General features: G+C 54.0%; 50 protein-coding genes and 3 pseudogenes (2 of these 53 running past the window's edge). 18 read left to right on the top strand and 35 right to left on the bottom strand.

Annotated features, from left to right (window positions below; all coding sequences use genetic code 11):
• A protein-coding gene (locus MKY58_RS15550) for a hypothetical protein (protein WP_339321079.1) crosses the window boundary here: on the top strand, nt 1-142 show its 3' portion. The gene continues 56 nt to the left of window position 1, outside the view; only the last 142 of its 198 coding nucleotides appear in the window; its start codon lies off the left edge, out of view; its stop codon occupies nt 140-142.
• Between the two features lie 174 nt (nt 143-316).
• On the opposite strand, the gene MKY58_RS15555 is transcribed toward MKY58_RS15550, so the two are convergent.
• The 5 genes from MKY58_RS15555 to MKY58_RS15575 are packed head-to-tail and all read right to left on the bottom strand — an operon-like array spanning nt 317 to nt 4,841.
• The gene (locus tag MKY58_RS15555) at nt 317-1,789 is read right to left on the bottom strand and encodes a HAMP domain-containing sensor histidine kinase (RefSeq protein ID WP_339321080.1); all 1,473 of its coding nucleotides are present in this window, start codon (nt 1,787-1,789) and stop codon (nt 317-319) included.
• On the bottom strand, nt 1,768-2,463 hold the full coding sequence (locus tag MKY58_RS15560) for a response regulator transcription factor (protein WP_339321081.1): 696 nt from the start codon (nt 2,461-2,463) through the stop codon (nt 1,768-1,770). Before MKY58_RS15560 ends, MKY58_RS15555 begins: the two co-directional genes overlap by 22 nt.
• A 25-nt stretch (nt 2,464-2,488) precedes the next feature.
• Nucleotides 2,489-3,259: an ABC transporter permease gene (locus tag MKY58_RS15565; protein WP_339321082.1), complete on the bottom strand. Its 771-nt coding sequence runs from the start codon at nt 3,257-3,259 to the stop codon at nt 2,489-2,491.
• 14 nt (nt 3,260-3,273) lie between these two features.
• On the bottom strand, nt 3,274-4,116 hold the full coding sequence (locus MKY58_RS15570) for a hypothetical protein (RefSeq protein ID WP_339321083.1): 843 nt from the start codon (nt 4,114-4,116) through the stop codon (nt 3,274-3,276).
• A complete protein-coding gene (locus tag MKY58_RS15575) occupies nt 4,113-4,841 on the bottom strand; it encodes an ABC transporter ATP-binding protein (protein ID WP_339321084.1) in 729 nt (242 codons plus the stop codon). The genes MKY58_RS15570 and MKY58_RS15575 overlap by 4 nt, the downstream gene beginning before the upstream one ends.
• 177 nt (nt 4,842-5,018) lie before the next feature.
• Here MKY58_RS15575 and MKY58_RS15580 point away from each other — a divergent pair, with 177 nt between their 5' ends.
• Nucleotides 5,019-5,792: a class I SAM-dependent methyltransferase gene (locus tag MKY58_RS15580; protein WP_339321085.1), complete on the top strand. Its 774-nt coding sequence runs from the start codon at nt 5,019-5,021 to the stop codon at nt 5,790-5,792.
• Here MKY58_RS15580 and MKY58_RS15585 read toward each other — a convergent pair.
• On the bottom strand, nt 5,789-5,911 hold the full coding sequence (locus MKY58_RS15585) for a hypothetical protein (protein ID WP_339321086.1): 123 nt from the start codon (nt 5,909-5,911) through the stop codon (nt 5,789-5,791). The two genes, MKY58_RS15580 and MKY58_RS15585, sit on opposite strands and share 4 nt — an antisense overlap.
• Nucleotides 5,912-6,082: 171 nt before the next feature.
• Between MKY58_RS15585 and MKY58_RS15590 the strand changes: the two genes are divergently transcribed.
• The gene (locus MKY58_RS15590; protein WP_339321087.1) at nt 6,083-6,451 is read left to right on the top strand and encodes a hypothetical protein; all 369 of its coding nucleotides are present in this window, start codon (nt 6,083-6,085) and stop codon (nt 6,449-6,451) included.
• A gap of 68 nt (nt 6,452-6,519) precedes the next feature.
• Nucleotides 6,520-7,782, top strand: a complete 1,263-nt coding sequence (locus MKY58_RS15595) for an FAD-binding protein (RefSeq protein WP_339321088.1) — start codon at nt 6,520-6,522, stop codon at nt 7,780-7,782.
• A 95-nt stretch (nt 7,783-7,877) separates the two neighbouring features.
• On the opposite strand, the gene MKY58_RS15600 is transcribed toward MKY58_RS15595, so the two are convergent.
• On the bottom strand, nt 7,878-9,014 hold the full coding sequence (locus MKY58_RS15600) for a zinc-dependent alcohol dehydrogenase (protein WP_339321089.1): 1,137 nt from the start codon (nt 9,012-9,014) through the stop codon (nt 7,878-7,880).
• A 326-nt stretch (nt 9,015-9,340) separates the two neighbouring features.
• Between MKY58_RS15600 and MKY58_RS15605 the strand changes: the two genes are divergently transcribed.
• Nucleotides 9,341-10,030, top strand: a complete 690-nt coding sequence (locus MKY58_RS15605) for a hypothetical protein (RefSeq protein WP_339321090.1) — start codon at nt 9,341-9,343, stop codon at nt 10,028-10,030.
• 231 nt (nt 10,031-10,261) lie between these two features.
• Here MKY58_RS15605 and MKY58_RS15610 read toward each other — a convergent pair whose 3' ends face one another.
• Genes MKY58_RS15610 through MKY58_RS15625 form a run of 4 tightly spaced genes read right to left on the bottom strand, consistent with a single transcriptional unit; the run spans nt 10,262 to nt 14,069 of the window.
• Nucleotides 10,262-11,452: a GTP-binding protein gene (locus tag MKY58_RS15610; protein ID WP_339321091.1), complete on the bottom strand. Its 1,191-nt coding sequence runs from the start codon at nt 11,450-11,452 to the stop codon at nt 10,262-10,264.
• A 22-nt stretch (nt 11,453-11,474) separates the two neighbouring features.
• Nucleotides 11,475-12,548, bottom strand: a complete 1,074-nt coding sequence (locus MKY58_RS15615) for a metal ABC transporter substrate-binding protein (RefSeq protein WP_339321092.1) — start codon at nt 12,546-12,548, stop codon at nt 11,475-11,477.
• Complete coding sequence (locus MKY58_RS15620) at nt 12,548-13,426, bottom strand: metal ABC transporter permease (protein WP_339321093.1); 879 nt, start codon at nt 13,424-13,426, stop codon at nt 12,548-12,550. Before MKY58_RS15620 ends, MKY58_RS15615 begins: the two co-directional genes overlap by 1 nt.
• Entirely contained in the window at nt 13,413-14,069 is a 657-nt protein-coding gene (locus tag MKY58_RS15625) for a metal ABC transporter ATP-binding protein (protein ID WP_339321094.1), read from the bottom strand. The genes MKY58_RS15620 and MKY58_RS15625 overlap by 14 nt, the downstream gene beginning before the upstream one ends.
• A 269-nt stretch (nt 14,070-14,338) precedes the next feature.
• Here MKY58_RS15625 and MKY58_RS15630 point away from each other — a divergent pair, with 269 nt between their 5' ends.
• The 7 genes and pseudogenes from MKY58_RS15630 to MKY58_RS15660 all read left to right on the top strand — a co-directional run bounded on the left by MKY58_RS15630 (nt 14,339) and on the right by MKY58_RS15660 (nt 19,875).
• Complete coding sequence (locus tag MKY58_RS15630) at nt 14,339-14,920, top strand: TetR/AcrR family transcriptional regulator (protein ID WP_339321095.1); 582 nt, start codon at nt 14,339-14,341, stop codon at nt 14,918-14,920.
• A 24-nt stretch (nt 14,921-14,944) separates the two neighbouring features.
• A complete protein-coding gene (locus tag MKY58_RS15635; protein ID WP_339321096.1) occupies nt 14,945-16,150 on the top strand; it encodes an MFS transporter in 1,206 nt (401 codons plus the stop codon).
• A 140-nt stretch (nt 16,151-16,290) separates the two neighbouring features.
• Nucleotides 16,291-16,869, top strand: coding sequence for a phospholipid methyltransferase (locus tag MKY58_RS15640; protein ID WP_339321097.1), 579 nt, complete (start codon nt 16,291-16,293; stop codon nt 16,867-16,869).
• Complete coding sequence (locus MKY58_RS15645; RefSeq protein WP_339321098.1) at nt 16,862-17,497, top strand: phosphatase PAP2 family protein; 636 nt, start codon at nt 16,862-16,864, stop codon at nt 17,495-17,497. Before MKY58_RS15640 ends, MKY58_RS15645 begins: the two co-directional genes overlap by 8 nt.
• Nucleotides 17,498-17,570: 73 nt before the next feature.
• A pseudogene (locus MKY58_RS15650) lies at nt 17,571-17,942 on the top strand (DedA family protein); the annotation flags it as partial.
• Between the two features lie 159 nt (nt 17,943-18,101).
• A complete protein-coding gene (locus MKY58_RS15655; protein ID WP_339325171.1) occupies nt 18,102-18,800 on the top strand; it encodes a response regulator transcription factor in 699 nt (232 codons plus the stop codon).
• Nucleotides 18,793-19,875 (top strand): HAMP domain-containing sensor histidine kinase, encoded by a 1,083-nt coding sequence (locus tag MKY58_RS15660; protein WP_339321099.1) that lies wholly within the window; start codon nt 18,793-18,795, stop codon nt 19,873-19,875. The genes MKY58_RS15655 and MKY58_RS15660 overlap by 8 nt, the downstream gene beginning before the upstream one ends.
• A 58-nt stretch (nt 19,876-19,933) precedes the next feature.
• Here the strand turns inward: MKY58_RS15660 and MKY58_RS15665 are convergent, their stop codons facing one another.
• From MKY58_RS15665 to MKY58_RS15680, 4 genes are all read right to left on the bottom strand, one after another.
• Entirely contained in the window at nt 19,934-20,854 is a 921-nt protein-coding gene (locus MKY58_RS15665) for a DMT family transporter (protein WP_339321100.1), read from the bottom strand.
• A gap of 88 nt (nt 20,855-20,942) precedes the next feature.
• Nucleotides 20,943-21,155: a hypothetical protein gene (locus MKY58_RS15670; protein WP_339321101.1), complete on the bottom strand. Its 213-nt coding sequence runs from the start codon at nt 21,153-21,155 to the stop codon at nt 20,943-20,945.
• 60 nt (nt 21,156-21,215) lie between these two features.
• On the bottom strand, nt 21,216-23,300 hold the full coding sequence (locus tag MKY58_RS15675) for a YCF48-related protein (RefSeq protein WP_339321102.1): 2,085 nt from the start codon (nt 23,298-23,300) through the stop codon (nt 21,216-21,218).
• A gap of 266 nt (nt 23,301-23,566) precedes the next feature.
• Entirely contained in the window at nt 23,567-24,451 is an 885-nt protein-coding gene (locus MKY58_RS15680; protein ID WP_036710319.1) for a LysR family transcriptional regulator, read from the bottom strand.
• Between the two features lie 142 nt (nt 24,452-24,593).
• Between MKY58_RS15680 and MKY58_RS15685 the strand changes: the two genes are divergently transcribed.
• Nucleotides 24,594-25,613 (top strand): alpha/beta fold hydrolase, encoded by a 1,020-nt coding sequence (locus MKY58_RS15685; protein WP_339321103.1) that lies wholly within the window; start codon nt 24,594-24,596, stop codon nt 25,611-25,613.
• Nucleotides 25,614-25,899: 286 nt separating this feature from the next.
• Here MKY58_RS15685 and MKY58_RS15690 read toward each other — a convergent pair whose 3' ends face one another.
• From MKY58_RS15690 to MKY58_RS15745, 12 genes are all read right to left on the bottom strand, one after another.
• On the bottom strand, nt 25,900-26,778 hold the full coding sequence (locus tag MKY58_RS15690; protein WP_339321104.1) for an MBL fold metallo-hydrolase: 879 nt from the start codon (nt 26,776-26,778) through the stop codon (nt 25,900-25,902).
• Nucleotides 26,779-26,840: 62 nt separating this feature from the next.
• Nucleotides 26,841-28,055, bottom strand: a complete 1,215-nt coding sequence (locus MKY58_RS15695; protein WP_339321105.1) for an MFS transporter — start codon at nt 28,053-28,055, stop codon at nt 26,841-26,843.
• A 28-nt stretch (nt 28,056-28,083) separates the two neighbouring features.
• Nucleotides 28,084-29,130 carry a metalloregulator ArsR/SmtB family transcription factor gene (locus MKY58_RS15700; RefSeq protein ID WP_339321106.1) on the bottom strand — a complete coding sequence of 349 codons (1,047 nt, stop codon included), beginning with the start codon at nt 29,128-29,130 and terminating at the stop codon, nt 28,084-28,086.
• A 311-nt stretch (nt 29,131-29,441) separates the two neighbouring features.
• Complete coding sequence (locus MKY58_RS15705; RefSeq protein ID WP_339325172.1) at nt 29,442-32,492, bottom strand: DUF4855 domain-containing protein; 3,051 nt, start codon at nt 32,490-32,492, stop codon at nt 29,442-29,444.
• Between the two features lie 350 nt (nt 32,493-32,842).
• On the bottom strand, nt 32,843-34,447 hold the full coding sequence (locus MKY58_RS15710) for an S-layer homology domain-containing protein (protein ID WP_339321107.1): 1,605 nt from the start codon (nt 34,445-34,447) through the stop codon (nt 32,843-32,845).
• 230 nt (nt 34,448-34,677) lie between these two features.
• Nucleotides 34,678-35,697 carry a hypothetical protein gene (locus tag MKY58_RS15715; protein WP_339321108.1) on the bottom strand — a complete coding sequence of 340 codons (1,020 nt, stop codon included), beginning with the start codon at nt 35,695-35,697 and terminating at the stop codon, nt 34,678-34,680.
• Between the two features lie 2 nt (nt 35,698-35,699).
• Nucleotides 35,700-36,272 carry an alkaline phosphatase family protein gene (locus MKY58_RS15720; RefSeq protein WP_339321109.1) on the bottom strand — a complete coding sequence of 191 codons (573 nt, stop codon included), beginning with the start codon at nt 36,270-36,272 and terminating at the stop codon, nt 35,700-35,702.
• A gap of 156 nt (nt 36,273-36,428) precedes the next feature.
• Nucleotides 36,429-36,989 carry a GNAT family N-acetyltransferase gene (locus MKY58_RS15725; RefSeq protein WP_339321110.1) on the bottom strand — a complete coding sequence of 187 codons (561 nt, stop codon included), beginning with the start codon at nt 36,987-36,989 and terminating at the stop codon, nt 36,429-36,431.
• Nucleotides 36,990-37,026: 37 nt separating this feature from the next.
• The gene (locus MKY58_RS15730; protein WP_339321111.1) at nt 37,027-38,751 is read right to left on the bottom strand and encodes a proline--tRNA ligase; all 1,725 of its coding nucleotides are present in this window, start codon (nt 38,749-38,751) and stop codon (nt 37,027-37,029) included.
• A gap of 399 nt (nt 38,752-39,150) precedes the next feature.
• Complete coding sequence (locus tag MKY58_RS15735; protein WP_339321112.1) at nt 39,151-39,819, bottom strand: class II aldolase/adducin family protein; 669 nt, start codon at nt 39,817-39,819, stop codon at nt 39,151-39,153.
• Between the two features lie 54 nt (nt 39,820-39,873).
• Nucleotides 39,874-41,376 (bottom strand): rhamnulokinase family protein, encoded by a 1,503-nt coding sequence (locus MKY58_RS15740; protein WP_339321113.1) that lies wholly within the window; start codon nt 41,374-41,376, stop codon nt 39,874-39,876.
• Nucleotides 41,377-41,458: 82 nt separating this feature from the next.
• On the bottom strand, nt 41,459-43,252 hold the full coding sequence (locus MKY58_RS15745; protein WP_339321114.1) for an L-fucose isomerase: 1,794 nt from the start codon (nt 43,250-43,252) through the stop codon (nt 41,459-41,461).
• A gap of 295 nt (nt 43,253-43,547) precedes the next feature.
• Between MKY58_RS15745 and MKY58_RS15750 the strand changes: the two genes are divergently transcribed.
• Together MKY58_RS15750 and MKY58_RS15755 are read left to right on the top strand one after the other, a co-directional pair.
• The gene (locus MKY58_RS15750) at nt 43,548-44,561 is read left to right on the top strand and encodes a LacI family DNA-binding transcriptional regulator (protein WP_339321115.1); all 1,014 of its coding nucleotides are present in this window, start codon (nt 43,548-43,550) and stop codon (nt 44,559-44,561) included.
• An 80-nt stretch (nt 44,562-44,641) separates the two neighbouring features.
• Entirely contained in the window at nt 44,642-45,976 is a 1,335-nt protein-coding gene (locus MKY58_RS15755) for a TrkH family potassium uptake protein (RefSeq protein ID WP_339321116.1), read from the top strand.
• A gap of 193 nt (nt 45,977-46,169) precedes the next feature.
• On the opposite strand, the gene MKY58_RS15760 is transcribed toward MKY58_RS15755, so the two are convergent.
• Nucleotides 46,170-46,847: a response regulator transcription factor gene (locus MKY58_RS15760; protein ID WP_339321117.1), complete on the bottom strand. Its 678-nt coding sequence runs from the start codon at nt 46,845-46,847 to the stop codon at nt 46,170-46,172.
• The gene (locus tag MKY58_RS15765; RefSeq protein WP_036710392.1) at nt 46,844-47,680 is read right to left on the bottom strand and encodes a histidine kinase; all 837 of its coding nucleotides are present in this window, start codon (nt 47,678-47,680) and stop codon (nt 46,844-46,846) included. Before MKY58_RS15765 ends, MKY58_RS15760 begins: the two co-directional genes overlap by 4 nt.
• Nucleotides 47,681-47,845: 165 nt before the next feature.
• Between MKY58_RS15765 and MKY58_RS15770 the strand changes: the two genes are divergently transcribed.
• Nucleotides 47,846-48,589 carry a polysaccharide deacetylase family protein gene (locus tag MKY58_RS15770; protein ID WP_339321118.1) on the top strand — a complete coding sequence of 248 codons (744 nt, stop codon included), beginning with the start codon at nt 47,846-47,848 and terminating at the stop codon, nt 48,587-48,589.
• 107 nt (nt 48,590-48,696) lie between these two features.
• Here MKY58_RS15770 and MKY58_RS15775 read toward each other — a convergent pair whose 3' ends face one another.
• Nucleotides 48,697-50,085 (bottom strand): DUF4179 domain-containing protein, encoded by a 1,389-nt coding sequence (locus MKY58_RS15775; RefSeq protein ID WP_339321119.1) that lies wholly within the window; start codon nt 50,083-50,085, stop codon nt 48,697-48,699.
• Nucleotides 50,082-50,621, bottom strand: coding sequence for a sigma-70 family RNA polymerase sigma factor (locus MKY58_RS15780; RefSeq protein ID WP_339321120.1), 540 nt, complete (start codon nt 50,619-50,621; stop codon nt 50,082-50,084). The genes MKY58_RS15775 and MKY58_RS15780 overlap by 4 nt, the downstream gene beginning before the upstream one ends.
• 203 nt (nt 50,622-50,824) lie before the next feature.
• On the opposite strand from MKY58_RS15780, the gene MKY58_RS15785 reads away from it, so the two are divergent.
• Both MKY58_RS15785 and MKY58_RS15790 read left to right on the top strand, forming a co-directional pair.
• Nucleotides 50,825-51,352, top strand: coding sequence for a YfiT family bacillithiol transferase (locus tag MKY58_RS15785; protein ID WP_339321121.1), 528 nt, complete (start codon nt 50,825-50,827; stop codon nt 51,350-51,352).
• Nucleotides 51,353-51,439: 87 nt separating this feature from the next.
• The gene (locus MKY58_RS15790) at nt 51,440-53,584 is read left to right on the top strand and encodes a YhgE/Pip domain-containing protein (protein WP_339321122.1); all 2,145 of its coding nucleotides are present in this window, start codon (nt 51,440-51,442) and stop codon (nt 53,582-53,584) included.
• Between the two features lie 138 nt (nt 53,585-53,722).
• Here MKY58_RS15790 and MKY58_RS15795 read toward each other — a convergent pair.
• From MKY58_RS15795 to MKY58_RS15810, 4 genes and pseudogenes are all read right to left on the bottom strand, one after another.
• Nucleotides 53,723-54,892, bottom strand: a pseudogene (locus MKY58_RS15795) (glycoside hydrolase family 3 C-terminal domain-containing protein); the annotation flags it as partial.
• Nucleotides 54,893-54,948: 56 nt separating this feature from the next.
• Nucleotides 54,949-55,512 (bottom strand): annotated as a pseudogene (locus tag MKY58_RS15800) (MFS transporter); the annotation flags it as partial.
• Nucleotides 55,513-55,537: 25 nt separating this feature from the next.
• Entirely contained in the window at nt 55,538-57,076 is a 1,539-nt protein-coding gene (locus tag MKY58_RS15805) for a DHA2 family efflux MFS transporter permease subunit (protein ID WP_339321123.1), read from the bottom strand.
• A 39-nt stretch (nt 57,077-57,115) separates the two neighbouring features.
• A protein-coding gene (locus MKY58_RS15810; RefSeq protein WP_339321124.1) for an FMN-dependent NADH-azoreductase crosses the window boundary here: on the bottom strand, nt 57,116-57,671 show its 3' portion. Its footprint extends 59 nt past the window's final position; the window shows 556 of its 615 coding nt (coding positions 60-615); its start codon lies off the right edge, out of view; the stop codon is at nt 57,116-57,118.

Consider the following 57,671-nt stretch of genomic DNA (forward strand, 5'->3'; position numbering starts at 1 on the left):
CAATCCCATAACCATCCGGAGAGAACAAGAAAAACAAATGATCTGCGAGGCAGCCCAAACCAGGAAGGCCCATGACAAATGGTATGTCATGCCGCTAAGGTTGTTCCGCAAATCGCATCGGCGCCAAAAATACCGAACCTGAGCGAAACCCGGGTCCCGACTCCGTTTTATTAGGCTTATGGCAAAAAAGGCATCCTCATGATCGAATCATGAAGATGCCTTGGTCGGGGGCTACCGTTTCCCCTTTTAAGGGGCCTGTTTTTCCGCCGGTCCATCCGGCGAACGATAAACGTGGTCTCGAACCGACGTTTCTTTTTCATCTTTTGCAGGCAAGTTCGTCCGTCCGGATCGTAAAAACCATGCAAGCCCCGCCCTCCCCGCGGTTCGACGCGCGGATGCTGCCTCCGTGTTTCTCGACGATCACTTTTGCGGTGTATAAGCCAAGTCCCGTTTGCCCGTTGTACCCCCGATAAAACTTTTCGAACAAATGCGGAAGATCTTTTTCGGCAAAACCCGATCCATTGTCGCATATCTCGAATCGAAGGCCGGACGCGTTCCTTTCGATCCGAACGCCCAGCCAGCCGCCCTCCGCGGGCAAATACCGGAAGCTGTTGGCCACCAGGTTGTCCATGACTTGGCTGATGCGCTGCACGTCCATGAATACCGTCTCCCCGCCGCCGGGAGCAGAGTCCTCGTATTCGAAGCTGAACCGGATCTGCCGGGAACTGCACATGTAACCGATCTCCCGCTCCTTGTCCTGGATGAACTGCCGCAAAGCTACCTGCGCCCCGCGAAGCGGAAAGTATTCCAAATCCTTTTCGGAAGCGATCTGTATGTCTTGGATCAGGCGGTTGACCCTTTGAATGTTATCCTCGATGACTTTCAGATGGCCTTCGGCTTGGCTCCGGGGCATATCGGGCGTATCCGCCAGCAGTTCCACGTTGCCTTGGATGACCGTCATCGGCGTGCGGAAATCGTGGGCGATCGCGTCCATCATGTCCCTGCGTTCCTGCTCCAGCTTCCACTCCCTCAGCAAGGCGTCCTTAAGGGCGCTGCGCATGTTTTCAAACGATTCGGTCAGCATGCCCAGCTCATTGTCCGCCTGATAGCTGATCGTAAAGTCGAGATCCTGGTCGCGGATGCGTTTGGAGGCATCGATGAGATTATGCACGGGTCTGGCAATCCGTTTTCCGAGCCTCGCCGCAAACAGATACGTAAACAACGCGACGTATAAAAACGGCGAAACGACGAAGTACAGGACGATGGCGAGGTTGATCCAGTTGGAACCCGACGGGGCCGTGGTCGCTTCCAGCTTATAGCGGAATACCATGGCCCCTTTTAGGTCCCCTGCCGCCGACATGACGGGCACGCTCCGGACAAACATCCCGCCAAAAGCCGGCGTCGTCCCCGCGCTTTTGGTCGTATTCAGGTTCTCGATCAACGCTTGACTCGTTTGAAACTTGCGTTCCCGCATCGTTCCATAGAGCGGATTCCCGGAAAGGTCGACCGCCTGGTACTGGATTCCGTCGCCCGGAATCCGTTTTTCCAGCTCCGCTCGGCTTGTCGGGTCGAGGATCGCGTCCCCTTGCGATTTGACGTATGCCACGAGGGAAGGGATTTTGTTTTCATAGCTGTTCGCCGGGCGTATCCATTTGTTCGAAACGATCCAGCCCAAGCCGAAGACAAGCGTAATGGCCGTGCACGCCACGCTGAAAACCATGATCCACACGAAGGTGAGAATCAGCTGCCGCTTGATGGGCAGGCGTTCTACGAATCCGATCTTTCCCATTTGTAGCCGACCCCCCAAAGCGTGGAAATATAGCTGTTCAAAGGATCCCTTGAGCCCAGCTTGGCGCGGATCTTCTTGATGTGTTCCGTCACGGTGCTTGCGTCTCCGCTCGCTTCAAGCCCCCAAATCCGGTCATAAATTTGTTCCTTGGAAAAAACTTGCCCGGGATGCAGTGCCAATAGCTCGACGATATCGAACTCTTTGGCCGTCATTGGTACGACCGCATCGTTGACATGCACCTCCCGGCCTTTCAAATCGATGCGCAGCCGTCCGTACCGGAGCAGGGACCGCTCCGCGGAGCTTTCCCGCATTCTCCTGCTTCCGCGCAGATGGGCAGCCACTCGCGCTTTGAGCTCCCGAAGGCTGAACGGCTTCGTAATATAATCATCCCCGCCGATGGACAGCCCTTGAATCCGGTCCGCCTCCGTTTGCTTCGCGCTGACGAACAGGATCGGGCAGTCCACCTCGTCGCGGATCATCTGGCACAGCTCAAAACCGTTCATGCCCGGCATCATGACGTCAAGTATGATCAGATCGGGCTCCTGGCCGAGTTGATTCATCGCTTCGGTTCCATTTGAAGCGGTCAGCACCCGATACCCCTCCGCCGTCATGGCCTGCTCCATCAGCGACACGATTTGAGCTTCGTCGTCGACGATCAGTATTTTGTCCTGCATGTAAAATAAACTCCCTGCTTCCGGGCTATTTCACCCAGTTTCTTCGGTTCCACCACAACATTGTAACGGCAAAACCTAGAAATATACAAACCATTACCGGCAAAAGAAAGGCATGAACGTACCGGCCGGCCATCCATTGAAAAATGGTGCTCATCCCCATCAGCAAAAATCGGAGCGCATCCGAAACGTACAGGCCGCCCACAGCCACTCCGATCCAGCCGAGATAACAGATGATCGGGCTTGGAAGCAAGGTGCACAAGGCTGCGGTCACGCTTAACTGCGCGAGCAAAATCAGCATGAACAGCCCGTAGGATTCCAAGTTGTACAAGAATGCGCCGGCCGGGCCGTAAGCGCGGTCCGGGTTCAGGTACACGACGGAGTCCGCGCTTGGCTTGAGCAGATGCCCGGCACCTTCCCCAATGACAAAGGTTACCGCCACAAACAGCAGCAGGATGACGGCCAGATTGATCCATTTTGCCGCAAACAGCCGCAGGATCGAAATCGGGCGGATCAGCACCAGACGCAGCTGGCCCCCGTGATATTCCCCGTTAAAGCTGTCGATCATCAGGATCGGGCCGATAATCAGCACCAGAAAAAACGAGACTTCCTTCAGCAAAAAAAGCGAAAAATTTTGTGCGGTCAAAGGCACCGACGATACGTTATCGAACGCGCCGAACGACTGCACGCCCAAAAACAGGCAGTCGAGCAGCACGATCGCAACGAAGATCAGCAGACTGACGAAGGTTTTTTTCCGTTTCCATATCCGCTGCCAGTCGCTTTGCAAAAACTGCATCATGATCCATTTCCTCCTTATATAAAGCGATCCGATTTGGTAAAGATGAGGCGGGCTGCGGCCGTAAACACCGCGACATATCCCGCAAGTATAAGCACCATCCACAGTCCGGCATGCCATTCCCTTGCCGACGCGCTGCCGGATAACATGACCGCGATCCCGCTAAATTGGATTTCCGTCAGCGAAACGTATTTCAGCATCGCGGGCCAGCCGAACCCCGTGACGCGGTTGAACAGGTCATAAATGAGCGGAAACCCGAGGGAACAAAGCAAAAATCCCATGCCGAGGCCAATGGCCGCGGTCGACGAACGGGAGATGACGCCGATCGCGATAAATACGGATGCCGTCCCGACGATCGAGGCATAAGCCATTCCGTAATAGCTGAGCGTATAACCGATCATGTATCGGCTTGAAACGGCATGATCGTAATAAAACAACGTCTGCTGCGGCGAAGATTCGAAAAAGACGCATCCGGCGACGACCGCCGCAACCAAATAGACGACGAAAAACAAAGCCATCATGGACGCAAACGCCAGCCATTTGGCCCAAAAAATTTGCGAGCTGCCGTATGCCCGCAGCATGACGAGCCGCAGTTGGCCCGAACGGTATTCCTCCGTAAAGGAAAAAGTCAAAAGCACAAGCGCCACGACGTTAAACACGACGATCAGCTGCTCGATCATGGCCATGACCGGAAAATTTTCCGCCGTCGTATGCTCGGGACTTCCAAGCGGAACGGACGCGTTATGGCCGATGTAATATTTAGCCGTCAGGGCAATGATCAGCGGTATGGCGATCAGGAACAGCCATGTGATTTTGCGTTTCCATAACCGTTCCCACTCGCTGTGAAATAAAGCCATCATGTGGTCATCATCTCCACGAAATGGTCTTCCAGGCTGCGCGTTCCGGCCATCTCCAGCCACGCTTCCTGCGTGCCCTGCCATACGAGCCGTCCTTCCTTGATGATGACGAAGCGGTTGCAGATCCGCTGCAGTTCGTCAAGCAGATGGCTCGATACGAAAAAGGTGATCCCGTACGCCTGGTTCAGCTTCAAAATCAGGTTGCGAAGCTCGCGAATCCCCATCGGATCCAGCCCGTTGGCCGGTTCGTCCAAGATGATGAGCTTCGGATTTCCAAGCAGCGCTTGGGCAATGCCGAGACGCTGCTTCATGCCCAGGGAATAGGTTTTGACTTTATCGTGTCCGCGCCCGTCCAGCCCGACAGTAGCCAGGACCTCGTCGACGCGGGCCGCGCGTTTTTCTTTCGGGATGCCTGCATGCAGTTTCGCGAGGTTCAGCAAGTTGTCCCTTCCGGACATATATGGGAAAAAGATCGGCGATTCCACGATGGCTCCGACTTGGCCAAGGGCCTTCATCCGGTCCCGCTGCACATCGAAACCTTCGATGCGGATGGTGCCTTCGCCCGGTCTGACCAGTCCCGTAATCATGCGGATCAGCGTCGTTTTGCCGGCGCCGTTCGGGCCGACGAAGCCGCAAACATCCCCCTGCATGATTTCAAAGGACATGTCGCTTATAAGCGTCCGCCGTCCTGCTTTTTTGGTTACATGTTCGATTTCCAGTACTCTCATTTTTAATTCCCCTCCTGGGATTTATAGTAGAGGGCAATTCTAAAGAATTTATAACGTCCGCTAATTTCTTAGAAAATGTAGCCAATCAGCCTCGAATGTTTTATAATACACATAAATCATCCCATTTCATAAAACATAGTTTCATTGTATGAAACTTGAAAAGGAGGAGTTTCTGTTATGCCGATGGATTTTCATGATCCAAGAAACCAATCTTCTTATACGACCCGCGTTGCGGATGCCTCTTGGCTGGAGCTCATTGCCAAGCAAGTGGAACTGAAGGGAAAACGGGCGGCGGATATTGGCTGCGGCGGAGGAATCTACACGAAAGCACTGCTTGCCCTTGGAGCCGAGCATGTCATCGGCGTCGATTATTCGGCGGAAATGCTGCAGGGGGCGAAACAAAATGTAGGCGAAACGCATGAAGTGGAGTGGATTCAAGGTACTGCAACCGAGACGACGCTGCCTTCGGAGCATGTCGATGTCGTGCTGGAACGGGCGCTGATCCATCACTTGACCGATTTGCAGGGCTGTTTTCGCGAAGCGCATCGAATTTTGAAGGCAGGCGGCATGCTGATCGTGCAGGACCGGACGCCGGAAGACAGCGTATTGCCCGGATCGGATACCCACATCCGCGGATACATTTTCGAAAAATTCCCTAGGCTTATGGAAACGGAGAAATCCCGGAGGCATGATTCGGAAACGGTGACCGAAGCGCTCCGCGCGAGCGGTTTTTGCGACATTCGCGAGCTGAGATGGTGGGAGCCGAGGAAAGTGCATCCTGCCCCTGAGGCGTTGTTCGAGGATGTACGGCAGCGAACCGGGCGTTCGATTTTGCATGAACTTTCGGACGGGGAACTGGATGAGCTCATTGCCTATATGCAAAGCAAGATCCAAGGCTCCGGCCCGATTGCCGAAAAGGATCCTTGGACGATCTGGTTCGCGAAGCGCTAAGGCGTCATCGGCGGCTGCCCGGGTTCGGGCAGCTCGTCTTCGAACGGAAACAACAGCTTTTGATTTTCGCTCATATACATATTGTATTTCGTAATGACCTTCGACCTGGTGTCCACCATTTTCCAAAAGACTCCTCCGTAAGAACGGATCGACCGTCGTCTCTGATTCAAGAAGGCCTCTTTTCGTTTAAAGTTCAGTAAAAACGTTCTTGCCGCCCGGGCACATCCGCCGAAAGCTCCGGGAACACGCAAGATGCGCAAAGCGCCAAGGACGAAGGAGGAATCTGCCTTATGGATACCGATAAAAAACGTTATTATATTTCCGTCAGCCATCATTTGATTCAGGATGCCCCTTACGAATCCGCCGAATTCGAGGTGATGATGACCGAAGCAGAGAAGACCAAGCTGATGGATAAGCTGGAGGATCTGAACCGGGAAGACGAATATACGTTCAAGCGCGCGTTTATTCCCTATAAATCGGCCGACCATGACGACGCGCCGCAGGAATTTAACGATAAACTGATCGACGTGTACGCTTTCCTGTACGACATCGGGGACGAAAAGACGAAGCGCACGATCGAAGGCATGAAGATCCTCGGCAAAATGCGGCACACCGACTACGACCACGAAGGATACGAGGATTCTCCTCTCAATAAATAGGTTGAGGCCCTGTACGCCCCCCTGCTATCATAGGTTTATAGACTTTTAAACCGAATGGGAGCGAACAAATGGACCAAAAACGGAATTGGGCAGGCAATTACACGTACAGCGCTTCAAAGCTTCATATCCCTGAAACGATGGAACAGGTGGTTGAACTCGCGGCCGCAAGCCGCCGGATCAAAGTCGTCGGAACGCGGCATTCATTCAACGGAATCGCAGATAGCCCGGAAACCCAACTGTCGCTCGAAAAGCTGAACCGGGTCTTGGCGCTGGACCGCCAAAACCACCGGGTAACGGTCGAAGGCGGCATCCGCTATGGGGATCTATGCCGTTATCTGAACGAAGAAGGTTATGCGCTTCATAATTTGGCATCGCTTCCGCATATTACGGTCGCAGGGGCCTGCGCAACGGCAACGCATGGCTCCGGGGTGAACAGCCGCAATCTGGCCGCTGCGATCCATGCGGTGGAAATCGTCGGGGCGGACGGAGCCGTCATGCAATTCTCCCGGGATGCAGGGGACGAGATCAATGGAGCCGCCGTTGGTCTTGGCGGACTCGGAATCGTCACGAAAATGACGCTCGACGTCATCCCGGCGTTCGAGATGTGCCAGTACGTATACGAAAATCTCCCCTTGGAGAATTTGGAGCATCACTTTGACGAAATCGCCTCTGCCGCATACAGCGTCAGCCTGTTCACGGACTGGAAGTCGTCCTCCTTTAATCAGGTCTGGCTGAAGCATCGGACGATGGACGGCACCGCCTCCGCCATGGGGCCGACGTTTTTCGGCTCGGTTAGGGCAGCGGGAAATGTTCACCCCGTGGCAGGATTTTCAGCGGAAAACTGCAGCGAACAGCTGGGCGTCCCCGGACCTTGGTTCGAGCGGCTCCCCCATTTCCGGATGGAATTCACCCCAAGCGCCGGGGAGGAGCTGCAAAGCGAATATTTTGTGCCCCGCGCATTCGCCTACCAGGCTTTATGCGCGTTGGATGGGCTTCGGGAACAGGTCGCCCCTCTCCTTTATGTTTCCGAGGTTCGAACGATTGCAGAAGACGAATTGTGGATGAGCCCTTGTTACCTGCAGGATTCGGTCGCGATCCATTTCACCTGGAAGCCTGACTGGCAAGCCGTGCAGCGAGTGCTCCCGTTGATCGAAGAGCGGCTTGCTCCATACGGCGCGCGTCCGCATTGGGCCAAGCTCTTTACGATGCCGCCCGCCCGCTTGCGATCGCTTTACGAACGGCTGCCGGACTTCCGCAACCTTCTTCTTCGTTGCGACCCTGAAGGCAAGTTCCGAAACGATTTTTTGGATGCTTTTGTGCTGGGTGACTGATGAGAGAATAAATAATACGGAATAAAGCTGACTGACGGTTCGAAAAAGAGCCCGTTCTTATGGAACGGGCTCTTTTCGCAAGTCACGGCTGCAGTTTATGGTTTGAGCACGACTTTGATGCAGTTGTCCTCTTTGTTGTCGAAGATGTTGTAGGCATGCCCCGCTTCGGACATCGGAAGCCGGTGCGTAATTATGTCGGTGGCGTCCAGCTCCCCGGACTTGATCCATTGGAATATTTCCGGCATATAGTGGATGACGGGTGCCTGCCCCATTTTGACCGTAATGTTCCGTTCAAACAAGTGGCCGAACGGGAACAGGTTGTATTTCAGCCCGTAGACGCCGACGACCGAAATCGTTCCGCATTTGCGCACGATGTTGGCCGCCATGTCAAAAGCTCCAAGCGAGCCGCCCTGCAGCTTCAGCGCCGTTTCGACCTTCTCGAGCGGGGTGCGCTTCGCATCCAGGCCCACGCAGTCGATGACGACGTCGGCTCCGCCTTTGGTCAATTCGATCAGCTGCTTGTCCAGGTCGTTGACCGCCCCGAAGTTGTAGGCTTCAACATGGCTGTATGTTTTGGCATGCTCCAGCCTGTAATCCACTTGATCGACGGCGATGACGCGTTTGGCCCCTTTTTTCCAGGCAAATCTCTGCGCGAGCAGTCCAACCGGCCCGCATCCGAGCACCACGACGGTGTCCCCGGGTTTTACGCCGGCATGATCGACGCCCCAGTAGGCGGTCGGCAAAATATCGGACAAAAAGAGAATCTGTTCGTCCTCCAGCTCCGCGTCCTCGGGAACGACAAACGGAACGAAATTTCCGTAAGGCACCCGCATCAGTTCGGCTTGTCCGCCCGCGTAACCGCCATACGTATTCGAATAACCGAAATAACCGCCCGTATCCCTGGCATCGTTGGCATTGTCGCATTGGCTTTCCATCTGGTTTTGGCAGTAAAAGCATTGCCCGCAGGATACGTTAAACGGAATGATGACCCTGTCCCCTTTTTTGACGCGCGTCACTTCCGGTCCCACTTCTTCCACGATGCCCATCGGTTCATGGCCGATCACGTAGTTGTCATGCATGCCGGGAATCAATCCATGATAGATATGGAGGTCTGAACCGCATATCGCGGTCGTCGTTACCCGGACCAAAATATCGTCCTTTTTTTCAAGCCCGGGATCCCGGACATCCTTCACTTCCACCTTTTTTCGACCCTGATACGTTACGGCTTTCATGCGCATCCTCCATGGCTTGTTTTTCCCTAGTTTGCCCGGATGTTGGAACACCCATCCCTATGAACAATATCGCGTTCGGGAAAAGTAATATTGGATAGGGAAAAGCATTAAGTGACTAAGCTATGCTAAGCAATTGCAGCGGCAAGATGTTGTGTAATTGGACAGTAACACTAACAAGAGCAGGAGAAGCAATTCAACAGGGAAAAAACTCACACCGGTTAAGGGTACGTTCTTGTTAGAATACTATTAGAGTATACTAATATTAAAGATTTAATAGAAACTGCCCGGTTATTTACTTGGGCACTTTCCTCTTAGGAGAGATGCTGATGTGGTATAAGAGAGTTGAACACATTGAAAGAAAAAACTTGTCACACGAAATATATAATGCTGACTTTGCTATCAAGCCATTATCTGTGAATACATCGGCGCCATATCACTTAGAAGATAATAGTTTGCTCCAATGGATTGTTGCGCCATTCTTACAAGAAAAGCGCGGTATTTCTTTTGAGGTCCCTTTGTATTCACTTGAAATCTATCGTTTTATTATTGATCTGGTTGCACCACATTTTAATTCGATAGAAGGCATACATGAGAATAATGAGCTAACATCTATTAGATTAAGTGAGATGAAAAATGAATCGAGAATGGCATTTCAACAAGTTGTCACGCAAAATGATATCTTAAGTCCGGTAGTAAAAGACTTTTATCTACGTTCAGAATTAGATATTAGAAATCAAGTACTTGATTGCGAGGATATTGAAATAATTATTGATAACTTTCAAGCTATGAACAACGTAGAAAATAGGGAACTTGAAACTTTGATTTGGGAATATTTGAATAATATTATGTTGCTCAACGGTGGAAATATTATTTTGGCCCCACAAAATTGGCTGTTTAATGAAAATTTGATTGAATCACCAACATTGGAATACTTATCCAGATACGCTAAGAGGCTCTATCTTACTGTCAATAAATTTAATATGCACGTCAGAGCAATAGAAATGTTTATAGAATAGAAGAAAGAAACCAATTCCCCCATCATAAAATCACAAGAAATTACCAAATGACATTCATCTTCTAAGAGCCACACTCACTTTAGAAAGTGGAATTCATTGAAAAAACAAGCATTTTGTCACACCATTCCCGGAGTACTTCTTCGATTGCATAGACCCGAGAGGGCACTTGGTTTAAGTGTCAATCTCTCGGGCGATAGTTCGGGCAACGCTGAAGCCGGTTCGCATTTTAGCTTAAATGGCCGCCCATGGCAGCGGATTGCGGAACCGCGACCAGTCTAGGCGCATTTCCTCCGGCGTCAGCAGGCAGGTATCCAGCTGTTCCTCAATGGCCTTGCGGTCCATATCGATGCCGATCAGAACGATTTCGTTCAACCGGTCGCCCCAAACCGGGTCCCATTTGCTTTGCAGGCTCGGTTCGGCCGCCAGAATCTCCTGCCGCTCGGCTTCCGGCATGGCGGCCAGCCAATACCCCGCAGGGCCGAACTGGATCGAAGGACCCGCTTGGCTGAAGGTGGCGGCCACATCGTCCTTCACCGCCAGCCATACCAACCCTTTGGCACGAACCACTTCCGCCGGCCAGTCCGACAATGCCGCGGCGAGACGTTCCGGGTGGAAAGGGAGGCGCTTGCGATAAACGAACGAGCCGATGCCGTATTCCTCCGTTTCCGGCGTATGGTGATCTTTTTCCAGCTCCTGTATCCAGCCGGCGGACAGGCTCGCTTTTTCGAAGTCGAACAATCCCGTGTTCATGATTTCGGCGGGATTCACCCGCCCGCCCACGGTGCGTATGATTTTGGCCGTAGGCTGCAGCTTGCGCAGCAGTCCCTCGAGGCGGTTCAGCTCCTCTTCCTCCACCAAATCGCATTTGTTTAGCAGCAGCACGTCGCAGGTTTCGATTTGGTCGATCAGCAGGTCGACGACATCCCGATCGTCGTTGTCTCCCGAAGCCTCCGCCCGGTCAAGCAGCGATTCGCCCGAGGAAAAGTCCTTCCAGAACCGGTAGGCGTCCACCACGGTTACCATGCAGTCCAGCCGGGCGTGCTCCGCCAGGTTAATGCCGGACGCTTCATCCGCGTAGCTGAAGGTTTGGGCCACGGGGATAGGTTCCGAAATGCCTGTGGATTCGATCAAAATATAGTCGAACCGCCCTTCCTCCGCCAGCTTTTTAACCTCCTGCAGCAAATCGTCCCGCAGGGTGCAGCAGATGCAGCCGTTGGACATCTCGACGAGTTTTTCTTCGGTGCGCGACAGGCTCCCGCCCGACTGCACCAGCGCCGCGTCGACGTTGATTTCGCTCATGTCGTTGACGATGACGGCTACCTTCACGCCTTCGCGGTTGTTCAGGACATGGTTCAGCACGGTCGTTTTGCCTGCCCCCAGGTATCCGCTCAGCACGGTTACCGGTATGATTTTGTCAGCCATTTTCTCTTCTCCCCTCAAGATCCTATTCGTTTAACGCTTTTTTCAGCGCCTCCAGGTTGGCGCGCATGACGGAGATATAGTCCATGTTTTTCGCCTGTTCCTCCGCTGTCAATCCTTCAAGAGGGTTCAGGACGGCGGTTTTCGCCCCGAGCTCCTTGGCGATCGTATCGGCAACTTGGGAGGAGACAAGCGTCTCAAAAAATATCGTTTTGACCTGATGCTCTTTCGCGAACTTGACCACATCCGCCATGGCAGACGCCGACGGTTCCTGTTCCGGAGACAACCCGGCAATCGGCACCTGCGTTAAACCGTATGTCTTGGCCAAATATCCGAAAGCGGCATGCTGGGTAATGAAATCCTTCCGTTTTGCGTTTTGCAGCTCCTTCTTGTAATCCGCATCCAGCTGCTCCAGCTTCGCGACGTAAGCGTCCGCGTTTTTCGTGAATTGTTCCTTATGTTCCGGAGCCTTTTCGATCAGGGCCGCTTCGATGTTCCGGACTTCCTTGACGGCCAACTGCGGGGATAGCCATACATGCGGGTCCAATCCCCCGTGATCGTGATCGTGTTCATGCTCATGTTCGTGTGCATCCTCATGGGAATGCCCCGCTTTCGCATCATGGTCTTCCGCAGCATCGTGTTTGTCACCGGCCTCATGTGCCGAATGCGCAGCTTCCCCGTGCTCGTGCTCTCCCTCGGCGCCTTCGATCAGCTCCAGTCCCTTGCTTGCTTCGACGACGCTCAAATTTTTGTTGCCCGAACTGTTCAGGATTTGCTCGATCCATCCTTCCAGGCCGGAGCCGTTATACACAAGCACGTCCGCCTGCTCGATTTTCCCCATGTCCTGCGGCGTCGGATCCCAATCATGGGGCTCCACGTCCGGCGGGATGAGCAGGTTCACCTCCGCCAAATCCCCCGCTACCTGGCGGGCGAATTCATACATCGGATAAAAGCTCGCTTCGATCTTCAGCTTCTGCTTTTGCGCGGCGGGCTGCGCCCCGGCCGGTGCCGAAACCTCCTCTTTTTGGCCGCAGCCGGCCAAGGAAACGGCCAGTGCGGCAATCGTAAGCGCGGATACAAAAGGAATCCGTTTTTTCATTATTTTGAAGCTCCTTCCTTCAAAGTTTGATGGGTTTGCTGCCGTACAGGCATGCCGGCTTTGGCGATACGCCGTTTGGCGGTCCGTTTGACCACTCGTTTGACGCCGATGCCGACCAGCAGAATGGCAAGCAGAATCAGGGCAATGATCCCCCCGGGCGGGGTATTCGTGTAATAGGAAGCGGTCAGGCCGCTGAACACGCCGACCATGCCGGTGGCGACCGCAAGAATCGCGGCCGACGCGAAACCTCCTGCAAAACGGAGGGCAAAAGCCGAAGGCAATACGATCATGGAGGACACGAGCAGAACCCCGACGATCGGCATCGCAGCCGCAACGATCATGCCCGTGACCACCGCAAAAGCGAACGACAGCAGCTTGACGCGCACCCCGCTGACCGCGGCCGTATCTTCCTCGAAGGTTAGATTGTAAAGCGGTCTGCGCAGCAGTACGAAAAACAGCAGCCCGATCAGCGTCACGGCGGCGATGACGGCGAGCTGGGTCTCGCTGACCGCCACGATGGAGCCGAACAGGTAGGCGTTAAAGCTTTTGTTCAAGCTCGTCTTCAGGCTCATCAGCACCATCGCAAGCGCCAGCCCCGAGGTCATAATGATCGCCACGGGCACTTCGCTGTAGGAACGGTACGTCCGCCGCAGCTGCTCGATGACGATTCCTCCCAATATGGCGAACAGAAATCCGCATAACACCGGGCTGAGATGGAGCACGGAGCCAAGCGCGACCCCGGCCATCGAAACATGCGAGAGCGTATCCGACATCAGGGATTGCCTTCTGAGCACAAGATACACGCCAAGCACCGGCGCAATGAGCGAAATCAAACCGGCCGCCAAAAACGCCCGCTGCATAAATTCATATTGAAACATCGCTTTCTTCCTTCCCTTCCAGATAAATCACGCGGTCCAGGTAATCTTGGGCTTCGTCCAGCCCGTGGGTCACCATGATCACCGTCCTGCTTTCCTCTTTGACCTGCTGCCGCATCCACTCGTAAAAACGAGTGCGGCTCGCGGCATCCATTCCGGTGACGGGCTCATCCAAAACGAGCAGATCCGGCTGCTGCACGATCGCCCTGGCGATGCATGCCTTTTGCTTTTGCCCTCCGGACAACTCCCCGATTTTCCGGTTTCTCAGCTCCCACAAGCCGACCGCTTTTAGCGCCTCCTCCACGAGTTCATGCTGCTCCCGGCGAAAACGCCGGAACAAACCGAGCTCCGGGTAACATCCCGACCGGACCAATTCGATGACTTTGCTGGGAAACCCGGCATTAAAAGAAGAGGCCTGCTGAGGAACGTACGCCACCCGGCTCCGGCCGAGTTCCGCCGAAAACCTGACCGTGCCGCTCCATGGCTTCAGAAGGCCGAGCATCAGCTTTAACAGCGTCGTTTTGGCCGCCCCGTTCGGGCCGCTGACGGCAATGAATTCGCCGGCATGAATATCCCCGGATACATTCCGGATCACAGGTTCGTTTTCGTATCCAAACACGATATCGCGTAATGAGCAAAGGATCATATGTATCCTCCTTGACGGTATTAATAGTAATAATTACGATTTGAAAACAGGCAAAAAAAATATCCTCTGCTGTGTACGCACATATTAGGTACGAGTGAACCAGCTCATCTTCCCTTATTCGTAATTATTACGTTTAACATTAAAACATACATTTTTTGCTCTGGCAAGTTATTCGTAACAATTACTATTAAAAAATTTAGACTCTTGCTTATCCAGCGATCATCTGTTAAGATAACTGACGAACGTTCGTTAGTTGGAGGTGCACATGATTGAAAGCCGATGAAATTAAGGATGCCGCCCTGAAATTTTTCACGATACACGGCTATGAAGGAGCCTCCCTTTCCCAAATCGCCGAAGAAGTCGGTATGAAAAAACAGTCCCTTTACGCACACTTTAAAGGAAAAGACGATTTGTTCCTGCAGGTGCTGCGGGATGCGAAAGAGGCCGAGCGCGCTTCGAAGCTCGAATATATGAGCGGATTCGATAAGCATCAACCGGAGCGGGATCTTTACGGATTTTTGCGGCTGGTCATCGATTTGTTCCAGAAAAACGAGCAGTTGAAGTTTTGGCTGCGGACGTCCTTTTTCCCGCCGGCACATCTGGCCGATGCGATCGGACAGGAAGTCGTCGACATCGAAACCGAAATTCAGGGCGTACTCGAACGAAAATTCAAGGATTGGATCGATACGAAGGCCATATACGGCGAGTCGGCCAAAACGCCGACGCTTGCATTCCTCGGAATCGTCGATTCCATCATGCTGAGCCTGGTGTACGACAATGACGAACAGCGGCTGGAAGAAAAATTGGAAGCCTGCTGGACCGTATTTTGGCGAGGCATATCGCATCCATGATTTTTACGGAAAGAGTGTTGAGACATGAAAAAACCAATTAAAGAGCAAAAAGCGGTGCTGCTCATTCTGCTGAGCAACGTGTTCATTGCGTTTCTGGGGGTCGGCCTGATCATCCCCGTCATGCCGTCCTTTATGGATATGATGCATTTATCAGGCAAAACGATGGGGGCGCTCGTCGCGGTATTCGCGGTGTCCCAGCTGGTGATGTCGCCGTTTGCGGGCCGCTGGGTCGACCGCTACGGCCGGAAAAAAATCATCGTCATCGGCCTGTTCCTGTTTGGCGTGTCCGAGCTGATCTTCGGGGTGGGCACGAACGTATGGGTGCTTTATTTCGCAAGGGTGTTGGGAGGCTTCAGCGCCGCCTTTATCATGCCCAGCGCGACCGCATACGTGGCCGACATCACCAGCGTCGAGGAACGTCCAAAGGCCATGGGGTATATCTCCGCCGCGATCAGTACCGGCTTTATTATCGGCCCCGGCATCGGCGGCATCATCGCGGAATACGGGATTCGCGTTCCTTTCTTTTTTGCCGCGGTCATCGCCTTCCTGGCATGCGTAATTTCCATCTTTATTTTGAAGGAGCCGCTGACCAAGGAAGAACTCGCGGAAATCGCCGCGAACGCAAAGCAAACCAATTTTTTGGGCGATTTGAAAAAATCGCTTCAACCGCTCTACTTTATCGCGTTTATCATCGTATTTGTGCTTGCGTTCGGCCTGTCGGCCTACGAGACGGTGTTTAGCTTGGTTTCCGACCATAAATTCGGGTTCACGCCCAAAGATATTGCGGCCATTATTACGATCAGCTCCATCTTCGGGGTCGTCGTCCAAATATTTTTGTTCGGTAAAATGGTGGACTTTCTCGGCGAAAAAAGGCTCATTCAGTGGTGTCTGATCGTCGGCGCGGTGTTGGCGGTCGTATCCACCGTGATCTCCGGCTTTATGGCGGTCCTGGTAGTAACGAGCTTTATCTTCCTTGCGTTTGACCTGCTTCGCCCGGCCTTGACGACGTTTTTATCCAAAGCGGCCGGGAAAGACCAAGGGTTTGTCGCGGGGATGAACTCGACGTATACGAGCCTCGGCAATATCGCCGGTCCGGCGGTGGGCGGCATCTTGTTCGACGTCAACGTCAATTATCCTTACCTGTTCGCCGCCGTCGTCATTGTCATCGGCCTTGCCATTACCGTCATGTGGAAAGAAAAGCAATGGGGAGAAAACGAAACGACTGCATAACGAAAACGCCGTTGCCGGGGAGATCCGGTGCGGCGTTTTTTTTTCGGTTTGCCTTCAGAAATTCTTCAGATTTTCCTTTGCTTGTTCCCAAGAAAATTTTTTTAACATGGGAATATGCAAAAGCAAGGGAGAGAAATCCGATGATGAAGCATATCCAAGAAAAAATGCTGTTTCTGTACAAATTTTCGCAGGCGCCGAAACAAATCGGCAGCGTGACGCCGAGTTCGGCTTTTTTGGCCCGGAAAATGCTTGAGGCGGCCGACTGGCGGCAAACCCGGCATATAGCCGAGCTCGGCGCGGGAACCGGCGCGATTACCAAGTACATTGACGCTTATAACGTCAACCGGGCGAACGTGATGTTATTCGAAAAAGATGCGGTGCTCCGCGGCGGATTAACCAGGGATTTCCCCCGTTTTTCGTGTTACCCCGATGCCTGCCGGCTTCGGGAAGCGCTGCGGGCCGAGGGTGTCGATCGGCTGGATTGCATTTTGAGCGGCCTGCCGTTTTTTAATTTTCCGCAACGGCTTCGCGATCAGCTGATGGACGAAATCATGGGTTCGCTAAAACCCGGAGGTCTGTTCATCGCCTTCCAATATTCGCAGCAAATGAAAAAGCAGCTCGGCGCGTTGTTCGACATCGAGCATGTCCATTACGTCCCGTTGAATATTCCCCCGGCATTTGTGTACGTTTGCCGCAAGCGATATGATACGTATGAATAAGAAGCTTGCAGCCTATCTGCCGCTTGGATGGCTCCTTGCCATTCCCGTCTTGAACGTGTTTTACGGCTTGCTCAATCATGGCGGGGCCGATACGGCCCAATTGATCACCGAATGGGACCGGCGGATCCCTTTCATGCCCGTCTTCATTATCCCGTACCTGATCTGGTACCCTTACGTCTTTTTGATGTTTGTCGTGTTTTTCAAGAAGGACCGGCGGGTCTACTACCGCAGCTTAACGTTGACCTGCATCGGCCTCGCCGTCTGTTATGGCTGCTTTTATCTGTTCCAAACGACGCTGCTGCGGCCGGAAATCGGCGAAGGCGGCGTGCTGAATGCGCTTGTCGGCTTCGTTTACGCGACGGACGCGCCTTACAATTGCTTTCCGAGCATTCACGTCCTGACCAGCCATATCGTCCTGAAAGCGGCCTTCCAGTGCAATCCGGGCAAGCGCTTAAAAACAGCCGCATTCGTCGTCTCCTGGATGATCATCGCCTCTACGCTGCTCGTCAAACAGCATGTCTTGGCGGACGCGGCGGGTGGCATCCTGTTGTCCGAACTGCTTTATTACGGGATCGGCAGGAACCTATTCAAGGATGAAAAAAAGGAGCGCGCAGCCTATGAATGCTGATACGCTGCTTTCCTTCATCGGGCATTTTGGTTATGCCGCGCTGTTTTTTGCCTTGTGGCTTGGCATCGTCGGCATGCCGGTTCCCGACGAAGTGATCGTCATGACCGGAGGGGCTTTGACCGCAAACGGTTTTCTTCATGTGCTCCCCGCCTTCATGCTCACCTATCTGGGAGTCGTCTCCGGGTTATCGTTAGGTTATGTGCTCGGCCGATTATTCGGGAATACGGTGCTCGAGCGGCTTGGCCGGAAGAAAAACATAAAAAAATACGCCGACTTTTCTGAGGCGCTGGTGCGCAAGTACGGCAGCTTCGCGTTATGCATAAGCTATTTTTTTCCGGTCGTGCGCCACGTCATGCCGTACGTCGTCGGGCTGCACCGTATGCCGTTCCGGACATACGCGCTGTTCTCTTTTGCGACGGGCGGGATATGGACGGCGATATTTTTCGCCGCAGGACGTTTCGTAGGAGATCACGCGCAGGCGGTCGGCGAGCTGGTTTACCGATACGGTTTGCTGCTGGCCGGCGTCTCGGTTGCCGCAGTTGCCATTGCGGCGGTCGTTCGTCATCTATTCAAAACCAAACCATTCGAAAGGAGATCGTTCGCTTTGAACCATACCGTGCTGGTCGTCGATGACGACCCGGAAATTCGCGACGTGGTGCATATTTTTCTGCGCAACGAAGGGCTTCGCGTGTTCGAAGCCGAAGACGGCCTTAAGGCTTTGGAGCTGCTCAAAAACGAGGCGGTGGATTTGATTATTTTGGACGTGATGATGCCCCATATGGACGGGATCAAGGCATGCCTCAAAATCCGCGAAACGATGAATATTCCGATCATCATGCTTTCCGCCAAAGGCGAAGACATCGATAAAATTACGGGGCTGACGACGGGAGCTGACGATTATGTCTCCAAACCGTTTAACCCGCTTGAGCTGGTGGCCCGGGTGAAGGCTCAGCTGCGCAGAATCAAGCTGGCAAGCGACGGCGGCAACCAGTCCCAATCCGGCGGTGCGATCATCGAAATCAACGACCTGATCATCGATAAAAGCCGCCATGTCGTGACGGTCCGCGGCAAGCAGGTCTCGCTGACCCCGATCGAATTTTCGATCCTGGAACTGATGGCCAGCCACCGCGGGCATGTTTTCAACGTGGAAAAAATCTACCGAGGCGTCTGGAAAGAAGACAAGTTTTTATCCGACAACACGATCATGGTCCATATCCGGAACATCCGCGAAAAAATCGAGGACAATCCGCGGGAACCCCGGTATATTAAAACGGTCTGGGGAGTGGGATATAAAGTTGAGTAAAGAGTTTCTTTCGTTCCTGGCCTCCTTTCTGACCGGAAAAAAGAACATCCGGGTCCGCATGTTTTGGGCCGCTGTCCTGAGCTTTATCCTGATGATTGCCTTCTCATGGATCCTGGCTTATTTTACGATCAATTGGGGGGATCTGGGGCCGGTCGGGAATTTTGCTTTTTTGGTCGTGACGTTTTTGTTTTTCTTTTTTATGCTGACGCGGCCGATCGTGCGGTATTTGCGGACATTGGCCGACGGCCTCATGACGATTGCGGGCGGAAATCTCGACTACCGGCTCCCCGCGTCCAGCGAAGACGAGCTGGGGGAGGTCGCCAAAAGCATCAATTTCATGGCGGAACAGCTGCAGGAAAAAATGGACCTGGAGCGGCGGAGCGAGCAGTCCAAAATGGAGCTGATCACGGGCGTCTCCCATGATTTGCGGACGCCGCTGACCAGCATCATCGGTTATTTGAACCTGCTGAAAAATGACGATTATACGAATCTCGAGGAACATAAACGCTATATCGACAATGCGTACAACAAATCCCAGCAGCTGAAACAGCTGATCGACGATTTGTTCGAATACACGCGGTTAACGAGCGGCGCGGCAAACCTGAGCTTAACCAAGATGGACATGGCCGCATTGCTCGAGCAAATCATGAACGAATTCGAACCCATTGCGCAGGAAAATGCGCTTTCGGTGCGTTTGGTCCGGGACCCGGGGCCGATGTACGCGTCCATCGATACGGAAAAAATGGTCCGCGCCATCGACAACCTGTTAATGAACGCGCTCAAGTTTTCGTTTAAGCCCGGCGATATCACGGTGCGGCTTTTGGAAAACTTCGGCGACATTTATTTCGCCGTCGAAAACGTCGGCAAGCCGATCGCAAAAGAGCAGGAAAAGCTGTTGTTCGAACGGTTCTACAAGGCAGACCCGTCCCGCAGCGAATATCGCGCCTCCCCCGGCGCCGGCCTCGGGCTGTCCATCGCCAAAAACATCGCCGAACTGCACGGCGGTCGCATCGGCCTTAATCATAACAACGGGCACTTCACTTTTTTCATCGAGCTTCCCCGATGGTCCGAGTAGAAGTGCCCGCGTGCAGGCTTTATGCGCAGGTTAAACAAAGCTCAAGGACGGTGCTTCCCTATGCCGATTTTAACGGTTCGGCGGCCCGTTTGTCTTTCGTCTTCCATTTGAACCGGTCGGCGTTCAAAAACACGATCAATCCGAAGATGGCCAGCATGCCGCCGATGACCTGGAACCAGGTCATTTGTTCGCCGAGCAGCAAAAACGCAAGCAGGCTGGACCCGACCGGCTCGCCCAGGATGCTCATGGAAATGGTCGTCGCCGAAACGTACTGAAGCAGCCAGTTGAACAGCAAATGGCCGAATACGGTCGGCACGACGGCCAGCAGCGCGAACATCGCCCAATCCTGTCCGGGATAGTCCGTAAAAGAGATGCCGCACGCGGCGTTGTACACGGCAAACACGACCGTCGCGGACAAAAACACGACAAAGCTGTATACATAAGAGGAAACTTGCTGCACCACTTTTTGGCCGATCAGCATATGCACCGACACCGCAAGCGTGCCGAACATCGACAGCAAATCGCCGAGCAGATTGTCGCGGGAGACGCCGATGTCCCCCCAGCCGATCAGCACCGCCCCAACGATCGCCACGCCCATGCCGGCCATGGCGACCCGCGACGTCCGTTCCTTATAGATAAAAAAAGCGCCGATGACGATAAAAACCGGTTCCAAGGCCAAAATAATGGTCGAGCTGGATACCGTCGTCAGCTTGAGCGAACCCATCCACAGCAAAAAATGCAGCGCCAGAAAAAAACCCGAAGCAAACAGCATGAAGAGCTTTTTTCGGGTCAATGACTTCAGCTCCGCCAGGTGGGGGCGGATGAACGGGAGCATCAGCAGCGCGGTCATCAGCAGCCGGTACATGCCCTGGATCGATGCGGGAGCCGACGACCATTTGACGAAAATTGAAGAAAACGAAACGGCGATGATGCCGATAACCAAAGGGATTGCGGTTGGAATGGGTGCGTTTTTTTTCATGATGTTTCCTTTCCCGTAACGGTGATCACAACAATCCATTGTATCACGGCCGTGCGAAAGCGGCTATCCCGACATTTTTCCCTTCCACTTAGCCAAATTGTTTTACCAGTACGGATATCAATCCGACCACGATAAATAACGAGCCGCCGAATATCCCGGCTTCCCCTTGATAACGGATCTCGTGCGGCTTGCTTTCGGTTTTGGGCGTACGCCTCAAGAAACGAAAGAGCCCGGAGTCCGGTTTTTTGGCGTCGTACAGCCCCAGCAAAATCATGATGATGCCGATCAAAATCATAACCATGCCTTCATCTCCTATCTCTTTTTCTTGAATCGGGTAACCGTAGCGTTCATTCCCAAGATATTACGGCAAAACTTTCCAGGTTAGTCCTCCGTCCTTCGTTTCCGCCATCCCTCCGTCATAACGAAGCCAACCGTGTTTCACGTCCGCAAACCAAACGCTTTTCGCCCCGCTGATCCCGGACGCCGCAGGAATAGGACGGTCCGTCCATACCTTTCCGCCATCCGACGTCGTTAACAAATGCACCGCATCTCCATCGGAGCGGAAATCCTCAAAAACCACCACACCGTGAAGGGAATCGGAAAAGCCGATCGCTTCCGGATACCAGCCCGACGGCAGAGCAAGCACTTTTTGCTCCGGCTGTTCTCCCGTCAAACGCAACAATGCGGGGCCGCGTTGCCGATCCCCTTCCTGAACGGCCCATCCCTCCGCGGTGGAGAAAAAATGCATCGGCGTTCCCAAACCGCTGCCGACGCCGACGCTCGATGGTTGCCAGCTGGCTCCGCCGTCCGACGTGCGCCAAATAGGGTTTCCCGAGCCCTTGAAAGTAATAACGCCCTGCTTTTGGTCATAAAAACGGAAGAACGAAGGTTCGGATATGCCGCTCAGATCGCGAAGCGAATCCGTCGATACCTTCGCCCAATGCTTCCCGCCGTCCGACGTTTTCAGCAGCGTGCGATGGGGCTCATGCTCGCCGTAGGCAATGACGTACCCGTCCATCCGATTGATGAAGCTTGCTTTTTCAAGCCGCAAGTACCCGTCGATCCGGCCTTGCACGTTCCAGCTTGTTCCGCCGTCCACGGTTTGCAGTACCGCGTTGTTGTCCAGCAGCGTGCCTACGGCATAGCCATGGGAAGCGTCGACCATGGAGACGTCGCCGGTCGGCCGCACCGCCGGATAAACTTGCTTCCATGTCATCCCGCCGTCCGAGGAATGAAGCAGGAAGCCCGATTCATTGATGCCGTCCGCGGCAGCCCATATGTCCTTCGCGCTTACCATTTGCACCTGATTGACGGCTACGGCGCGATTCGGGGCCACGCTCGCAAAGCTTTTGCCCCCGTCATGAGTGATCCAAATCCCGCCTTCGATCGGACCGGCGCCCGGATGAAGGGACATCACTCCCGTGTGGGCATCCGCAAGCCGAATATCGGTTGGCGTCGGGCGTCCCGTGCGCTGTGTGCTCATTTTCGCCCAATGTTTGCCTCCGTCCGTCGTCCGGTACAGCTCTCCGCTCAGCATGCCTTCTTCGTCGGTCAGCAGCCAGCCGGTGCGTTCGTCCTTAAAATCGATGCCCAAGCTCAACAGCGGCGAATGTTCCCCTGCAAGCTCCAGCTGCTTCCGCCAGGTTCGGGCGCCGTCCGTCGTTTTCATAACGGCAAGCTTTCCCGTATCCGCGCCAACCGTCCCCGCCACGTAACCGGTCCGCTCGCTTGGAAAGCTCATATAAAGCGGAATGAAATGGTTGACGCCGAACGAAACCTGATCGAAACGAACGCCGCCGTCGCGGGTCACGTACAGACGGCCGTTGGCAAGCATCATCCCGTTTTTCGGGTTGTCGAAGGACAATCTGCGCATATTCGTAAACACATGGCTGTTGTCTTCCTGCGAGGCGGCCTTCCATAATGTCGTCCAGGTGTCCCCTCCGTTTTTCGTCCGGATCAGCCGGATGGTTTTGCACACGGTTGTGCCCTTGGCGCTGCATCCTTCCTGAATAAGGCTCCAGCCGTTTTGCCCATCCGAGAAATCAAGCCCCAAAACAAGCTCGCCCGGCAAAGGTTTCTCCTTCCAATGCGCGCCGCCGTCGGTGGTGGAAATGAGCGACAGCGATTCCGCATATGCCTGCTTGACGGCAAAACCGGTATCGCCGTTGACGAAATCGACCACCGGAAGCTCAAACGTGCTTGAACGGTTGATCATTTTCACGGGATCTCCCTTTTGCAGGACGGCTGTGCCATCTGAACCTATTTTTGAAGCTTTTGTCTCAGGCACGGCATGGCTGTCCGCTGCCGCCGCTTTTGCCGGCAAAACCGTTCCCTCGTTGCCGGATGCGGCCATGATGCCGGAACCGGTGCGTATACAGCCTGACATCAACATCGCTGAAATAAGCAAGGCGGAGCCCGTTTGGGCAAGCCGCGTCATTTTTCTCATGATAAACCTCCTTAACGCCCCGTTGGATAAAAATGCCTCCTCCATTATAAAGTCGTCCGGGAGACAAGATGTTAAGGTTTCGTTGCAATCCGGAGTCAATTTGTTCTTTTTTGTCCAACATGAGGATTTACAAACACTGCAAAAAAGAGGCAATGAAGCATTCATTACAAAAAAACCGCCACCACAGAACGTGGTGACGTTTTTGTACGATATAAAGCCTAGGCGGATCGAACCCCCGGCCTCATCGCTTCAAGGGGAACGTCCTTTCAAGCAAGAACTTCCCTCGCTGCTTCTATGAACGATAACATGACGGGCGAAAGCCATTTGTCTTTATGCCATGACATCTGTGTATATACGTGAAGATCCGGAATTTGCCATGGAAGGGCAACCAGTTCGCCCCGTTCAACTTCGGTTTTCACTACGATTTCAGGAAGAAAGGCAATGCCGATTCCCGAAATGGCGCATTGTTTAATGGCCTCCGCACTTTGAAACTCCAAATACGTGATACTATCCATGCCCTCTTTCTCAAATGACCGGTCAAACATGGTTCGATAGGGACAACCCTTTTCATTCGTCAGGAACACTTCCCCGTGAAAATCATCCAGCTGCAGCACCGTTCGTTGGGCAAGCGGGTGGTCCGGAGCGGCGAAAAGGCGGAAAGTTTCTTCCAGTAAAGGCTCCACTGCAAGTCCGTTCGAGCGAATGGGCTCATCCAGCATAAAGACGACATCCGCGGCTCCCTCAAAAAGCGATTGCTTGAGCTCCAGATTGGGAACGGAGCGGAAGATCAGGCGAACTCCCGGATGCTGCGCTCGAAATCGTTGAAAAACAGCCGGCAAACGATAGACGCAAATCACCTCGTTCGCGCTGATCGTTAGGGTGCCGCTTAGCACTTCGTTGTCGTGAACGGCGCTGCGGGCTTCGTCCAATTTTTCCAGAACGCTTTGAATCTGGGTTAAAAAGCGTTTCCCTGCATGCGTGAGAACAAGCTGCTTCCCCAAACGGTCAAAAAGACGCACACCAAGCTCATCCTCCAATGCTTTGATTTGCATCGTGACGTTGGAGGGGACGTAGTTCAGCGCTTCCGCAGCCCGACTGAAATTTAAAGTGGATGCAACCGTACGGAACGTAACCAGTTGGCGCAATTCCATCATACGATCCCCCTTCAACTTTCAATTTTATTGAATATTAATATGAAAATCATTCACTTTTACTGAGAGTATCACAGATCTATACTAACAACAAGAAATACATTCTTAAGGCATGGTTCATTTTGAAGGGAGAGGCTGTACGATGGATTATGAGATTTTTGATTTGGGCGACGTAACCTTGCAATCGGGAGTGACATTGCCGGGCGCTTTTCTGGCTTATAAGACTTATGGAACATTGAATGAAAAAAAGGATAATGTCATCGTCTATCCAACCGCTTTTGGCGACACGCATGTTCAGAATGAATGGTTGATCGGAAACGGCCTGGCTCTGGATCCGCAAAAGTATTTCATCATCGTTCCAAATCTGCTGGGCAACGGATTGTCTTCGTCTCCCAGCAACATGCCTTCGCCATTCGATCGGGCGAATTTTCCGCAGGTAACGATCTATGACAACGTTCAATTCCAGCATCGGCTGGTGACCGAAAAATTCGGCATTCAAAAGATCGCTCTCGTCGTCGGATGGTCCATGGGAGGCATTCAAGCATTCCAATGGGGAGCCAGTTATCCCGACATGGTGGAACGAATTGCGCCTTTCGCCGGCGTTGCCAAGACCTGGCCCCAAACCTACGTGGTCCTGGAAGGAATGAGAGCTCCGCTCATGGCTGCAGTCGGCTTCGATTCCAGCAAGCTCAACCGGTTGACCTCAGCAGACATGCGCGCCGTTGGCCGTGTTTATGCGGGATGGGGCGTATCGTCAGCATTTTACAGAGAGGAACTTTATCGTGAGATGGGATTTGACTCCTTGGCGGATTTTATGGTCGGCGTCTGGGAGGACAGCTTTATGCAGATGGATCCGCACAATGTGCTGGCCATGTTATGGACGGGCCAACATGCAGATATTAGTGCAAACCCCACTTATAACGGAGATTTCGATAAGGCGCTGGGAAGCATTAAAGCACTTGCCTGCGTCATGCCGGGAAGCACGGACCTCTTCTGCCCGGCGGACGATAACGAATACGAGGCAAAGCGTATACCGAATGCCGAATTTAAACCGATCGAGTCGGTTTGGGGCCATTTTGCCGGCCGCGGAATCAATCGTAGCGACAATCAGTTTATTGATGACAACCTAAAGCGCTTGTTGGCGCTTCGTACGAACGGATAAATCATCTTAGCATTGGGGTGTCCTGTCTTAATTTGATAGGAAGCTGTTGAATCCTTCACCATAAAGAAATTGAAATAGGATTTATACCCTTCGGACTGCGAGAAACCCTGCCTTTTAAAGAGGAACAGGGTTTCTTTTTATTCCTGGGAGTCACAAAATTCGGGACGTGCAGGGATTACACGTCCATGTTCAACTCGTCTATAAGTTGGAATCCGGCATTATGTGTAAGTGATTAGCTTGGGCTTGCCGCTGCCGCTCCCTTAGGCTCCGATGTCGATGCTCTAATTTAATGCTTCATGCCGTCTTTCCCGGGAACGTATTTCCCGTAGTCGGGCACGGCGACCTCGTCGAAATGGGCAACAAGCGCCTGAAGCCCGTCCGCCAGCTCGTCTCCGGAAACCGCCCTGCCATGCCCCGTGACCGCGCAGTTTGGCTTCAGGGCTTGCAAGGTTTGTACCGATGTTTTGGCCGCAGCCCAATCGGTCGTAAAATAACGCGGCGGCCCGCTGATCTCCATCTTCTGCGTTAATACGCTATACAGCCGATCCTGACGTACCGTTACGAATGCGTCGCCCGCGATCAAGAGCCGGTCCCGTTCACGAAAAAACGACACATGTCCCGGGGCATGCCCCGGCGTATGCAGCCAGCGGAATTCGTTCAGCCCGGGAACCGTGCCGTCGTCTGGAAGTGGGCGAACCCAGGAGCCCAGGTTCAGCGGCTCGTTCGGAAAAGCGAAAGACATTTTCGCCAGCAGTCCGCCTTCCACCGACCAATCCGGTTCGGGGTAACTTCGTTCTCCCGTAAGGAAAGGCAGCTCCTCCGAATGGGCATAGACCGGAACCTGCCATTCCCGGACCAAATCCACGAGGCCGCCGACATGATCAAAATGCGCATGGGTCAGCAGGATGGCCTCCGGCCGGGAATGCGGGCCAAAGCGCTGCCGGGTCATTTCCAAAATGTCGCCCGCCGATTCCGGCATTCCCGCATCGATCAAGACGAACGAGTCCTTCCCAGGCGTGCCAACCGCCACTAGATTTACGATTTGGCTCGTATAAGCATATACGTCGTCCCTGATTTCAACGCCTTTGCCGCTGGCAACCGAAAATGCGGGTATGTAATGGTAATCTTCGCCGCCATGAATGTGCTCATTGTTGGTGGTATCCATCGTTCAGACCTCTTTTCATCATTATGCCTGTCTTATGGATATCTTGTGAAAAACGGGAAAGTTTATTCTTGGGCGGCGGACGCCCTTCTTTTTTGCGACGCGGATCTCCAATGAAAGAGCGCCGCGGCCCCGGAAACGGCACAGATCAGCAGGCCTACGGAGAGGAAAAGCGCCGGCAAGCCGAAGGCGGACGCGCAGTAAGCTCCGTACATCACGCCAACGGGCGTGGCCGCCCGCTGAAGCAGCGACTTCATGGAGAGGACCTGTCCTAAAAGCGACGAAGGGACCGTACGGTAATAAAGGGTGCTGCTGTACACGTTCCAAAAGGGCATGGCTGCACCGGCCGCCGTTTCGATGCAGATCGCCGCTGCGATATTCGTCGTCATGCCAAGCAGGATATAGGTCATGCCGCCGGCAAACAGCGCAGCGCTCATGACGGCAAACATATAGGCTCCCGGCTCGCGCAGCCGGCCAACCAGAACGGTTCCGCATACGTATCCAAGCGGGAATGCGGCGGAGAACCATCCGTATTCCAGCGGTCCGCCGCGCAGCATTTCCGTCACGTACGGCAAATACATCGCTTGCGTCGCAAATACGCCGAAACTCGTCACCGAAACGAGGAACGCAAGGGAATAAAGCACGGTATTCGACCGGTATACCCGGATTCCCTGCACGAAGCTGTTTTTCCAGGAATGGCGCTCTTCGGCTGAATGAGCTTCCTCCCCGATCCGTACCGTGGAAACCCATGATGCCAAAAACAAAAACGCAAGCAGCGGCAGCAACGTTTCAGTTGAAACGACGCCCGTCAAGAACCCGGCTGCCGGCAGTGCCGCAATTCTTGCCAGCTGTCCCAAGCCGGACACGGCCGCATTGACGCGAACCAGCTTGTCCGCCTTGGCCAGCTTCGGCACGATCGCTCCCGCGGCGGCGTCGTAAACCTGCAGGGAGCCGATGAACGATCCGGCCATGATGATCCACGCTTCCTTTTGGCCCGCCGTCCACATCACCCACACCCATATGTAAGCGGCTCCGCGGATCGTTTCGGATATCCTCATGACGGTCACGCGCCTCCACCGGTCGATCAAAGGGCCTGCAAGCCACTGCACCAGCCATTGTCCGGACAAGCTGAGCAGCCATAACCCGCCCATCGCCGCTTTCGAGCCGGTCCATTCATACAGCATCCAGGATAAAACAAACGTGCCCGCCGTTGCCGCAAAAGCCGAGCGCATCTGATCCACGCACAACCAGACGAGGCTGCGGTTCCATGTGTCGCCCACCGGATCATTTCCCCTTCAATTGGAAATTTCACTCCTTCAATCCCAAAAAATCGAGCAGCTCGCCTGCATGATGGTTCAGCGAGTCCCGGTTCCAAGCATAGCTGCCTCCGTGAACGCGAACCAATCCCGCGCTGCGAAGTATCGCCAAATGATGATGGGCGTTGGTTTTGCCGATTCCCAGCAGGTCGGTAAGCTCCTTAAGGGACCGGTCCTGCTCCGAAATCAGCTTCAAGGCCCGCAGCCGCTTTTCGTCTCCCAGCGCCTTATATAACTGGACCAGCCGGCCCGGAGGCTCGTAAGGATCGGCCTGGTCCGCCATGCTCGATTCGCTGACGGGGTAATAATAAATTTGCGTACCTTCCATGTTTGCTTCGATCGTCCATGGCCGATAGATGACGTGCGGAATCAGCAGCACCCTCGTGACGCCCGCTTCCGGCTTGTATTCGACCCCGGCGGCCCGGAGCACGACTTCTTCCGGCGAACAGCTTGCGAGCCATGCTTTTTTCTCGGCCAAGTCCCGTTCCAATATCGCCTTGCTTTCCGCGGCGTCCCTGCCTCCGATTTCTTTCTCCCACAACCGGAGCAAGTTCGTGAGATGGCGCTTTAGTCCGCCCGCTCCGTACCTGCCGACCGCATGAATCATGTCCGGAAAAAACGCATGGTCCTTGCATGCCCCGATCAACGCTTTTGCAGCTTCCTCGCTTCCGCGGGCCGCTTGCCGCCGAACCTCGTTCCATTCGGGCTCCAAATAGGGAAGCACGATAAAGTTAAAATCTTCATCCTTCAGGGACCGTACTTCGCCGTCAAAGCGCTCGGCCGAATCGAACGCAACCGCATGCAGCAGCTGAAGCAGCATTTTCCAGGTTTGATGTTTTTGGCAAAAATCAAGCTCCCGCCGAAGTTCGGCCGATGCCTCTGCCCGCAGCTGCCGCCAAAACGCCGCAGGTTTCTCCATCGTCCCATGAAGCTTGGGGTATGTGATCGCCGCGATGCCCAGCGCATACTCAAAGAGCAGCGAAGCAGCCAGCTCCACCTCGTAGGTATTCCGTTTAAATGACGCATCAAAGATATGCATGCAGCAGCTCTCCTCTGATCTGGATTTCCACCTGACTTGAATTAACACCATTCTATATTTTTAGGATATTATATTCAATATATTTTTAACGGAAATACAAAAAAATTGTCCATTCACCAGTCGGCAACGCAAAAAACCATGGAGCGCCCGCGGTAATAACCGCATGCGTCCATGGTTTTAAGCGATGAGCGATTTTCGTCTTTTGACGTGCCGCGACGGATATTGTCGCGGGAGCGCCGGCGACCGGAGTCGAAATGATCGGAACTAGGCCGCCTCTGATCGAATCCTGCGCTCGCCCGGGAAATGTACGCTTAATCCTTTTTGTTATACTCGAACGTCATCTTCACGGGTTCCTGCATCCCTTCCATCAAAAGATAAGCATCGCACGTTCCCTTCAAATTGCCGGTAAGTTTGATCGCAAACTCAAAACTTCCCGATGCCGTGCTGGTGGTCTCTCCCTCATAGCGAACCTTCCCTTTGGAGTCGACCACTTTCAATTGGATTTTGGACCGGCTGCCGTTCATGACGAGGCCGTCGATCGTCAATTTCTTTGCGGCCGGATCCACCACGGCTCTGGCGCCGTCGATTGGAGGGGCCGCCTCGCTGCCTCCCGCAAGGTTGTATACGCCGAACTCGTAGAAGGAGTACCCGTAATCCGTATTCCTTTCAAGGCCTTGGAACTTGACGTATCTTGCTTTGACGGGATCGAAGCGGACGGTCTCCTTGCCGTCATGCGCCGTGATGACGCCGCCGTTCTCCTTGACTGCGCTGGTCCAGTTCTGTTTGTCGTCACTGACTAAGATCTTGTAGGTTTTGGCGCGGGCGAATTCCCAATCGATTCGCACGGTATCGAACGCTTTGGCTTCGCCAAGGTCGATCTGGAGCCAGCTGTCATTGACGTAATTGCTGGCCCAACGTGTAGATGGGAAGCCGTCCACCGCATTTTCCGGGGCAAGCTTCGCACTTGAGCCTTCGACGGAAGAAGCCGTTGCCGGTTTGCCGGCGGCCAAATTCCCGACAAGGTTGTACACCTCTTCCTTCAGCGCGGTGTACGCCGTATCGGAAACGGCGCGTTCCGCAGCCAATTGATCCAGCCGTGCGTTGAAGCCTCTGACGTATGTTTCGAACCGGGCCGTATCCGTCCCTTCATACCGCTTCATCAGATCCGCGTAATTGAGCAGCGACCGCGGACCTTCTTCGGTCGTAAACTGTTTCTGCTCCGCGAACCGGTTCACATGCGTTTTCATCGTATCGGCATCCGCCGCCGCGTTGATGATGTAAGTCGTCGTCTTGGATTTGGCCGCGGCTACGGTAACGTCCAGCCGATGTTTGCCCGGTTTGCCCGTCAAGTCGATCGGCGTTCCCGAAGCGTATGGCTTGCCGTCGAACAGAGCCGTTACATTCGCCAATCCGCTGCCGTCATCGTCCTTGACTTCCCAGGTCAATTGGATCGTTTCCGTATCCGGTACGACCGTCTCACCGTTTAACGTCTGCCCGTTGACGAATACGTTTGCCTCCGGCGGCGGGCTGTTGTTGATGACGTACGTTCCGTTCACGTATCGGTACAGCCAATCATACATCAAACGCAAGCTTGAATCCTTGCTCACCGCCAAGTTGTAAACGGCATTATTGCCTTGGTAATAAGCCCTAAAACCATTCTGCATCAAGCCGGTTTCGGCGCCGCTGTTCAAATAATCGATAAAACGTTCGCGGAAGACGCCGTCCGTCAGCATCCGGTCATCAAATTCGACCTCGTTCGACATTCCATACTGTTTGGCCATATTCGCTGCATCCTCCAAACGGTCGATGTCCATCCCGCCGAAGAAATAGTTGGGCTGAAGCGCCGCGGCATCAAATCCTACGTCTTTCCACATGAAGCTTTTGTATGCCAGGGAGTGCGGAATCCAGAAAAATTTCAGGTTCATGCCATGAACCTTGCCGCTCACCGCTTTCACCAATTCCGGCCCCGTAGCGCTTGTGCTGATTTGCTCTTCAAGCCAGTACATGCCGACAAGCTCCAGATGGGAATAATTCGCCGCCTGCCATCGTTGCCGGACTTGATCCAGCCACCACTGCACCGCTTTTTCTCTGTTCGCAAACGCTTTCGCTTCGCCGACGTCGGAGGCGTTGAAGCTTTCCGATACGCCGTCGCCGTCAATGTCGCCGAAACGGCTCAAGTATTCGCCGGGATTCGGAATCATCAGCACGACTTTCATTTTGTGGTCCGGCTGGTTCAGCTTGCCTCCGACTTCCTTGGTAGCTTCATTCAACTGCTGCATATCCCCCGCAGACGCAAACGTCTTATCCAAATACCATTTCCAGTCCTCGAGGGTCGTTTGCCCCAAGCCGAAATCGCGGCCGGCAGGCGAAGCGAGCCCCAGATACAAAACTCCGTCAAAAAGCCAGTCGACAGGTTCGCCGTCCGTATTCACGTAACTGATGTTCGGGATAATCCGTTCCTTGTTCCAATTGCCTAAACCGCCGTCATACTGTCCGTTATACAGCAAATTCAGGTTCCGGATCCCTGCCGTCGCTTCCCCCGGCTCCAAAAAACGAGGCTGCTCGGCAGGAACCTTTACCGCCCCGTCGACCTGGCCGTCCGTTCCCAAAATTTCGATTTCGTCAATGTATTCCCAATGCGTAGGATGCATCGTAAAGGTAACCTTTACGTAACGGGCATAGGCCAGCTTGCCGTCGGTATTCCCGCCTTTGATCCCGTCCCGGCTGCCGTCCCATTCATAGGTCTCCTGTCTGGGCGGGCCTTCTCCCCAAAGCAGCTGGGTCGCGTTATGGGAGAGCAGCCCCCAATTCTCCTTATCGTCGGATACGTACATCGATACGGTCAACGGCACGAGGATCGAGTTTGTCGGATAATCCTGTAAAAAGTGGGCTTTGATCTTGCCGATCGACTTTTCTTCGCCCAAATCGAACACAACCTCTCGCGTTTTCCCGCGCACATGTCCGACCCATGCCGGATCGTTCATATCCAGCTTGCCATATTTGCCGTCCGTCAGCTTGTTCCCGCTATCAGGACGGGAAACATCCGGCGCCTCGGACCATTCATATGTAAGACCCGCAGCGAGATTGCGGAGCTTCGTTTGATCCTCCGAGGCCGGAGCCGCCGGGTCGGTGGCCTGCGGATCGGCGACCGTTGCCGGATTCGCTCCCGGCTGCCCGGCATCCGCCGGCTGGTTCGGCATGGATGGCGGATTCACTGCGTCATTGCCTTCCGCTTGGCCTGCGTCTCCCGCCTGCGCGATGGTTGCGGACGGAACAGCCGGCTCTGCCTGCGCGGCGGAGAGCGGGGCCGTCAGCAATGCGGCGGCGATCAGCGCGGAACCCCAATTTTTTTTCGAATTCATCATGTTCAGCTCCTTTATTTTTGTTTGAGTACAGAAATGCTGCAATCTTACAAACCTCTTCTGTTTCGGGTGACGCTCAGCCCATCCCCTCCCTTCGCGCCATTCGTCGCCAAGCGTTTTGAAAGCACTTTCAATGACTTTACTGTAGGGAAATTCAGGAGCAATTCAAAGAGACAATCATTGACTTCTCGTATACACTTGTTTACTTTGCTGCTTGTTAAAGGATCAGGCCGCTTTTATAACCGCCGGCATGGGAACGTCTTTTTCGTTTGCCTGCAGGCAAAGACAAAAAAAGCCCCGACCCAAAACGGTCGAAGCCCAAAGCTTATATAGGTTTAAAATTGTTCTTTTTAATACGAGGCGTAACGGACGGCATTTCTCAAACTCGGCCAAATATCGTCGGTTTCGGCGCCCATGTACCAATACGCATAACCCGCTATGCCCCGCTTGGCGGCCATCATCGTTTTAAGGCCGAGGGAACGTCCGTTTTCCACCCAAATCCGGTGCTCGATTCCCTGTCCCGAATATCTGACCACATATTGGCCGATCTCTTCATCCCATAAGCGATTATAGGCCACGGAACGAATCCGGTAGCCCTGCTGGATCAGCGTCAAATCTTCGGACGTGACCCCGGTCGGTAACAGCGTCCAATCCCTTGTATAAAAAGGGAGCGCCAGAATGGTTTTTTTCGCCGGAACGACGGAAAGCATCCGGTTCAAAGCTTTTTGCACCCATGGAAACGAGGAAACGGAACCTGCCACGGGATCCGAGGACCAATGTTCGTCGTACCCCATCAGAACCACGTAATCCGCGTATCTGCCGAGCGCTTCATAATCGAAGGCTTCGGTCCAGTCGGTGCCGAGGTCCGGGGAAACGTCGATCGACAGCACGGCTCCGGCCGCCCGCAAACTCGTTCCGAGCTCGGAAACGAAAGCCGTAAGCGACAAACGGTCCTCCGGGCTTACGTTTTCAAAATCGACGTTAATGCCGGACAATCCGTACGTTTTTACATACCCCGTAAGCTTCTTGATAACGGCGGCCCGTTTGTTTTCATCCGACAGGATTTGATGCGTCAGTGCCGAATCCGAATGGTTTCCGAGCATGGCCCACACCTTTTTGCCGTTCTGCTTGGCCCAGCTGGACAGGCTGCCGTCCGCATGGTTGGAAACCGGGACCGATCCGTATTCGAGAAAAAACCACCGGGGCACCAGCGTGTTTACGGTGCTGTTGTTGACCTGCTCTTTAAATTGGGAGGTCGTTAATCCGTTTTGCCAGCCAAGCTGGAGTCCCATGTTCGGCGTCGCATGGATGGCCCGGGACCAAACCTTGTCCTTGAGCACCCTGTCCAGCACAGCAGACGTTTCTTCGCGGGTCATGGCGTCGGAAGGACGGAATTTGCCGCTTGCTCCGCCCATCAGTCCGAGCGTTTTTGCGGCTTGCACATATGGGGCGGCCCAAGGAGCGATCCGATCCGCGTCCGCGTAATTCAGGCTGCTGCCGGAGTCGCTTCCGGGATCGACCTTGAGGGCCCGGACGATAAGCACGGCGGCTTCCTGCCGCGTAATGCGTGCCGACGGCTCGAACTTGCCGGCGCTTTTCCCCTCTACGATCCCAAGCTGGACCGCCGCTTCAACCCAGCCGTAATACCAGCTTTTCGCGGCAACGTCGGCAAACGTTGGCAAGTCGTTATCCACGGGCGCAAGCTTGAGCAAACGGCCCGTCATGGCGGCAAATTCGGCGCGCGTAACGTTTTTTTTCGGTTCGAATTTCCGGTTGCCCGTGCCGTTGACGACCCCCTCCTTGACCAGCTCCAGAATGTCGTTTTTGGCAAAACTTCCGGCAATATCGTCAAACGGCAATGAAGCAGCAGCGGCTGCTGCCGCAGCGTTGGCGCAGGAACCCAACACGATGGCGGCTGCCGTACAGGCGGCTAAAATAGGTTTACGTTTTTTCAACAGGACTGCCTCGCTTTTTTATGTTTTCATAGAATAGTTTTATAGCATCATTTCATAGCATAGTTTCCTAGCAAATGCATCTCTTCTATCCTATCAAAAAATAGCTCCGGCGTAAGATTCTAAATATTGGCAAACAAAAAAAGGCCCTAACGCCTTGTCCGGCGTTAAAGCCTTTCTACATGCATCTTCATTCATCAACGGGGAGTTCGAACACACACCCGGGGGCGAGATCACCGCCGTTCATTGGCCAACTGCATAATCCAGTCCTTGAAGTCCACGATGCGCCGCGTTTGGGGCCGGGTATCGGTTCCGGCGACGATCACCGGGACGAGCGAATCCTTTTCGTGCAGGGAGCCATGCGAACCGCCGCCAACATGCGTAAGCGAGCTTTCGCCAACGAGTTCGTATCCGGGTTCCGCGTTTGCGATAACATACCTGCCTTCATGGGAAAACATCGCCCCTTGCAGCCTTGCCAACGCATCGGGATATTTCCCGTAAACGATCCGGTTGCCGGTGATCTTCATATCGGCGATGCGCGGATCGCCGGATAACGTCCATGTCTGCCCGTATTCGTCCTTGTAGGATCCGCCCGGCCGGAATCGCAGCGTCCCCCCGCTTTTTCCGGAGATGATCCGTATGGCGGCCCCCTCTTTAAAAGCGATCATATCGAGCTTTGGTTCCCTGCTCAAGCGCGCTGCGACCTCCGATACCTCCATTCGGGGATCAAGCGCGTATATATAAGCCATGCGTTCGTTCGTGGAAATCAAAATTTGGTCCCCGGAAGACACCGGCCGGTTCAATCTCGCGATGCGGAAATCCTTTAATAATGGGACCAATTCGATCGTTGCCCGCTGACGGTCACCGTAAACCCGGCTTTGCCCGCTGTCCCCCATCACGATCCAGATCGCTTCCTTGACAGCCCGCTCCCATGAGCCGAAAGAGCTTAGCACTTCCTGAAGCGCTTCATCGGCCCGTATGATTCCTTGCCGTTCGTCAGGGCCTTTTCGGTGCACCCTATTGTCGTTTTCCGGAAAATACGCCACCGTAACCGCCGGGAGACGGTGCTGCCGGACGAGAAAAGCCATATCCTGCGCGGTAAATCGGTCGTTCATCCCGAATTTCTTCCAAAGATAGGTGTTGCGTGCGTTATCCGGGTCCAGCCGGGCCAATGCCGCATAGGAAAAAAGCTTGGGTCCCGTGATCCGGAGCTGATCCGGCACGTCTTTGGCCAGTTTTAAAAATGGGGGCACCTTCAGGACATGCTCCGTTCGACCCCGATAAATGACCCCGTTAATGGAGGCGGTATCTTGCCTTGGTCGGCCAGTTCTTCATGGATGGTTTTCGTTTCCTTGCTCAGATGCTCCTGGTTTAAATGGTACACCGCATCCATGAACACTTGAACCTGATCTATTTTCATCGCTTCCTTGATGCCGTTGCCGTAAAAAACCATTCGTTGCTCTTTGCCGTCGTACCATACAAGCCCGGGCACATGATGCCCATCCGCATAAGTTCCCGTCAGCAAGGTGCTGTCGATCGTCACCGACATGGTGGGAAACGAACTGACCACCTGCGGAATCAGCTCTCCTTTTTGAAGCAGGAACTCCATCGCAGGTGCGGATTTTTGCCGAATCGCTTCCCGCAGCGGCTTTTCCATCAATGAATCGACGATGACCAAAATGACGGGTTTCGTTTTCCCTGCCGAAGCCGTATGAAGCTTAGATGGATTGGATTCCGCCGTTTTCGGGTGGATGTGCGACCCGCAGCCCGCGACGAGGAAACTGAAACAGATGGCCAACATGATCCGCATGCAAAGTTTATTCTTCATCGGGCGACCTCTCTTTAATAGTCCTTTTTCCCGATTAGGGTTCCTTGTTTTGCGCAATCTATCCGGCATTCGGCGGAAAACGGCGACGCAACCGGCAACGGCGAAACACGACAAAATAACCCGTCTCCAAGGAGCCCGGGTTATTTAACGCTTGGTTTACAGCGATTTGACCATGTGATAATAGATATGGCCGTTGATCGTAATTTCTTTGTCCACTTCATAACCAAGACGAAGGTACAAGGAGTAGGCGCGCGTATTGTCCGTCACCACGGCCATGGCGATTTTGTCGTACCCTCGCTCCCTCGCTTTTTCTTCCGCGGCCTGGATGAGCTTGGTGCCGATCCCTTGACCGCCGAATTGCGGGGATACGGACAACGTATCGATGTAATATTCGTCTTCATCCGACTCTTTGTCGAGTTTGAGCGTCGGATCGTTTTTCAGCTTGCGCAGCCGGTCCAGAATCGGACGGTCCAATGCCTTGATTTCATCCCCGCCGTAAGCGACGACGACGCCGGCGACCTTCCCTTCCGCTTCTTTTACGATCGCCTGTTTATGGGAGAGCCTCCCCTCGTCCGAAGCGAAATATTGCTCCAGCACCGCAACCGCGTCTTCTTCTTTTTCTTCCCCCGTCAGTTGATGCGCCACATCATGCAGGGCGTCGTACAGCAATCTTGCCGCCTCTTTCGCGTCTTCGCGTACCGCAAGTCGAATCGTCATGTTTGTATTTCCTCCATTAAAACCTTTGTCTCCTCCATTATAGCCGCCCTTCGGCGGAGGAACAAATCGCGGCGATCCGCCGGACCGCTTCATCGATACCGATCTCTTCCTTTGAATCCCCTTCCAACCGGTTCTGCCACTCCACCTTGCCCTCTGCAGCCGATTTTCCGGCGATGATCCGCAGCGGGGCCCCGATCAGGTCCGCATCATTGAATTTGACGCCCGGACGCTCGTTGCGGTCATCCAACAACACGGCGATTCCTTTGCTGCGGAGCTTATCGTAAAGTTTGGTCGCCGCCCCATACTGCTGTTTGTCTTTGGCCGATACCGGAATGACGTGAACCTGGAACGGAGCGATCGGCAAAGGCCAGACGATGCCGCTCTCGCCGCCATGCTGTTCCGCTACCGCCGACATCAGGCGGGAAACGCCGATGCCGTAACACCCCATGATCATCCATTCTTCCTTCCCGTCTTTATTCGTATAGGTCGCACCCAGGGACCGGCTGTATTTAGTCCCCAGCTTAAACACGTGTCCGACTTCGATGCCGCGGCTGAACATCAGCCCTTGTCCGCAGCGGCAGCAGCGATCGCCGGCTGACGCGTTCCGGAAATCGCCGATCCGGTCGGCCTTGTAATCCCGCCCCAAAACGAGATGACGGACATGGTAATCTTTCCGGTTTGCGCCGGCTATCCCTTCGTGAACGGCTGCGGCGGCGCGATCCATCATGACCGGGATACCGAGGCCAACCGGTCCTGCAAAGCCATGAGGCGCACCCGTCAGCCGCTCCACGGTCTCCGCATCGGCCAACTCTGCGCGGGAAGCGCCAAGCTCATTTTTCAGCTTGAATTCGTTGACCTCATGATCTCCCCTGACCACCACCGCCACCGGCCTGCCGTCAACCAAATAAAGCATCGTCTTCAAAACCGCTTGCGGCCTTGCTCCCAAAAAAGCGCATACCTCTTCGATCGTTCTCGTCTCCGGCGTATAAACCTCTTCGGGTTCGGGAACGGAATCCTGAAGGCGGGCTTCGGTTTTTGCTTCGAGGAAAACCGCCTTTTCGAGATTGGCGGCATAGTCGCAGGATGAGCAGGTCACGATCGTGTCTTCCCCGATATCCGCAAGGGCCATAAACTCAAGCGTTTCGCCTTCGCCGCCGATCGAACCCGCTTCCGCTTCGACCGCCCGAAAACGCAAACCGCATCTATCGAAAATGCGATGATAGGCGCGAACCATCGCTTGATAATTTTCATCAAGCCCTTCCCAATCCGCATCAAACGAATAGGCGTCCTTCATCAGAAATTCGCGTCCCCGGAGGAGGCCGTAACGCGGACGGCGTTCATCCCTGAACTTCGTTTGGATCTGGTACAGCCGGAGCGGCAGTTGCCGGTAACTGCCGGCTTCGGCGGCGACCAACGAAGCGATGACTTCCTCGTGCGTCGGACCCAACACGAAGCCGCGCTCGTGCCGGTCCTGCAGCCGGATCAACTCCGGTCCGTATTCCGAATACCTCCCCGATTGCTCCCATAACTCCGACGGCTGCATCGCCGGCATCAACAGTTCGTCGAAACCGGCTTCGTTCATTTCCTGACGGATGATCCTTTCCATATTCCGAATGACGCGATGCCCAAGCGGCAAAAAGCTGTATATGCCAGCAGCCGTTTGCCGGATGTAACCTCCCCGAAGCAGCAGTCGATGGCTCGCGGCCTCCGCTTCGGCCGGGGCTTCCCGGAGCGTCCGCAGCAGCATGAGCTGTTGTCTCATTTTTTCATCTCCTTCACAAGTGTGGATGCCAATCATGGAATGCAAAAAAACACATCCGTCCGGACAAGGGACGAATGTGCTCGTGGTACCACCCTATATTCAATAGCCCGTCTGCATTCATGCGATGGACGCATGCGGACTATCCTTTATGGTCGATATAACGGGTTAACCCGGCCAGGAATGAACCGAACCTGCAGATTCCGTTCTTCCGGCAGCTCGCAAGATGGGGGGGTTCACGACGCATGCGAAACCTTTCAGCCTGGGGTTTCTTCTCTGGGGCGATGCGGGATTCCATGAACCGCTGGTCTTGGTCACGGCTTTTGGCAATGTGAACAAACGCGCGTTTGTTTTTCCATACATTACAAGATCGCCCGGATGATGTCAAGCCCGTTTTAAACGTTATTTCAGCTTCTGCAGCAGCTGCACGCGGTAAGCCTCGCTCTCGAGCGACTGAATTTCCTTGTATTCCTCGTCCGTGAGCACCTTCGGCGTGCCGGCGGCTTTGGCGGCAAGATAGATTTTTGCGCTTTCCTCTACCACTTCAGTTCGGTAGTACGCCTCGCGCAGGTTTTTCCCTGTCGTGACCAAACCGTGGTTTTCCAGCAAAATCGAGTTGTATCGTCCGACTTTCGCGGCAACCGCATCCGCCAGCAAATCCGTCGTCGGCAGCACGTACGGCACGAACGCGACTTCGCCGACGAGCGCGGCCTGGTCCGGGAACAGCATCGGCAGTTCCTTAGCTACCAGCGTCAGCGCGATGCAGTAGGCGGGATGCGTATGCACGATGGCCTGAACATCCGGATTTTCGCGGTAAGCATACAGGTGCATCAGCACTTCCGACGATGGCCGGAATTCTGTGTCGAGCACCTTGCCGGACCCGATCTCTACGCGGATCCATTGATGCGGTTCGATATCTTCCAATGCAAAACCGCTGGGGGACAGCAGCATCAGATCGCCGGCCTTGGCGCTGATGTTGCCTCCGGGCCCTACGACCAAACCTTTGGCGACGATTTTGCGGGCGTAAAGCGACAGCTCTTCGCGTACTTGTTGTTCCAGTGATAACGTCATCTCTCCATGCACTCTCCTATCCGATAATTCAACCAATCCGCGGGGCGGAACGGTTCATGAGTCTTCCGTTTTTTGAAGCACAAGCCGTTGTTCGTACCCGCGGTAACGCTCTTCCCATTCCGCGGCGTCTTCAGGCATATAAATTTCCGGCGGGAAGGACCGGCGCACCACCTCGCGGATGTCCGCCAAGCCGCCGACTTCTCCGTGAGCTTTGGCCTGCATCATGAGATTTCCGATGGATGTTGCTTCCACCGGTCCCGCGACAACGGTTCTGCCGGTAACGTTTGCGGTCAGCCGGCAGAGCAGCCTGTTCTGGATGCCGCCCCCGACCATGTGGATTTGCTCGATGCGTTTTCCGGTCAATTCTTCGATTTCGTCCAGCGTCTGCCGGTATTTAAAGGCAAGGCTCTCGAGGATGCATCTCACGATTTCGGGTCGTGACTCCGGCACGGCCTGCCCCGTGGAGCGGCAGTATTCCCGGATCCGCTGCGGCATGTTCCCCGGCGGCAGGAAAACGGCGTCCCCCGCATCGACGTAGCTCCCGTTCCGCGGGGCGTGCTGCGCCATTTCCGTCAGCTCGGCAAAACTGAGCTCCGTCCCTTCCATCGCCCACGTCCGGCGGCATTCCTGCAGCAGCCATAACCCCATGATGTTTTTGAGCATGCGGATGTTGCCTTCCGTACCGCCTTCATTGCTGAACAGCAGCTGTCTGCTGCGTTCGGTCAATATCGGCTCCGTCAGTTCGATCCCCATAAGCGACCAAGTTCCGCTGCTAATAAAAACATACGGGGCATCCCCGGCCGGAACGGAAGTCACCGCCGCAGCCGTGTCATGGCCCGCGGCCGCAATGACCGGCATCGCCTCCAGCGAAAGCTCGGCGCAAATGTCCGGCCGGACCGATCCGACGGGCGTTCCCGGCATGATGATCGGATTCAGCAGCGACGACGGGATCGAAAGGCCATCCAGTATATCCGTGCTCCAGTCCCGTCGGACGGCGTCAAGCATGCCGCTTGTGCTGGCGATGGTATATTCGCTTGCCATCGTGCCGGACAGGTAGTAATGGAACAAGTCGGGCATAAACAGCATCCGCAAGCCGCGGTCGTTTTGCGCAAGCCGCAGCTCTTCGTCGGCAAACAGCTGATAAACGGTATTGATGCTGGAGGATTGGATCCCGGTTCGGGCGTACAGCTCTTTCTCGGGGATTCGCTTCAAGGCTTCCCGCATCGGCTGCTCGGTACGAAGGTCGCGGTAATGATACGGGTTGCTTACCAAACGTCCTTTGGGATCGACCAAACCGTAATCGACGCCCCACGTATCCACGGCGATGGAAGCGGGCGTGCGTCCAAGCTGCTGTTTTGCTTTGGTCATCCCCCGCTTCAGCTCATGGAACAATCGCAGGAAATCCCAATGAAGCCTGTCGCCGAGCTGCACGGGCTCGTTGTCGAAACGGTGGACCTCCTGAATGGAGATCCTTTCGCCGTCGAAATACCCGATGACCGCCCTGCCGCTGCTAGCGCCAAAATCGACCGCCATCATCTTCAATGATTCCGTGCTCATTCAATCACCTCATCGATTCTCCGCGAAAAACCCGCCAAATCCGTTATATGCTGAATGTTGGCGGGCATCGTTTCAAGCGGAATTACTTATAAAGCGGTCCGAAATTTTGGCATGCACGGTAGTCCGCGCCCTCAGGATCGTTGGTTCCGAACAGTCCCCACGCTCTCGGACGGAAGATATGCTCTTCGCTGACGTTGTGCATGCTGACGGGGATGCGGAGGATCGACGCAAGCGTAATCAGGTCCGCGCCGATATGCCCGTAGCTGATCGCTCCATGGTTTGCGCCCCAGTTGTCCATGACGGTGTACACGTCCGTGAAGGCGCCTTTGCCCGTCAGGTTCGGAGCAAACCACGTCGTCGGCCAGGTCGGATCCGTACGCGAGTCCAGCTTGTCATGCACTTCTTCCGGCAGGTCGACCGTATATCCTTCCGCGATCTGCAGCACCGGTCCCAGTCCTTTGACCAGGTTCAGGCGGGACATCGTGACCGGCATGCCGCCGCGCGTCAGGAAATCGGAGGAGAAGCCGCCGCCGCGGAAATATTCCACCGCCGCCGGACGCCAGGAGGTTGCTTTCAGGCAGTTGTTGACATCCTCTTCGGTGATTTCCCAGAAAGGCTTCATGACCGGTTTGCCGTCCCGCATCTGTTCGCCCGTGCCGTCCAGCGCTGCCGGACCGGAGTTGATCAGGTGCAGCAGCCCGTTTTGTCCCAGCCCGGTCAGTTCGTGGCCGGTCACGCGTTTGACCGCATCCGGGCTCCAATATGTACGGACGTCGGCGAAAATTTGGGCCGTATTCGTGAGCAAATAGCCGAACAGCATCGATACGCCGTTCAAGCTGTCGTTTTCCGTGGCGACCAGGTAAGGGGCGCGGATGCCGTTCCAGTCGAAGGAAGAGTTCAAAATCGCTTCATGGAAGTCCCCGTTCGGGAAATGGTCCGTCCATTGCCGCTGCCCCTGGAAACCGGACACGATCGCGTTATGGCCCATGGCTTCTTCGGCGAAGCCCAGTTCTTCCAGGCGTTTGTTGCCAACCATCAAGTCGCGCACGATTTGCGTCATTTTGACGACCATTTCCCAATCCTTGTCCTTTTTCTCGCGGGAGGTTTGGATATGCTCCGGATTGTTGTCCGGTCCTTCCTTGCAGTTTTCCTTCACCCAAGCCAGCGCCATCTTGTACTCTTCCGGATCGTAAATTTCCTCTTCGATCCGGCGGGTGATTTCGGACATGTCGACGTATTCGTTGCGCATGCCCAGATATTCCTGGAAGAAGTCCGGATCGATCATCGAACCCGCAATCCCCATCGATACGGAACCGATCGCAAGATACGATTTCCCTTTCATGAGCGCCGCGGCCATCCCCGCTCTGGCGAAACGGAGCAGCTTCTCCTGAACGTCTGCCGGAATGGAAGGATCGTTCAAATCCTGCACGTCCCTGCCGTAAATCCCGAAAGCCGGAAGCCCTTTCTGCGCGTGGGCCGACAATACGGCGGCCAAATAAACCGCACCCGGTCTTTCCGTGCCGTTGAAGCCCCAAACCGCCTTCGGGATGGCCGGATCCATGTCCATCGTTTCGGTGCCGTAACACCAGCACGGCGTCACGGTGATCGAAACGCCCACGCCGGCCTTGGCGAATTTATCTGCGCAAGCGGCCGCTTCTGCGACCCCGCCGATGCAGGTGTCGGCGATGACGCATTCCACCGGCGAACCGTCGGGATAACGGAGATTTTCGCTCAACAAAGCGGATACCGACTTGGCCAGATTCATCGTCATATCTTCGAGGGATTCGCGCACGCCCTTTCTTCTGCCGTCGATGGTGGGGCGGATGCCGATCTTGGGAAATTCCTGCTTCCATCTTGCGTCCTTCGTCATAACCATTACTTCCTCCTCATGAAAAATATGATGGGAAATGCCTTTGCACAACATAGGGTTATCGATAACCCTAAACTTAAAAATAAGGCAGCTTTCGCTTTGCTTTTTACCATGACCACTAAAAATAAAAACTAGATGGATCTTAACAAATGATAGCTGCATATAAGTTATAGCCTATTTTGTCATTCCGCGTGTATAATAAGGTTATCGATAACTTTAAAATAGCAATGAAAACGGTTGCTGTCAATCCATATTTTCGATTTCCGGAACGCTTAAAAACAAACACAAGAAGGGGTCATTCATGGTTACGATTTATGATATCGCGCAAAAAGCCAACGTCTCCGCGATGACGGTGTCGAAGGTGATCAACAATACGGGGAGGATCAGCGAGCAGACGCGCAAAAGGGTCAAAAAGGTAATGGAAGAACTCAACTACGTGCCGAACTCCAATGCGAGGAGCCTTGTTCTCCAGCAGACGCAGATCCTGTCGCTCCTGATCACGGACATCACGAATCCGTTTTATACTAGCCTCGCGCGCGGGGCGGAAGACAGCGCCAAAAAGCTCGGATACCGGCTTCTTTTCGGCAACAGCGACGAAGACTACGACAAAGAGCAGGATTACGTGGACATGATTTTGTCCACCCGCGTGGACGGCGTCCTGTTCGCCCCCGCCGGAGACCATTCGCTCAAGCATCTGGAGAAGCTGCGCGCCCATAATATTCCGTTCGTCATCCTGGACCGGGCCGTGCCCGGCATCGAATCCGATATTGTCCTCGGGGACAGCAAGCAGGGCGCGCGCAACCTCGTGGAATACCTCATCGGCCTCGGACATCGCCGGATCGCGCTCGTCAACGGGTCGCTGGACGTTTCCACCGCGCGGCTCCGGTACGAAGGATACGCCGAAGCGCTTCAGCTTCACGGCATTCCGCTCGACGACGAACTGGTCGTCCACAAAAGCTATCGCGAATACAAAGACGAAGATCAGCTGGAGCGTTTGCTGCAGCATCCCGCCCCGCCGACCGCGATATTCGCGGCGAACAATTTTCTGGCCGTGGGCGTCATCAACGCCTTGCGGAAGCGGGGAATCCGCGTACCGGAGGATATGTCCGTCGTCTGCTTCGACGACCTCGACCTGTCTTCGGCGCTTGACCCGTTCCTGACCGTCGCCGCCCAGCCCGCGTACCAGTTCGGGGCGATGGGCATCCAGCTGCTCGTCGAACGCATTCAAGGCAGCGCGGTACCAGAACCGAGGAAGCTCATATTGCCTTCGGAGCTCATGATACGTTCTTCGGCCAAGACTTTCGGGACGGAATAGGGTACAATAGGAAGAACGCAATGCTTTAAAGTAGGTGACGTACCATTCCATCCATTCGAACCAAAAAGATAACGAAAAACATGCTGACGCCGCCGAAAATCCTCGTCTTCGGCTTCCTGCTGATCATCACGCTCGGAACCTTCCTGCTGTCTTTGCCCATATCGTCGGCAACCGGCGTGCGGATCCCGTTCCTGAACGCGTTGTTTACGGCGACTTCGGCCACGTGCGTGACGGGTCTCACCGTCCTGGACTCCGGAACCGCCCTATCGGTCTTCGGCCAAATCGTCATGATCGTTTTGGTGCAAATCGGCGGCATCGGGTTCATGACGATGGCGACGATCATTGCTCTTGCGCTCAACAAGCGCATTTCCCTGCGCGAAAGGCTCATTTTGCAGGAGGCTTTGAACCACGGCACCATCAACGGCGTCGTCCGCCTGGTCAAAAAGGTGACGTTGTATTCGGTGCTTGTCGAACTGGCTGGGGCGCTGCTGCTGGGGCTTCATTTTTTCTTTTCGCTCCGTTTGCCTATGGGACAAGCCGCTTACTTCGGCATTTTCCACAGCGTCTCGATGTTCAACAATGCCGGGTTCGACCTGATGGGAACGGTCAACGGGCCGTTTAGCGGCATGGTGCCGTTCGTGACAGATCCCTTTATCAACATCGTGATGATGGCGTTGATTTTCCTTGGAGGCATCGGCTTCATCGTTCTTTCGGATCTGATCGAATATCCGACGGCGCGCAAGCTCTCGCTGCACAGCAAAGTGGTCCTTACCGCGACGCTTTGCCTGGTCGTCATCGGCACGCTGGTCATTTTCGTGATGGAATTCAGCAATCCGAACACCCTGAAACCGCTGCATGCCGGAGGCAAATTTCTGGCATCGCTGTTTCAATCGGTGACGACCCGTTCCGGCGGCGTTGCCACGCTCGATATCGGTTCGCTGCGCCAGTCCACCCAATTCATGATCATCCTGCTCATGTTTGCGGGTGCGGCGCCGGGCTCTACGGGCGGGGGCATCAAGATCACGACCTTCGTGCTTTTGCTCGGAGCGGTGCATGCCATGATGCGCGGCCGCCCGGACGTGATCTTGTTCCGCAAAAGAATCGCCAAGGACGTCGTCTATAAAGCGATCACGCTGACGCTGCTGTCGCTGCTGATCATCATTTTGTTCTCCATGCTCCTGTCCGTGACGGAACATCAGGATTTCCTGACGATCCTGTTCGAATCCACCTCCGCCTTCGGGACGACCGGATTGTCCATGGGTTTGACGACCCACCTGTCACCGCTTGGCAAGGTATGGGTCATCTGCCTGATGTTTTTCGGGCGTCTCGGACCGCTGACGCTGATTTACGCGCTATCCCGCGAGCGCAAAAAGGATTTGTACAACTACCCGGAGGGCCAGATCATCATCGGATAACCGGCTGTGCCCCGTCCGAACCGCAAAAAAGTCCGGCAAACCGTCATTCGGTCGCCGGACTTTTTGCATTCCCGCTAAAGCTTCGGATCTATCGATTGGTCGCCTGCTGCCCGCGTCCTTCGCCTTCCTGGTTCATGCCCGCTTTCGGTTTCTGAGCTTCATGCTGCCGCAGCCCCAAGTTCATCGAAAACAGTCATTCCTTCCACAGTTTTGTGAACAAACCCGGCTTTCTTCCGACAAGCCCTTTTTCGATCGCGTAACGCGTCAGTTGGACCCGGTTTTCCAGATGAAGCTTCTGCAAAATGTTTTTCAAATGGTTTTTTACCGTCTGGTCCGAAATATGCAGCTCCGCCGCGATCTCTTTGTTGGTCAAACCCGACGCCACCCAGTTCAAAATTTCGCGCTCCCTGTTGGTCAGCGTCTCATGATGCTCCGGGCTTTTCGCCGCCAACGGGAATTCGCGCAAAATTTGCGTGGCTAATTCCCGGCTAAGCGGCGCCTCGTCGCTCATGATCGCGTGCAAATATTCGATCCAGGTCGAAGGGGACAAGTTTTTAAGCAAATACCCCTGCGCCCCTTGCTTCAACGCTTCGAACAAATGCGACGCATCGTCCGAAACGGTAATGATCACGATTTTGACGTACGGAAACCGCAGCTTGATCTGCCTCGTCGCTTCAAGCCCTCCGATTCCCTGCATCTGGATGTCCATCAGAATGAGATCCGGCATCAGGGATTCGGTCATCGCAACGGCCTCCTCCCCGCTTGTGGCCAGTCCCACCACTTCGAACGAAGCATCCCCGGACAAAATCTCGTTTACCGCCTCGCGGGCATGCGCGGAGTCGTCGGCGATCAAAACGCGATACGTATTCATGATGTTTCAGCCCCCTTCCTGATCTCGACCCGGCTCCCCTTGGAAAGCGGGATAAAATCGACCTGCCATCTCAGCTCCTGCGCCCGTTCCTTCATGATCCGCAGCCCGTACCGGTCTTTCATTTGAAAAGGGTCCAGGATCGTCCCCCTGCCGTTATCGTCGATCCGCACCACCCAAGCCTCCGCATCCCCGCTGCCGGTCACCGTCACCAGATCCGCGTGGGCATGTTTGCGGACATTGAGCAGCGCTTCGCGGATGCAGGCGAGCAGCTCCACTTTTTCCTTGGCGGTAAAAACCGGATCGGGGATGTCCCATTGGATCGAAGGATGGATGAACGTTTCCTTGGCCGTATGCTCGATCCGCGATTTCATGGAATCCTCGATCTCCTGTTCGTCGGCATTCGCCTGAAAACGCAAGTTCGCGATCGCTTGTCTCACGTAACGGTTCACCTCGTGCACCAGCTTGCGCATTTCCTTGAACTCCGTTTGCGCCGCAAGCCCATGCTGCCGCGCTTCCGCCCGGTCCATTTTGACGGACAACAGAAACAGCGACTGTGCGATGCCGTCATGCAGTTCCCGTGCCAAAAGATCCCTCGCGGCCAACGCCGCATTTTCCGCACGTTCCTTGTTCAGCTCCTCCTGAACCTGCTCCAGCCGGTGAAACAGCTGGCTGAGCAGCGTCATGCTGATCAGAAAGACGATGACCGGAGTCAAAAAATTCCCCGCCTCCATCGACAAATACGGCATCAACAGCGTATGGCGCACATATTCCCACAGCCCGACCGTCAGCGTCGGAACGATCAAAATCATCCATTTGATTTGCGTATAAGACATAAGGCCCTCCCGAAAAGGCTTTTTCAACATATTGTAGCATGAAGCCGGGAAAAATGCCTGACCCCTCCGGGCCATGCCATGTATGTTCGCGTCCTCTCCGTCGCATACTACCTACGGACTTTGGGAACGGGTCATGGACACCATTTACATATAGGGGTTGAAACCATGCAAATTTACATGCGGAGGATGCTGCTGACGGCTTGTGCCGCCGTCTTGGCGACCGGAATTCTCGCTCCGGCGGCCGCGGCCCCTTCCGGAAATAAAGGGCGGGAATATTACGAACAACGCGGGGATGTCGTCTGGGAAATTCCGAACAAAGAGAAGGTGATCGCCTTTACCTTTGACGATGGGCCTGATCCGGAGGAAACGACGCAGATTCTCGATCTGCTGAAGCAATACGATGCCAAAGCCACTTTTTTTGTCGTCGGCAAGCAGGTGGAAAAACATCCCGAGCTGGTGCGGCGCGAAGTGGCCGAAGGGCATGAGCTCGGAAACCATACGTACGACCATGCTTATTTCAACCGCGGCAGCTCCGCGGAAACGATCGCAAGCCAGTTGCTGCGCACGCAGGAGGCCATCTTCAAGGCGACGGGGAAAAAATCGTATCTGTTCCGCCCTCCCGGCGGTTATTATAGCGACCGGATGATCGAAACCTGCAAAAAAAACGGGTATTTGGTGGTCATGTGGTCCTGGCATCAGGATACGTGGGACTGGAACCGCCCGGGCGTCAAAAAAATCGTGAACAAAGTGCTCGGCAACGCCCGCAACGGCGACATCGTGCTGATGCATGACCACGTCGAAGGCAGGTCGCAAACGGTGGACGCGTTAAAGGAAATTTTGCCTGAGCTGAAAAAACGGGGTTATCGTTTCGTGACGGTCTCGGAGCTGGCGCAGTACAACATTCCTTGAGATATCCCACGGGTTGGGAGCAAGGGAACGCAACATAACAAACGAAGGACATGGCATTTTGCCAGCATTGTTGCTGCTTGCCATGTCCTTTTTTGCCTGTAAAGCAATTACGGTTTGGACCAGTCGAGAGGCACCCGGATCGTTGTCGGCGGTTTCGGTTTATACCCCGGCTTGTCGTCGTACGAAATCATTTTGATCTGTTTCAGCGAGCCGCTTTCCAGTTTGGGGAATGTCATTTGAAATTCAAACCGCTCTTTGGAGATTCTGACCGGCTGGCCGATCCTGAAATGTTCCTTTTCTTTGGAATCAATTAAGAGCAACGTAGGGCATTGATTATCGGCGTCGCTCGCTTCGTAAGTAAGGATCGCTCCTTCTTCCTTATAATCGACGCGGGTAACGGTGACCTTCCCGCCGTTTCGACCCTTCAGCGTGATCGGAAATGATTCATTCAAAGGCGCTTGTTCCTCACGTTGAATGAAATTTTCAGCTTTTTTGGACGGGTCGTCGAACAACACTTCCACATATTTGGGATGCGGATTGATGGCGGAGGCCGGCCCGAAATTGCGGATGATTTCATATTCTCCCCCCATGCCTCCGGACATTGCAAAATCGGTTTGAAGATCGTCCCGCAGCCTGTAAGAAATTTCGTGTTCCCTGTATTCGCTGGTACGAATGGCGATCTGCGTCGATACCGGCGTGAACGTGATGCGTTCGATCGTTCTTTTTTTGCCGTTCACCTCCACGGTTTTACCCGGGAAAAAGACTTTGGTACCGGGATTCGTTTTCGACACGGACAAAGGAACGGTCACGGACCAATCCCCTTTGACTTGGCCTATCTGCGAAATGTTCATACGAAGCTTGTAGCCGTCGAGATATTGATAAGCATCGATGAGCGTGCTTCCGATAAAAGCATGATCGCTCAGCTTCGTAAATTTGTGCGTGCTCATTGCCGTTGGTTCTGCCCCGTCAAAATGCAGATCATAGTATACGGCTACGTCTTTTTCGCCGATTTTTTTATTTTTGTCCAAATATTCCACGTCATAATTCAAAACGATTTGAACCCCGTCATAAAAAACTTCATCCATCGTAAACCGGATATTGCGGTCGATGACCGATGTATTGAGATGCACGCCGAGGCCCTCTTGTTCGATTTTCGATAACCCCTGTTGCTCAAAGCCCCCACCCGCCAACAGCATTTTCATGAAAGGAAAGCGGGACAAGGCCGCCCTGACTTCCGGCGAGGAAAATAAGACGCCTCCCCCCAACAATACCAACACCAGGAACGACGCGGCAGCGGCCCGCCACTTGTTCCGGATTTGTTGTTTCCTCCGGTTACGTTCTGCGGCCGACAAATAACGGTCCCATACGTCTTCAAAAGGCGCAACGGGTTCATGTTCCTCCCATTTTCTAAGCATGCTTCCGGCATGCTCCCGCATAATTTGGTCCTGCTCGGTTACGTTTGGTTCAACATGTACCGGATCACGTTTCGCGCTCATTGCATCTCCTCCTTGCATCGAACCTCGTGCCACCGCAAAGTCTGGCTGCGCCTTAATTGTTTCAGCGCTTCATGAAGCCTGGATTTGCATGTCCCTTCAGGAATATGGAGTGCTTCAGCCACCTCGGGCAGCGACAGCTCCGCATAATAATGCAAAATGATCACTTCTTTTCTTTTGGCCGAAAGCTTGTTCACCGATTCCCAAAGTTCCCGCTCGCTTTCGCTTTTCATCATCGATTCCTCCACCAGGAATTCGTCGCCGATGTCGGGCGGGTCCGCTTGAAAGAAAAGCCATCTCTGCTTCCGCATGGCGCTTTTGGCTAAGTTTACGGCGATGCGGCACAACCACGGTCTGAGCGGTCTGGATGGATCGTATTGGTCGAATTTTTGAAATGCCCGCAAAAACGTTTCCTGCATGATGTCGTCGGCCATCGGACTTGAACGGGTCAACATCAACGCGATCCCGTACACATAAGGCGAGTGTTTGTTATATATGGACCTGGCTTGTTCTTCGGATATGTTCTGAAGTCCCAACATCGCTTCCCCCTTGTCTCGTTATCTTCTATACGCTTTGAAATGCCCAACCGTTCGGTCCAAGCTGCAAAAAAATGCTGCAGACCGGCGCGATCTTATGTTAAAGTTGTGAAAAATATCGTTTTACGGAAGAAGCTACATATAATAAATATAGAGGGGCTTCAGGTGTAAAAAGATGAGACATTCCAATTGGGGAGGTACATGTTATGAATTCCGATTTACGTTATCCTATCGGGGAATTTGCCCCGTCCGAGACGATCAGTCCCGCCGAACGCAGCTATTGGATCGACCAGCTCCGGGCGCTTCCGGGCCAGGTCAGGGATGCCGTGGCCGGGCTTACGGATGAGCAGCTGGATACGCCTTATCGCCCTGGAGGCTGGACCGTTCGCCAGGTGGTGCATCATTTGGCCGACAGCCACATGAACGCGATGCTGCGGATCAAGCTGGCGCTTACCGAAGATGCGCCGACGGTTAAACCGTACGAGGAAAATCTTTGGGCCGAACTCGTGGATTCCACCGCTCCGGCGCCGGAGGTTTCGCTTCGAATATTGGAGGGCGTTCACGCCCGCATGGTCCTCATTCTCAAAAACATGAAGGAAGACGATTGGCAGCGCTCGTACATACACCCGGTGAACGGAAGCACGAAGCTGGACCGCCATCTCGGCTTGTATGCCTGGCATGGACGCCATCATCTCGCCCACATCACCTCGCTGATCCGCAGAATGGATTGGTAATGTTTTCATTTTCGCCTTGAGCGGTTAACATAGGATAAAGCGACAAATACTAACAAAAACCGTTCCATAGGCGAGGGATGCGACTTCATGAAAAACATTGCACTTATTTTTGGCAGGGATATCCGAAATATCGTCACCAACTGGGCGGCATTGGTCATCATTCTTGGATTGGCCATGCTGCCGTCTTTGTATGCATGGTTTAACATTAAAGCCTCGTGGGATCCTTACGGCAACACCGGCGATATCGCCATCGCCGTCGCGAACAACGACAAAGGCACCACCCTTAGGGGCAAACCCATCAACCTCGGCAACGAAGTCATCGCCTCCTTGAAAAACAACCACAAGCTGGGCTGGCGTTTCGTTAGCGAAGCCGATGCCATGAGGGGCGTCAAACACGGGGACTATTATGCGAGCATCATCATTCCCGACAACTTTTCGGCGACGATCGCCACCGTTCTCACCGATCAACCCTCCAAAGCCGAAATTTTATATTACGTCAACGAAAAAATAAACGCCGTATCCCCGAAAATTGCCACCTCGGGAGCCAGCGGCATCATTCAGGAAGTCAGCAAAAACTTCGTCCAAACGGCCAACGGCACCATTTTTAAAATATTTAACGAGCTCGGCATCGAGCTGCAGGAGCAGCTGCCGACCATCGAAAGGGTACGGACGTTGATTTTCAGGCTGGAAAAAGATTTTCCGGAGATCAACCGCGTCGTCAATACCGCCATGAATGACGTGCAAACCACCGACAAACTCGTCAAAAAGGCCCAAAGCAGTCTCCCTGTCGTGACCGAAATCGCGGAAAAAGGGCAGCGCTTTGCGTCCGGCTTGGATACTTTTTTGACCGAGGCATCGGGGGCCGCCAAAGACATCGCTCCGAACGTCAAACAAGACCTGCTTTTGCTGCAGCAAACCGCCATTTCGACGCAGCAGCTTGCTTCCGCCTTAAAAGATCCGAACGTAGATCCGGCCGTCGTCACCGACATGCTCGATCATGTGGCTTCCAGGCTGGATATCGGGCTCAAGGTCCAATCCCAGATCATCGCTTGGTTCGACCAGCTGAACAAAGTGACGGGGAACAAACTTGGATTCGTCAGCTCGCGGCTGAGACAGGTGCAGGATAAAATGAAGGAACAGCAGACGCTTGTCAGCACGATCAGCAGCGTCGTGAAAAAAGGCGAAAAACCCGCTTCCGATCTGGTCGACCGGCTGGGCAAGGTGTCCGGGGACGCCTCGGAGCTGCTCGGCAACATCCTGGACAGATACGACAGCGAAATCCAGCCGGCCATTCTCGGCGGGGTGAACCAGGCGCGGCAAACGGCGGAAAAAACCCGCGACACGCTCAGCGACGCGCTGAAAAGCGTGCCTGACGTGAAAAAGATTTTAAGCGACGCATCCAAAGGCCTGGCGATCGGCACCCAAGGTCTGGCCCAGATCAAAAAGGAATTGCCGACGGTCGAAAAAAAGATTACCGAGCTGGCCAACAAAATGAGGGAATTCGAAAGCAAAGGCAATCTGCAGGAAGTCATCGGCCTCCTCAAAAACAATTTCCAGCTGGAAAGCCAGGTTTTTGCCGAACCGGTCGTCCTGAAGGAAAACAAACTGTACCCGATTCCGAATTACGGATCGGCGATGTCTCCGTTTTTTAGCACCCTTGCGCTATGGGTCGGAGCTACGCTGCTTGTTTCCCTCGTGACGACGGAAGTGCACGGGGATCATCCCTACCGAAACTATGAAGTGTATTTTGGCCGATTTTTCACCTTCCTGACGATCGCGCTGCTGCAATCCGTTCTGGTCACGGCCGGCGATATGTACATTCTCGGAACCTACGTCGTGGACAAGCCGTGGTTTATCGTGTTTGGCATGGTGAACAGCGCCGTGTTTATGCTCATGGTTTATACGCTTGTATCTGTATTCGGCAATGTGGGCAAAGCGCTGGCGATCGTCCTGCTCGTGCTTCAGCTTGCCGGTTCCGGCGGCACCTTTCCGATTCAGACGACCCCGGCTTTTTTCCGGGCCATTCATCCCTTCCTGCCATTTACGTATGGCATCAGCATGATGCGCGAAGCGGTCGGCGGAATCATTTGGCCCATTGTGCGGAACGACCTGCTGATTATGTGCATTTATGCCGCCGTCACGCTGGTGGTCGGTCTGGCGCTGAAAGGCATCATTAACCAGCTCTCGGCCGGACTCGTCAAAAAAGCCAAGGAGAGCAAGCTGATCCATTAACGCCCTCCGCCGCTCCAACCCGAGTGGCAAACGTCATGGCAGCTTCCCGTGCCAAAAAAAGCCCTGTCCGAAAGCGGCATGAATCGCTTGCGGAAGCAGGGCCTTTTTCATGGGAATGAACGAAACAAAATGCCTAGTTTAGCTTCTACGGTATTTCTTGGTTCGCTCATCTTCGATCACGCCGCTCCAGTTCAATCCGAAGGCAAAGTCATATACATGCTTCTCCGAATCGACATGGCATTCCATATCGTGCGCGACATCTTCCAACTGCTCTTCGACGGTGCGCATATGGGAGGGCATTTGCATCGGCAGCAGCCCGGACGGCTCCGCCGCCCCCGTCAATACATCCATGATCGCCTGATCCTGAACGCCGAAGTTCGCCAGGATGGCATCCACTTCCGCTTCAAATTCCGAAACGACCGTGGGATTGCTCAACACCATGGAGATGATGACGGGTTTGCATTTCATTTTTTCCTTCGTCTCCAGTACCATGTTTAAATCCGTAGTATTATGCGGAATGACGGTTTTTCCTTTATAAGAACGGTTTCGCGGTTCAATCCCGTGCTCATCGCCGGCCAGGCTGACTTCCCGGGCATATTCCGCCGTATACGGCTTGTATTGCAGGCTGATCGGCACATAACCGTTTCCGCCCTGCTCCTCGTCCTCCTGGCTATAGCCGGTGCCGGATTTCGGTGATGCGATAAAGACAAGGGCAAATTCCGCTTCGTCCGGTTGGTCGGTAACTTCGAAATATTTCGAGACGACCTCCAGGTTGACCGGATAATCATAGCTCTCCGGCGTCGGATGACCGAACCAGTCTTTTCCCGGCGGAAGAAAACGTTTGGGGATGTAAACTTTGCTTTGCTTTTCGCACGAAGCGGGAGCACCCCGTTTTTGTTTTTGAGCATGACGATCGATTTAAGCTGTGCTTCGTAACCTTCCCGCATAAATTCGGGGTTCCCGACCAGCTTGGCGCTTTCCTGCGGATCGAGGTACGGATTTTCAAACAAGCCGAGGCGGAACATATTTTTCAGCAGCCGGACGGCCGATTGCTCGAAGCGTTCCCGCAATTTGCGGAGAAAGGGCGGTTGCTAGCCCTAACGCGCGATATTCCCGGGAAGCGATCATCCCGAACTTCTTCGTGATCTCGGGATCGAAAGTCGCCGCCAGGCCGAGCGTCTCGGGCCACATGGAAATATGGCCGCCCGCACCCGCGTTGAATTCGGAGCTTGAATCCGAAGCGTGGCGGGGATCGGAGCTGTTGTTCGCCGGAATACCGAAGCCGGTGCCTTCGGCAAACACCTGAACCCAAGACCAAGCACCGCGGATGCGATGACATAAGCCGTGTAATTCGGAACAAACGCGAATACCAGAATGGCAATCACCATATCGAATGCAGACACATACAAGAACGGTTTTTGCTTTCGGAATTTATCCGACAACATCCCGCCGAATATACTGGTCAGCGCCATGGCTATCGTGGATATAATGTTCACGGTAGCCACGCTGGACGTAGCCTGGGCTTCCGTGTAACCCATCCGGTTGACAAGCATCACCGTGAGGTAAAGACTGCTGCAGTACCCCATCATCATCAGAAATTTCGAAGCGACCGCCCAGGAAAACGCCGGGAACCGCCGCGGGCTAGGGTAAATTTTGCTCAGCTTTTCGCCGAGCGGCACGACCGTGTTATGCTCACGGATAATTTCCACTTTTCCTTCTTGAATGAGGAACAGGCTGATCATCGGACCGACGATGCCGATCGCGGCGATCAGCGTCCATTTCGCGGCCGAGGAGACATCAGGCAACAAGGTCATCAAGACCATCCCGACTACGATGCCGAGCGGTAAGGACATGCCGAGCAGACCGGAAATCGTGCCTTGTTTTTCCTCTTTCACCTGATCGGGAATGAGCGCCGTGTACGCCGCCATCCCGAAGTTGTTCTCTTGCGTAATTTTAAATCTCAAGCCGTGAACTTGTTTTAGCCCGGGACGTCTCCTCGGAACGTTTTTTTATTTTCATCGATCCGACCGTCAGAGCCGCGATGGCTCCAATGATGGAGAGCCCAAGAAGCAGAACGAACCCTTGTGTAATGGCATGATCCATCGCGTCTGTAAAGTAGGAAACCAGCTCTGGTTCAAAACGATCTTTATATCGCAGCACGGTTTCGGCATCCGGCGGATGATAGGACGGGTTGGAGCTCGAATTCAGGTTGAATCGTGTAATTGCCGTCTCGACCGACGCGTTCATTTGGGAATTGACGATGACGGCCATAATCGAAGCACCCATTACGCCACCCATGCTGCGGCAGAAGCCGACAAGTGATGAAGAAATACCGATGAATCGCTCTTCAACGCTGTAAGCGACAGCGTTCTGACTGAGACTGTTCAAAGGGCCGAGCACGCCCAGCCCGAGCAGGACAACCATTCCAATGAATTGCCAAAAAGGGACAGCCGACGAAAGACTCATTAGCAAGCAAGAAACAACGATTCCGATCACCATATTGACCAACATGACGGTCCGAACTTGGAAGCGGGTGAGAATAAAACCCATCAGAACGGAGCCGATGATCATGGAGAGCATCAATGGAGTCAACAATAAATTTAATCTGCTTTCTCCCAGTACATAGTTGGTATAGAGCGGTAGATAGGTCATCGCGGCGAACATGATAGCACCTTGACAGAAGACGACGATGCTTGTTCCTGTCACCATACGGTTTTTGAATAGCTTGAGCGGCAAGATGGGCTCCATGGCCCGCCGTTCCACGATGAAAAAGCTTATGACCGCCAAAACCGAGATCCCGAACAAGGCCATGATCTTCCAGGAGGCCCATGATACGTTATTACCGCCAAGCTCGAGCGCAATCATGGAACAGACCGTAGCAATGACAATCAGTATGGCACCAAGCACATCGATTTTCGGCTTCGTCTCCGCTCGGGATTCCCGAAGCGTCAGCAGCAGAGCCGCGAACGAGAGGATACCGATCGGCAAGTTGATATAGAAGCACCAACGCCAGGATAACGTTTCGGAAATCCACATGCCGATCTGCGGTCCCGCAATCGAAGAGAGTCCGAATACGGCACCGAATATCCCCGACAATTTCCCCGAATCTTTGGGATCGGTATACAAGGTGTATATCAAGGAGAAGGAAACCGGAAAAATACCGCCGGATCCGACTCCTTGTATAACCCGGTAAATGCTAAGCTGTTCAATCGTCTGAGCCGTTCCGCAGAGCGCAGAGCCCAGAAGGAAGATGCCAATGGATACCAAATATAAGGTTTTCCTCCCGAAAAGATCGGAGAGCTTGCCGAATATTAACATCGTGCTCGTTCCGGCCAACGCGTAGGTGGTATAAATCCAGGTGACTCTATCCAGACCGCCGATGTCGTCTATGATCTTGTTGACACTTGCCGATACGATCGTGTTATCCAGTGCGGTCAGCACCAAGCCTAAAGCAATGGACATCAGTATGATAAACCTTCGTTGTTGAGCCAATAGACTCCACTCCCTCTATTTTCGATATCCAGCCGATTGTTAGAACATTTTCGCCGCAAGTGCCGTGTTTCTGAGACCTTCCGCAATGATCGTCTCCCTGCGATGAGGGTATTGGTTATGACCTTCTATAACAATCGTGGTGATGTCCGTAATGCCGAACACCTGCAAATGCCTTTTGACGAAAGTAACCGCAAGCTCATCATGTTCTGCATAGATACCGCCTCTGGCATTTAATAGAGCGACTTTCTTGCCTTGCAATAGTCCGACCAAGCCTTCCGCTGTATATTTAAAGGTTTTGCGAGGCTGATGCAGATAGTCCAGATACGAATGTAAGACGGCTGGAACCGTCAAATTCCAGAGCGGGAAAGCTATAACGATTTTATCGGCTGCAAGAAACTGATCCAGGTATTTACGAACCATCTGTTGCTCGCCTTCTTCTTCCGGGGTGAGCGTCAAACCTTGGGCGATTTTATAATTTCCCGTAATCATCGTGGTCCCCAGATAAGGCAGCGGTTCATGAAATAAATTCACTTCCGCAATCGTCTCCTGCGGGTGGGATTCCTTATAGCTTGTCAAGAAGGCTTCGTACATTTGC

It is taken from the genome of Paenibacillus sp. FSL W8-0194 (genome assembly GCF_037969745.1).
Taxonomy (GTDB): domain Bacteria; phylum Bacillota; class Bacilli; order Paenibacillales; family Paenibacillaceae; genus Paenibacillus_AQ; species Paenibacillus_AQ cookii.

What these genes read in the sequence shown, in the direction of transcription:
- MKY58_RS15555 (WP_339321080.1), bottom strand. Translation starts at nt 1,789, where the DNA reads ATGGGAAAGATCGGATTCGTAGAACGCCTGCCCATCAAGCGGCAGCTG.
- MKY58_RS15560 (WP_339321081.1), bottom strand. Translation starts at nt 2,463, where the DNA reads ATGCAGGACAAAATACTGATCGTCGACGACGAAGCTCAAATCGTGTCG.
- MKY58_RS15565 (WP_339321082.1), bottom strand. Translation starts at nt 3,259, where the DNA reads ATGATGCAGTTTTTGCAAAGCGACTGGCAGCGGATATGGAAACGGAAA.
- MKY58_RS15570 (WP_339321083.1), bottom strand. Translation starts at nt 4,116, where the DNA reads ATGATGGCTTTATTTCACAGCGAGTGGGAACGGTTATGGAAACGCAAA.
- MKY58_RS15575 (WP_339321084.1), bottom strand. Translation starts at nt 4,841, where the DNA reads ATGAGAGTACTGGAAATCGAACATGTAACCAAAAAAGCAGGACGGCGG.
- MKY58_RS15580 (WP_339321085.1), top strand. Translation starts at nt 5,019, where the DNA reads ATGCCGATGGATTTTCATGATCCAAGAAACCAATCTTCTTATACGACC.
- MKY58_RS15585 (WP_339321086.1), bottom strand. Translation starts at nt 5,911, where the DNA reads ATGGTGGACACCAGGTCGAAGGTCATTACGAAATACAATATGTATATG.
- MKY58_RS15590 (WP_339321087.1), top strand. Translation starts at nt 6,083, where the DNA reads ATGGATACCGATAAAAAACGTTATTATATTTCCGTCAGCCATCATTTG.
- MKY58_RS15595 (WP_339321088.1), top strand. Translation starts at nt 6,520, where the DNA reads ATGGACCAAAAACGGAATTGGGCAGGCAATTACACGTACAGCGCTTCA.
- MKY58_RS15600 (WP_339321089.1), bottom strand. Translation starts at nt 9,014, where the DNA reads ATGAAAGCCGTAACGTATCAGGGTCGAAAAAAGGTGGAAGTGAAGGAT.
- MKY58_RS15605 (WP_339321090.1), top strand. Translation starts at nt 9,341, where the DNA reads ATGTGGTATAAGAGAGTTGAACACATTGAAAGAAAAAACTTGTCACAC.
- MKY58_RS15610 (WP_339321091.1), bottom strand. Translation starts at nt 11,452, where the DNA reads ATGGCTGACAAAATCATACCGGTAACCGTGCTGAGCGGATACCTGGGG.
- MKY58_RS15615 (WP_339321092.1), bottom strand. Translation starts at nt 12,548, where the DNA reads ATGAAAAAACGGATTCCTTTTGTATCCGCGCTTACGATTGCCGCACTG.
- MKY58_RS15620 (WP_339321093.1), bottom strand. Translation starts at nt 13,426, where the DNA reads ATGTTTCAATATGAATTTATGCAGCGGGCGTTTTTGGCGGCCGGTTTG.
- MKY58_RS15625 (WP_339321094.1), bottom strand. Translation starts at nt 14,069, where the DNA reads ATGATCCTTTGCTCATTACGCGATATCGTGTTTGGATACGAAAACGAA.
- MKY58_RS15635 (WP_339321096.1), top strand. Translation starts at nt 14,945, where the DNA reads ATGAAAAAACCAATTAAAGAGCAAAAAGCGGTGCTGCTCATTCTGCTG.
- MKY58_RS15640 (WP_339321097.1), top strand. Translation starts at nt 16,291, where the DNA reads ATGATGAAGCATATCCAAGAAAAAATGCTGTTTCTGTACAAATTTTCG.
- MKY58_RS15645 (WP_339321098.1), top strand. Translation starts at nt 16,862, where the DNA reads ATGAATAAGAAGCTTGCAGCCTATCTGCCGCTTGGATGGCTCCTTGCC.
- MKY58_RS15665 (WP_339321100.1), bottom strand. Translation starts at nt 20,854, where the DNA reads ATGAAAAAAAACGCACCCATTCCAACCGCAATCCCTTTGGTTATCGGC.
- MKY58_RS15670 (WP_339321101.1), bottom strand. Translation starts at nt 21,155, where the DNA reads ATGGTTATGATTTTGATCGGCATCATCATGATTTTGCTGGGGCTGTAC.
- MKY58_RS15675 (WP_339321102.1), bottom strand. Translation starts at nt 23,300, where the DNA reads ATGAGAAAAATGACGCGGCTTGCCCAAACGGGCTCCGCCTTGCTTATT.
- MKY58_RS15680 (WP_036710319.1), bottom strand. Translation starts at nt 24,451, where the DNA reads ATGGAATTGCGCCAACTGGTTACGTTCCGTACGGTTGCATCCACTTTA.
- MKY58_RS15685 (WP_339321103.1), top strand. Translation starts at nt 24,594, where the DNA reads ATGGATTATGAGATTTTTGATTTGGGCGACGTAACCTTGCAATCGGGA.
- MKY58_RS15690 (WP_339321104.1), bottom strand. Translation starts at nt 26,778, where the DNA reads ATGGATACCACCAACAATGAGCACATTCATGGCGGCGAAGATTACCAT.
- MKY58_RS15700 (WP_339321106.1), bottom strand. Translation starts at nt 29,130, where the DNA reads ATGCATATCTTTGATGCGTCATTTAAACGGAATACCTACGAGGTGGAG.
- MKY58_RS15705 (WP_339325172.1), bottom strand. Translation starts at nt 32,492, where the DNA reads ATGAATTCGAAAAAAAATTGGGGTTCCGCGCTGATCGCCGCCGCATTG.
- MKY58_RS15720 (WP_339321109.1), bottom strand. Translation starts at nt 36,272, where the DNA reads ATGAAGAATAAACTTTGCATGCGGATCATGTTGGCCATCTGTTTCAGT.
- MKY58_RS15725 (WP_339321110.1), bottom strand. Translation starts at nt 36,989, where the DNA reads ATGACGATTCGACTTGCGGTACGCGAAGACGCGAAAGAGGCGGCAAGA.
- MKY58_RS15730 (WP_339321111.1), bottom strand. Translation starts at nt 38,751, where the DNA reads ATGAGACAACAGCTCATGCTGCTGCGGACGCTCCGGGAAGCCCCGGCC.
- MKY58_RS15735 (WP_339321112.1), bottom strand. Translation starts at nt 39,819, where the DNA reads ATGACGTTATCACTGGAACAACAAGTACGCGAAGAGCTGTCGCTTTAC.
- MKY58_RS15740 (WP_339321113.1), bottom strand. Translation starts at nt 41,376, where the DNA reads ATGAGCACGGAATCATTGAAGATGATGGCGGTCGATTTTGGCGCTAGC.
- MKY58_RS15745 (WP_339321114.1), bottom strand. Translation starts at nt 43,252, where the DNA reads ATGGTTATGACGAAGGACGCAAGATGGAAGCAGGAATTTCCCAAGATC.
- MKY58_RS15750 (WP_339321115.1), top strand. Translation starts at nt 43,548, where the DNA reads ATGGTTACGATTTATGATATCGCGCAAAAAGCCAACGTCTCCGCGATG.
- MKY58_RS15755 (WP_339321116.1), top strand. Translation starts at nt 44,642, where the DNA reads ATGCTGACGCCGCCGAAAATCCTCGTCTTCGGCTTCCTGCTGATCATC.
- MKY58_RS15760 (WP_339321117.1), bottom strand. Translation starts at nt 46,847, where the DNA reads ATGAATACGTATCGCGTTTTGATCGCCGACGACTCCGCGCATGCCCGC.
- MKY58_RS15765 (WP_036710392.1), bottom strand. Translation starts at nt 47,680, where the DNA reads ATGTCTTATACGCAAATCAAATGGATGATTTTGATCGTTCCGACGCTG.
- MKY58_RS15770 (WP_339321118.1), top strand. Translation starts at nt 47,846, where the DNA reads ATGCAAATTTACATGCGGAGGATGCTGCTGACGGCTTGTGCCGCCGTC.
- MKY58_RS15775 (WP_339321119.1), bottom strand. Translation starts at nt 50,085, where the DNA reads ATGAGCGCGAAACGTGATCCGGTACATGTTGAACCAAACGTAACCGAG.
- MKY58_RS15780 (WP_339321120.1), bottom strand. Translation starts at nt 50,621, where the DNA reads ATGTTGGGACTTCAGAACATATCCGAAGAACAAGCCAGGTCCATATAT.
- MKY58_RS15785 (WP_339321121.1), top strand. Translation starts at nt 50,825, where the DNA reads ATGAATTCCGATTTACGTTATCCTATCGGGGAATTTGCCCCGTCCGAG.
- MKY58_RS15790 (WP_339321122.1), top strand. Translation starts at nt 51,440, where the DNA reads ATGAAAAACATTGCACTTATTTTTGGCAGGGATATCCGAAATATCGTC.